Source organism: Cohnella sp. GCM10020058 (assembly GCF_042683485.1).
In the GTDB taxonomy this organism is placed as follows: Bacteria; Bacillota; Bacilli; order Paenibacillales; family Paenibacillaceae; genus Cohnella.
In genome coordinates, this window is the sequence record NZ_JBHUJV010000002.1 from 523607 (window position 1) to 581277 (window position 57671).

General features: G+C 60.2%; 47 protein-coding genes. 14 read left to right on the forward strand and 33 right to left on the reverse strand.

Annotation, left to right across the window (positions count from 1 at the left end):
* The 3 genes from ACFSR7_RS05310 to ACFSR7_RS05320 all read right to left on the reverse strand — a co-directional run.
* The coding region (locus ACFSR7_RS05310) for a hypothetical protein (RefSeq protein WP_378159498.1) at positions 1-213 on the reverse strand (213 nt) is incomplete at its 3' end.
* A gap of 115 nt (positions 214-328) precedes the next feature.
* Complete coding sequence (locus ACFSR7_RS05315; RefSeq protein ID WP_378159582.1) at positions 329-889, reverse strand: NUDIX domain-containing protein; 561 nt, start codon at positions 887-889, stop codon at positions 329-331.
* Positions 890-891: 2 nt separating this feature from the next.
* Complete coding sequence (locus tag ACFSR7_RS05320; protein ID WP_378159499.1) at positions 892-1689, reverse strand: Cof-type HAD-IIB family hydrolase; 798 nt, start codon at positions 1687-1689, stop codon at positions 892-894.
* Between the two features lie 172 nt (positions 1690-1861).
* Between ACFSR7_RS05320 and ACFSR7_RS05325 the strand changes: the two genes are divergently transcribed.
* Positions 1862-3499 carry an MDR family MFS transporter gene (locus tag ACFSR7_RS05325; RefSeq protein ID WP_483862648.1) on the forward strand — a complete coding sequence of 546 codons (1638 nt, stop codon included), beginning with the start codon at positions 1862-1864 and terminating at the stop codon, positions 3497-3499.
* 114 nt (positions 3500-3613) lie between these two features.
* Here the strand turns inward: ACFSR7_RS05325 and ACFSR7_RS05330 are convergent, their stop codons facing one another.
* From ACFSR7_RS05330 to ACFSR7_RS05340, 3 genes are all read right to left on the reverse strand, one after another.
* Positions 3614-4189, reverse strand: coding sequence for a 5' nucleotidase, NT5C type (locus tag ACFSR7_RS05330; RefSeq protein WP_378159500.1), 576 nt, complete (start codon positions 4187-4189; stop codon positions 3614-3616).
* Between the two features lie 133 nt (positions 4190-4322).
* The gene (locus ACFSR7_RS05335; RefSeq protein WP_378159501.1) at positions 4323-13925 is read right to left on the reverse strand and encodes an S-layer homology domain-containing protein; all 9603 of its coding nucleotides are present in this window, start codon (positions 13923-13925) and stop codon (positions 4323-4325) included.
* Entirely contained in the window at positions 13909-14511 is a 603-nt protein-coding gene (locus ACFSR7_RS05340; protein WP_378159502.1) for a cupin domain-containing protein, read from the reverse strand. Before ACFSR7_RS05340 ends, ACFSR7_RS05335 begins: the two co-directional genes overlap by 17 nt.
* Before the next feature lie 228 nt (positions 14512-14739).
* On the opposite strand from ACFSR7_RS05340, the gene ACFSR7_RS05345 reads away from it, so the two are divergent.
* The 5 genes from ACFSR7_RS05345 to ACFSR7_RS05365 all read left to right on the forward strand — a co-directional run bounded on the left by ACFSR7_RS05345 (position 14740) and on the right by ACFSR7_RS05365 (position 20809).
* Complete coding sequence (locus ACFSR7_RS05345) at positions 14740-15252, forward strand: SRPBCC family protein (protein WP_378159503.1); 513 nt, start codon at positions 14740-14742, stop codon at positions 15250-15252.
* 47 nt (positions 15253-15299) lie between these two features.
* Entirely contained in the window at positions 15300-15629 is a 330-nt protein-coding gene (locus ACFSR7_RS05350; RefSeq protein ID WP_378159504.1) for an ArsR/SmtB family transcription factor, read from the forward strand.
* A gap of 180 nt (positions 15630-15809) precedes the next feature.
* The gene (locus ACFSR7_RS05355) at positions 15810-19121 is read left to right on the forward strand and encodes a DUF4073 domain-containing protein (protein ID WP_378159505.1); all 3312 of its coding nucleotides are present in this window, start codon (positions 15810-15812) and stop codon (positions 19119-19121) included.
* A gap of 174 nt (positions 19122-19295) precedes the next feature.
* On the forward strand, positions 19296-20495 hold the full coding sequence (locus ACFSR7_RS05360; protein WP_378159506.1) for a ParB/RepB/Spo0J family partition protein: 1200 nt from the start codon (positions 19296-19298) through the stop codon (positions 20493-20495).
* Between the two features lie 107 nt (positions 20496-20602).
* Positions 20603-20809 (forward strand): hypothetical protein, encoded by a 207-nt coding sequence (locus ACFSR7_RS05365; RefSeq protein WP_378159507.1) that lies wholly within the window; start codon positions 20603-20605, stop codon positions 20807-20809.
* A 36-nt stretch (positions 20810-20845) separates the two neighbouring features.
* Here ACFSR7_RS05365 and ACFSR7_RS05370 read toward each other — a convergent pair whose 3' ends face one another.
* The gene (locus ACFSR7_RS05370; protein ID WP_378159508.1) at positions 20846-21700 is read right to left on the reverse strand and encodes an AraC family transcriptional regulator; all 855 of its coding nucleotides are present in this window, start codon (positions 21698-21700) and stop codon (positions 20846-20848) included.
* 166 nt (positions 21701-21866) lie between these two features.
* On the opposite strand from ACFSR7_RS05370, the gene ACFSR7_RS05375 reads away from it, so the two are divergent.
* Positions 21867-23201 (forward strand): alpha-L-fucosidase, encoded by a 1335-nt coding sequence (locus tag ACFSR7_RS05375; protein WP_378159509.1) that lies wholly within the window; start codon positions 21867-21869, stop codon positions 23199-23201.
* Positions 23202-23581: 380 nt separating this feature from the next.
* On the opposite strand, the gene ACFSR7_RS05380 is transcribed toward ACFSR7_RS05375, so the two are convergent.
* From ACFSR7_RS05380 to ACFSR7_RS05395, 4 genes are all read right to left on the reverse strand, one after another.
* Entirely contained in the window at positions 23582-24826 is a 1245-nt protein-coding gene (locus ACFSR7_RS05380; protein ID WP_378159510.1) for a M48 family metallopeptidase, read from the reverse strand.
* A gap of 145 nt (positions 24827-24971) precedes the next feature.
* Positions 24972-26159 (reverse strand): polysaccharide pyruvyl transferase family protein, encoded by a 1188-nt coding sequence (locus ACFSR7_RS05385; protein ID WP_378159511.1) that lies wholly within the window; start codon positions 26157-26159, stop codon positions 24972-24974.
* Between the two features lie 183 nt (positions 26160-26342).
* A complete protein-coding gene (locus tag ACFSR7_RS05390; protein WP_378159512.1) occupies positions 26343-26891 on the reverse strand; it encodes an NADPH-dependent FMN reductase in 549 nt (182 codons plus the stop codon).
* A 474-nt stretch (positions 26892-27365) separates the two neighbouring features.
* Positions 27366-28061: a hypothetical protein gene (locus tag ACFSR7_RS05395; protein WP_378159513.1), complete on the reverse strand. Its 696-nt coding sequence runs from the start codon at positions 28059-28061 to the stop codon at positions 27366-27368.
* Positions 28062-28315: 254 nt separating this feature from the next.
* Between ACFSR7_RS05395 and ACFSR7_RS05400 the strand changes: the two genes are divergently transcribed.
* Both ACFSR7_RS05400 and ACFSR7_RS05405 read left to right on the forward strand, forming a co-directional pair.
* Positions 28316-28924 carry a TetR/AcrR family transcriptional regulator gene (locus tag ACFSR7_RS05400; protein WP_378159514.1) on the forward strand — a complete coding sequence of 203 codons (609 nt, stop codon included), beginning with the start codon at positions 28316-28318 and terminating at the stop codon, positions 28922-28924.
* 27 nt (positions 28925-28951) lie between these two features.
* On the forward strand, positions 28952-29968 hold the full coding sequence (locus ACFSR7_RS05405; RefSeq protein ID WP_378159515.1) for a copper amine oxidase N-terminal domain-containing protein: 1017 nt from the start codon (positions 28952-28954) through the stop codon (positions 29966-29968).
* 295 nt (positions 29969-30263) lie between these two features.
* On the opposite strand, the gene ACFSR7_RS05410 is transcribed toward ACFSR7_RS05405, so the two are convergent.
* On the reverse strand, positions 30264-31025 hold the full coding sequence (locus ACFSR7_RS05410) for a TSUP family transporter (protein WP_378159516.1): 762 nt from the start codon (positions 31023-31025) through the stop codon (positions 30264-30266).
* 6 nt (positions 31026-31031) lie between these two features.
* Positions 31032-32282 (reverse strand): MFS transporter, encoded by a 1251-nt coding sequence (locus tag ACFSR7_RS05415; protein WP_378159517.1) that lies wholly within the window; start codon positions 32280-32282, stop codon positions 31032-31034.
* A gap of 164 nt (positions 32283-32446) precedes the next feature.
* Here ACFSR7_RS05415 and ACFSR7_RS05420 point away from each other — a divergent pair, with 164 nt between their 5' ends.
* Positions 32447-32857 (forward strand): VOC family protein, encoded by a 411-nt coding sequence (locus ACFSR7_RS05420; RefSeq protein ID WP_378159518.1) that lies wholly within the window; start codon positions 32447-32449, stop codon positions 32855-32857.
* Between the two features lie 124 nt (positions 32858-32981).
* Here ACFSR7_RS05420 and ACFSR7_RS05425 read toward each other — a convergent pair whose 3' ends face one another.
* The 10 genes from ACFSR7_RS05425 to ACFSR7_RS05470 form a co-directional block, all read right to left on the reverse strand.
* Positions 32982-33398: a VOC family protein gene (locus ACFSR7_RS05425; protein WP_378159519.1), complete on the reverse strand. Its 417-nt coding sequence runs from the start codon at positions 33396-33398 to the stop codon at positions 32982-32984.
* Positions 33399-33533: 135 nt separating this feature from the next.
* Positions 33534-34301 (reverse strand): DeoR/GlpR family DNA-binding transcription regulator, encoded by a 768-nt coding sequence (locus ACFSR7_RS05430; RefSeq protein ID WP_378159520.1) that lies wholly within the window; start codon positions 34299-34301, stop codon positions 33534-33536.
* A 39-nt stretch (positions 34302-34340) separates the two neighbouring features.
* On the reverse strand, positions 34341-35396 hold the full coding sequence (locus ACFSR7_RS05435) for an aldose 1-epimerase family protein (protein ID WP_378159521.1): 1056 nt from the start codon (positions 35394-35396) through the stop codon (positions 34341-34343).
* Between the two features lie 76 nt (positions 35397-35472).
* Complete coding sequence (locus tag ACFSR7_RS05440; protein WP_378159522.1) at positions 35473-36024, reverse strand: D-lyxose/D-mannose family sugar isomerase; 552 nt, start codon at positions 36022-36024, stop codon at positions 35473-35475.
* Positions 36025-36443: 419 nt separating this feature from the next.
* Positions 36444-37643 carry a carbohydrate kinase family protein gene (locus tag ACFSR7_RS05445; RefSeq protein ID WP_378159523.1) on the reverse strand — a complete coding sequence of 400 codons (1200 nt, stop codon included), beginning with the start codon at positions 37641-37643 and terminating at the stop codon, positions 36444-36446.
* A gap of 2 nt (positions 37644-37645) precedes the next feature.
* Positions 37646-38809: a Gfo/Idh/MocA family protein gene (locus ACFSR7_RS05450; RefSeq protein ID WP_378159524.1), complete on the reverse strand. Its 1164-nt coding sequence runs from the start codon at positions 38807-38809 to the stop codon at positions 37646-37648.
* The gene (locus ACFSR7_RS05455; RefSeq protein ID WP_378159525.1) at positions 38809-39648 is read right to left on the reverse strand and encodes a class I fructose-bisphosphate aldolase; all 840 of its coding nucleotides are present in this window, start codon (positions 39646-39648) and stop codon (positions 38809-38811) included. The genes ACFSR7_RS05450 and ACFSR7_RS05455 overlap by 1 nt, the downstream gene beginning before the upstream one ends.
* Positions 39649-40400: 752 nt before the next feature.
* Complete coding sequence (locus ACFSR7_RS05460) at positions 40401-40601, reverse strand: hypothetical protein (protein ID WP_378123854.1); 201 nt, start codon at positions 40599-40601, stop codon at positions 40401-40403.
* A gap of 87 nt (positions 40602-40688) precedes the next feature.
* A complete protein-coding gene (locus tag ACFSR7_RS05465; protein WP_378159526.1) occupies positions 40689-42086 on the reverse strand; it encodes a (Fe-S)-binding protein in 1398 nt (465 codons plus the stop codon).
* Entirely contained in the window at positions 42079-43494 is a 1416-nt protein-coding gene (locus ACFSR7_RS05470) for an FAD-linked oxidase C-terminal domain-containing protein (RefSeq protein ID WP_282906918.1), read from the reverse strand. Before ACFSR7_RS05470 ends, ACFSR7_RS05465 begins: the two co-directional genes overlap by 8 nt.
* Positions 43495-43651: 157 nt before the next feature.
* Here ACFSR7_RS05470 and ACFSR7_RS05475 point away from each other — a divergent pair, with 157 nt between their 5' ends.
* From ACFSR7_RS05475 to ACFSR7_RS05485, 3 genes are all read left to right on the forward strand, one after another.
* Positions 43652-43828, forward strand: coding sequence for a hypothetical protein (locus ACFSR7_RS05475; RefSeq protein ID WP_378159527.1), 177 nt, complete (start codon positions 43652-43654; stop codon positions 43826-43828).
* Positions 43829-44063: 235 nt separating this feature from the next.
* The gene (locus tag ACFSR7_RS05480) at positions 44064-44807 is read left to right on the forward strand and encodes a FadR/GntR family transcriptional regulator (RefSeq protein WP_378159528.1); all 744 of its coding nucleotides are present in this window, start codon (positions 44064-44066) and stop codon (positions 44805-44807) included.
* 27 nt (positions 44808-44834) lie between these two features.
* Entirely contained in the window at positions 44835-45617 is a 783-nt protein-coding gene (locus ACFSR7_RS05485) for an SDR family NAD(P)-dependent oxidoreductase (protein WP_378159529.1), read from the forward strand.
* 430 nt (positions 45618-46047) lie between these two features.
* On the opposite strand, the gene ACFSR7_RS05490 is transcribed toward ACFSR7_RS05485, so the two are convergent.
* Positions 46048-47130, reverse strand: coding sequence for a glycoside hydrolase family 172 protein (locus ACFSR7_RS05490; protein WP_378159530.1), 1083 nt, complete (start codon positions 47128-47130; stop codon positions 46048-46050).
* Between the two features lie 186 nt (positions 47131-47316).
* Between ACFSR7_RS05490 and ACFSR7_RS05495 the strand changes: the two genes are divergently transcribed.
* On the forward strand, positions 47317-48213 hold the full coding sequence (locus tag ACFSR7_RS05495) for a helix-turn-helix domain-containing protein (RefSeq protein WP_378159531.1): 897 nt from the start codon (positions 47317-47319) through the stop codon (positions 48211-48213).
* 206 nt (positions 48214-48419) lie between these two features.
* Here ACFSR7_RS05495 and ACFSR7_RS05500 read toward each other — a convergent pair whose 3' ends face one another.
* From ACFSR7_RS05500 to ACFSR7_RS05540, 9 genes are all read right to left on the reverse strand, one after another.
* Positions 48420-49628 carry a sn-glycerol-1-phosphate dehydrogenase gene (locus ACFSR7_RS05500; RefSeq protein WP_378159532.1) on the reverse strand — a complete coding sequence of 403 codons (1209 nt, stop codon included), beginning with the start codon at positions 49626-49628 and terminating at the stop codon, positions 48420-48422.
* An 89-nt stretch (positions 49629-49717) separates the two neighbouring features.
* Positions 49718-50515, reverse strand: a complete 798-nt coding sequence (locus tag ACFSR7_RS05505; protein ID WP_378159533.1) for a polysaccharide deacetylase family protein — start codon at positions 50513-50515, stop codon at positions 49718-49720.
* Positions 50516-50646: 131 nt separating this feature from the next.
* Positions 50647-51246, reverse strand: a complete 600-nt coding sequence (locus ACFSR7_RS05510) for a Uma2 family endonuclease (RefSeq protein WP_378159534.1) — start codon at positions 51244-51246, stop codon at positions 50647-50649.
* A gap of 131 nt (positions 51247-51377) precedes the next feature.
* On the reverse strand, positions 51378-51836 hold the full coding sequence (locus ACFSR7_RS05515) for a hypothetical protein (protein ID WP_378159535.1): 459 nt from the start codon (positions 51834-51836) through the stop codon (positions 51378-51380).
* Between the two features lie 164 nt (positions 51837-52000).
* Positions 52001-52903, reverse strand: coding sequence for an ABC transporter ATP-binding protein (locus ACFSR7_RS05520; protein ID WP_378159536.1), 903 nt, complete (start codon positions 52901-52903; stop codon positions 52001-52003).
* A complete protein-coding gene (locus tag ACFSR7_RS05525) occupies positions 52896-54005 on the reverse strand; it encodes an ABC transporter ATP-binding protein (protein WP_378159537.1) in 1110 nt (369 codons plus the stop codon). The genes ACFSR7_RS05520 and ACFSR7_RS05525 overlap by 8 nt, the downstream gene beginning before the upstream one ends.
* A gap of 106 nt (positions 54006-54111) precedes the next feature.
* Positions 54112-54957, reverse strand: a complete 846-nt coding sequence (locus ACFSR7_RS05530) for an ABC transporter permease (RefSeq protein ID WP_378159538.1) — start codon at positions 54955-54957, stop codon at positions 54112-54114.
* Between the two features lie 4 nt (positions 54958-54961).
* On the reverse strand, positions 54962-55912 hold the full coding sequence (locus ACFSR7_RS05535; RefSeq protein ID WP_378159539.1) for an ABC transporter permease: 951 nt from the start codon (positions 55910-55912) through the stop codon (positions 54962-54964).
* Between the two features lie 84 nt (positions 55913-55996).
* Entirely contained in the window at positions 55997-57640 is a 1644-nt protein-coding gene (locus ACFSR7_RS05540) for an ABC transporter substrate-binding protein (RefSeq protein ID WP_378159540.1), read from the reverse strand.
* Between the last annotated feature and the right edge of the window lie 31 nt (positions 57641-57671).

A 57671-nucleotide genomic window follows, 5' to 3' on the forward strand; every position in this document is an offset into this window, starting at 1 on the left:
CGATGGCACTCCCGCGGCCAGCTTGCGGCGCATCGCCTTCACTACAAGAGGCGATGGCGCTTCTGCGGCCAGCTTGCGGCGCATCGCCTTCACTACAAGAGGCGATGGCGCTTCTGCGGCCAGCTTGCGGCGCATCGCCTTCACTACAAGAGGCGATGGCACTCCCGCGGCCAGCTTGCGGCGCATCGCCTTCACTACAAGAGGCGATGGCACTCCCGCGGTTCCGCTCACAACGTGTTGGACCAATAAAACCCAAAAAAGGCGGGTTTCAGGCCGCATTGCCGCGACCTGAAACCAGCCTTCCCTTTTCCGCCCATGCCGCGGAGCTTCAGCACCTGAACAATCCATACCCCGGCAGCGGCACGATTGGCGCTTCGTCGACGGCCAGGCCCGCGGACCCGCCGCGCTTCATCGCCACGTCGACGAGCCAGCGCGTGAACGGCGCCACGTTCATCGTTTCGAGCTCCGCCAGCGAGTAGAAGCCCGCTGCGTCCACCTCCACGCCGTCCGGCACCGGCTCGCCGCCGACGTACGACATCGTGAAGGCGACGTACAGATTGTGCACGACTCTCGGCTGATCCCGCAGCGCCGCGACGCCCGTCACGACCGCATCGATGCCGGTCTCCTCCAGCACCTCGCGCCGCACCGTCTCGTTAATGCGCTCCAGTTGCTCCGCGTATCCGCCCGGATTCGTCCAGTACCCTTTGCCCGGCTCCTGCGCCCTGCGGACGAGCAGAATTTTACCGTCCCGCTCAACGAGCGCCCCGACGCCGATGCTGTAGTTGCCCCAATGCACGAAGCTGCAAGCGGTGCACGCACGCCGCGGCGTGCCGTCGACGTCGCGCGTCTCCATGGCGGACCCGCACGACGAGCAAAAATTCACTTCCATGCTCATACCGCCGCCCCCTTCCCGTCCGGAATGCATTTCGCATAGACCAGCCCCTGACGGATGCCGCCTTCGTCCGCGCGCGCCGTCACGTAGTCCGCATGCGCCAGCAGCTCGGGATGGCTGTTGCCCATCGCGATGCCGAGACCGACGAGCTCCAGCATCTCCTTGTCGTTCAGCCCGTCCCCGAAGGCGATCGCTTCTTCGACCGGAATGCCGAGCGTGTCCAGCATCGCCTGAATCCCCTCGGCTTTGGAGCCGGTATGCGGCAGCACGTCCAGCGCGTTCGGATGCCACCGGATGAACCGCAGCCCCGGCAGCTCCGGCAGATAGGCCGCTTCCTCGCCTTCCGTGCAGTGAAGGAACACCTGATAGATGCCCTCTCCCCGCCAAAAATCGGCATTGAACACGGGCCGCTCCACGCGGAGCGAATCGACGGCTTTCCAGACGCCCTCGTCGTTCTCATGGTTCGTATGGTACGCCGCTTTGCCCTCGAATACGAGCGGATGGCCCGCGCGTCCCGAGAGCTCGACGAGCTTTTCCAGATCGCCGATCGGAATGTGCCTGTTGTATAGCTCCTTGCCCTTGTACACGACATAGCCGCCATTCATGCTGACGAACGACTCGATGTCGAGCGCCTCCAGCAGCCATTTGAAAAAGTACGGCGCGCGCCCGGTCGCGATGACCGGCTCGATCCCGCTCGCCTTCAGCTCGGCGATCGCAAGGCGCGTATCCTCGGGAATGCGCTTTTCCTCGTCCACCAACGTTCCGTCGATATCAAAAAACACGATTTTATAGCTCATGCTCGCTCCCCATCCTGAAATCTGTCTATTCTGAATCGTTCCCCTTATCATCTAACAAAATCGTCCCTGCGTAAACGGAAATCTCGCGAACACTGACAGACTGTTGTCATGGACGCTCCCATACAATGAATACAGACAGCAAGACGATACAGAACCAAATTAGCGCAAAGGAATGATTCGAGTGGTACGAACAACGCAAAACACCGGCATCGTGATAGCGGGGCTCCTGCTCTCCATCCTGATGGCCTCGATGGACAACTCCATCACCGCGACGGCCATGGGCTCCATCATCGGAGAGCTTGGCGGTCTCGACAAATTCGTATGGGTAACTTCGGCTTACATGGTCGCGGAAATGGCGGGCATGCCGATCTTCGGCAAACTGTCGGATATGTACGGGCGCAAGCGCTTCTTCGTCTTCGGCGTCATCTGCTTCATGATCGGCTCGGCCCTATGCGGCACGGCCGATTCGATCCTGCAGCTCAGCCTGTACCGGGCCGTGCAGGGGATCGGGGCGGGCGCGCTCGTGCCGATCGCGTTTACCATCATGTTCGACGCCGTGCCGCCGGAGAGCCGGGGCAAGCTTGGCGGCCTGTTCGGCGCGGTATTCGGCCTGTCCAGCATCTTCGGTCCGCTGCTCGGCGCCTATATTACGGATCATATCGGCTGGAACTGGATCTTTTATATCAACCTGCCGCTCGGGCTGATCGCGTTCGCCATGATCGCCTTCTTCTACAAAGAGTCGGCAGAGCACGACCGTCAGGTCATCGATTGGACCGGGGCCGCCTCTCTTGTCGGCACGATCGTCTGTCTCGTGTTCGCCATGGAGCTGGGCGGCAAGACGTTTGCCTGGGACTCCGCGGAAATTATCGGCTTGTTCGCAGGAGCCGCCGCGCTCGCGCTGCTGTTCGTATGGGCGGAGCGGCGCGCCGCCGAGCCGATCATCTCGTTCGCAATGTTTCGCAGCAGGCTGTACGCGACGAGCAATGCGCTCGCCATGCTGAGCGGCGCAGCCTTCATTACCGCGTCCGTCTACATTCCGATCTACATGCAAGGCGTCCTGGGCGGCTCCGCCACGAACTCGGGCATGGTCCTGCTGCCGATGATGCTGGGCACGGTCGTGACCGCGACGCTCGGCGGCAGCCTGCTTAACAAGCTGTCCTACCGTACGATCCTCATCCCGAACGTCGTCATTCTCGTCGCCGGCATCGCGCTGCTGACGACGCTGACCGCGGATACGCCGCGCTGGATCGTCACGGTCTACATGGTGCTTGTCGGACTCGGCGTCGGCGCGACCTTCTCCGTGCTGGGCAACGCCGCCATCCACGCCCTGCCGGCCAACAAGCGCGGCTCCGCCAGCTCTACGCTTAACTTCCTGCGCTCGCTTGGGATGACGCTCGGCATCACGGTGTTCGGCATCATCCAGAGCCACGCGATGGCCCGCAAGCTGTCGGATGCGCTCGGCGGCGGCGCGGTCGCGGACGGTTCGACCGGAACGACCGGCGACGCGGGAGGCGGTTCGATCGGCGGCGCCGCAACGAACGGAGGCGCAGGCGGAAATGCCGGACCAGACGGTCTCGGCGGGCTTAACCTGAGCGATCCGCATGCATTAATGGAGCCTGCCGCACGCTCGCATATTCCGCACGACCTGCTGGCGAAGGTCACCGACGGCCTCTCGTCCTCCATCTCGGCCACCTTCATGTGGAGTCTCATCCCGGCCGTGCTGGCGCTCGCCGCCGCACTCCTTATGAGCCGCGAACGCATGGACCCGGCCGCCGAAGCAGAAGCCGAAGCTTACGCGGCGCAGCACTAGCAGTGCACGGCCAGAGCCCGAATACGCCAACCGGCGTACACGGGCTCCTCTTTTTTTGCTTGACGCTATCGCTCTGTAAAATTATAAAAGCCTATCAACCGCTACAGTTGTCCGTTATTTAAGCGGAGAAATATTCAACAGGCCCAACAATTCGCTCCATGAATGAATGCGCGGCGCGTCCAAATGCCGATTGTACGGCTGGTCGCGGACATACACTTTTATCGCCAGCTCGGCTAACGTATCGATGACTGCGGGCTTATCGTCGAAATAATAATCGATCGCGAGCTCGCGGATGACATGTATCTTCTCCGCGTCGCCCATGCCGCAGTAGAATCTGCCCGGACGCACAGGGAACCCCGCTGCCGTCAGCCAATCCAGCGTCTTGTTGCAATGTCCCTGCGCCCGGGCGGTGATGTAATAAATCTCGTGCCCCTGTCTATCCAGCTCCTGCAGCACTTCAACCGCGTCGGGATAAGGCGGGCAATCGCTGAAGTAAATCTCCTCGCGCAGCTCGCCCCACATCCGCTTGCCTTCCTCCGCGTTCAGGCCGAACGCCTCGTGTATGGGGATGCAGTTCAGCTCGCGCATACGCGCGATATCGACCTGCGTGCCCAGCCTCCGGTTGTATAGATGAAAGGCGTGCTCGCGCAGGTTGATCAGCGTGTCGTCGATATCGAAGCCGAGTTTCATGAGGTTCTCCTTGGTATAGTAAGTGTCCGCTTATTTTACCAAAAGGGCGCCTGACTTCCTAATAGCGACTCGGAGCCCGCTTACACAAAACGAACCCCGACCTCTACGGGTACGGGGTTCATCCGCTTGCAGTTTAGGACTTTTTCGTAATTCTGCCGAGCGCATCCAACGCTCGAAGCACGACGGTCGCTGACTCGGCGCGCGTAGCCGTCGCGCCTGGATTCAACTTGCCGCCGCTGCCCTTCAGCAGCCCGCTTTGCACGCCGTAAGCAACCGCAAGCCGTGCCCAGCCCGATACCTTTGCGCCATCGCCGTAGGCCGAGAGGAAAGCGTCGGCGTTCAGCTTAATATCCGGCGCGACGCCCTGCGCGCGGAAGAGCATGACCGCCATCTCCTCGCGCGTGATAGGGTCGTTGGGCCGGAACTTGCCTTCCGCCCCCTTCACGATGCCTGCCGCTGTCGCAGTCGCCACGGCTTCCGAATACCACGCGTCCGTCGGGACATCGGCGAAACGCTCGGCCGCGATACCCGCCCCGGAGCCGCCCGCGAGCAGCGGCAGTACCAGCTTGACGAACTCTGCCCGCGTCACGCTGCCGTTCGGGCGGAACGTGCCCGCCGGATCGCCGCTCACGATCCCCCGTGCCGCGAGTGCCTCGACGTCTGCGCGGCTCCAGTGATTACCGAGGTCCGTGAACGCGTACTCGGCAATCAGCACCGTGTACGTGCCCGGCTCCGTTACCGGAGCCTCCACGTTGCCCGTTGCTCCGTCGACGATGCCGCCGACATACGCCCACTTCGACTTGTCGCCGGCGACCTGACGGTACACGCCCAGCTTGCGAATATCCGCACCTGTCAGCTTCCCCGCGTCATAAGCGATCGTCAGCTTGCCAGAGGCCGCGAGCTTCGCTCCTGCTTCCAGCTTCCACTCGTAAACGTCCGACATCGGCTTCAAATGCTTATCCGAAGGCGCCGGCGATCCCTCAACCTTCGCCGCCGTCACCTTCTTGGCCGCTCCGGCAGCGCCGCCGCTGCCGGGCAGCCACAGCTTCAGCTTGCCGCCGAAGAAGCTGACCGTCCCGCCTTCGGCACCGACTTCGCCGGACTCGCCGCCTGGCTGCTGCGACGGATCCTGCGGATTGCCGCCCGGATTGCCCGGGTTGCCCGTGCCTTCGCCAGCCGCCTTTGTCGTGACGAACAAAGATGGCTCTGAGGACGCATTGCCCGCGATATCGACCGTCCAGATTCGAACCTCATATGCCGTCGACGGCGACAAGCCGGTTATCGTGTATTTGCCGACGCCCTTTAGGACGGTTACCGGATCTAACGCGAACGCCTCGCCGTTTTTCGCCCACTGCAGCTTGACGGCGAACAGGTCGGCGTCCGACGGATCTGTCCATTCGATCGTTGCCTGCGTCGCATTCGTCGTCACGCTGCCGACGATTGCCGGCCCCGGAGGCACGATATCGGCGGAAGCTTGCTGAAGTCCCGCCGTTATCACGCTCGTTCTGGCTACGCTGTAATTGCCTGCCGCATCATAGGAGCGGACTTCGACGACATACTCGGTGTCGGCTCTCAGTCCTTGAAGCAATGCGTACTTCTGCCGCCCCGGGATCACGACCGAAGTCCCTTCCCCTGCCGAACCCTGCGACTTGTATACGACCGCAACCTTGACCGTCTCCTCATCGCGTCCGGACTTCCAGGTGACCAGCGCCTGGCTGTCATCTCCCTCGGCGGTAAGCTCCGTCACTGCCGCAGGCGGCGTAACGTCATGCTCAGTCACCAAGACCTCAGCCTCGTAGTCTTCTCCTAGGGGAATCCCTGCATAGCTCTGCACGGCGCCGTTCACGTATACCTTGTACGTGTTGCCGATCTCAAGCGGAGCATCCGGCGTAAAGCGAACATGCATCGAATTTCCCTCGGTCAAGGGCTCGACGAGCGTCCAGGCGCCGGGGACATCCGCATCCGTCGCCGGATCGACGACTGCAAACAGGCTGCCCGACACCGTACTGCCATTCACATGACGGTCAAACAGGATATCGACCGCTTCTCCTCCCGGCGCAGCCTCGAACTTGACCGGCTTCGCCGGCAGCGTCGAGATCATCGGGATGTTAACGTCGAAGTGCGGCGGCAGCACCGTCAATTCTTCGCTTTCGGCAGGCCGATAGCCTTCCTTTTCGTATAGCACCTTCCATTTGCCCTCCGGCACGTCCCAGGCGTATCGTCCGTCCGCATCCGTGTACAGCGGATTTTCCTGACCGTACCAGTCGGCATCCCAGATGTCCCAGCGCTTGCTCTCTTCGTTCCAGCGGAGCGCAGTCGCCTTGACGCCTTCGATCCGGTTGTCCTCGGTCACCTCATAGACATAGCCGCTCGGATCGTAGATCCATTCGGGATCGGCAAGCGGTTTCTTCGGCTTCTTCGGCACCTTGCACAGATCGTTGATGTCGTCGTTGAACCGCTTCATTTGGGCCGCCAGGCTGGCATCCAGCACTTTGCCGATCGCGTTGGTGGCGATGAACAGCGCGACCGTGCCGATGCCGAGCGTGGTCGGACCCGCGACCATACTGGCAACCGCGATCCCCTGCTTGATCAATTCGTTGCGAATGACCTTCTTGCGCAGCAATTCGACATACTCCATTTCGACCGGGATGAGATTAGGCGGGCAGTATCTGGCGATTTTGTCCATGATAAATGCCAGATCGTCCAGCGAGTCTCCGGTCCCTCTGCCGTCATACAGACTGTAAGCAGCATCGGCCACCTTCCACGTATTCTGGCCTGCTTTAGATGCAAATGCCATCTCTACTCTTACCGCTACGGCGGCAAGCGCGCTGTTCAATGTCTTGACTGGCGCAGATTTAGCCTTGACGGACGGGACCATATCCTTGTAGACATCCAAATCCGCGCCAGCGCTCATGTAAGCAAGCGCCTTGCCGACATCCAGCCCCGAAGCGAACTCGTCCGCGGGCAAGTATCCTTTCAACTCGTACTTAAGCGTGCCTCTGTCGAAAGATTCGGCGACCTGCAGACCATAGAGCGGAATATTCGTTTCGTTCACCAGCGTCTGATCGGAGCTGCTCGGCGTATACGACGTCCGTTCAAGCGTTGCGCTCAGCGTCATCGTCGCATCACCGCCGGCGGAAGGCAGCGTACCCTTGTAGGTCATCGATTGCTTGCTGTCTCCTCCTTCGCGAGGCGACACGTAGAGATTCTCCTGCCGCGCATCTCTAAAGGCAGGCGACAGCTGAGACTTGAGCTCCTCCGTCGGAGTCGGTCCTCCCTTCAGACTATCCGCCGGTTCTCTCGTCGTATAGTCGATGCCGATCGGACCGACAGCCCCGCCATCGGTGATCGCCTGATAGACGCCGTCCTTCAGGCTGGCCTGCAAGCGGGTCTCGCCGATTGTGAAGGAGACGCCGCTGACCAGCTCCGGATGATTGAACTTCACGGTCAAATAGATCGGCCACCCCGGCACGAGTACATAAGGGAACCTCGCTTCGCCCTCGCGGGGATCGAGTACCATCGTCCGGCCGTCCGGCTGCCGCATCGTGAACTCGATCGGCTCGGCTACATTCACATCATAGCGTACGGTCGTCTGGCTGCTGCTCCAGCTCGTGCTCTCCGTCTTTGCCGAGGCATACATCTGCCAGACGGCCGTTTTGCCCTCGCCTTCCATTTCTACGGTCGTCGACCAGCGCCCTGCAGGAGAGGTCATGGCGGTCCCAACGATACGGTCTCCCGCGAATACGCTGACCGTACTGCCGGCCGGCGCCGTGCCGGTCAAGGCGAATTTCCGATAGCCCGTTCGGTCGGGCGCGATCAGCGTTACGGCCGCGACATCGGCAAAGGCTACGCCGATTTCTTCCTCCTTGGATTGACCTTGCGCTTCATAAACGATATGCGGAGCGACGGCCAGCCGCTCTCCGTCCGGCGAATCCGACATGCGCAGCTGATATTGCAGCGTGCCGGAGCTATCCGCGCCGATCGCGCCGATCGGAACGACGTAGCGTCCGTCTCTCCGCTCCGGCGTCACGGTCTGCCCCTTCCATACCACACTACCGGCTACGAGCGCAGTCCCTGCCGGGGCATCAAGCACGATCGCGCCGTTTGTCAGCGCATCGAAACTCGCATTTGCATACTGCACGCGCACCTGCAAGGCGGCTCCTGGCGCCGGTCGGCTCGTGCCGAGCAGCACCTGGTTGCCCGTCCGGCCGGCGAACCTGCCCTGCTCGCCGAAGGTCAGCTTGCCCAGGTTCAGCACCTCGCCCTCTGCGAGCCGGAACGCTCGAATGAGGACATTTTTGTCGAGGTTGCTCATCAGCACAAGCTCATAGGCCCCCGCATCGGGCACTTTGATCTTGAAGTCGCCTTTCCCCAAGAATAAGCCTCTGATATACTTTCGAGCCGTGCCGTTTTCGAGTGCGTACAATACGGCGTTGCCCTGAATGCCGTCCAGGCTGCCGACGATTTGCGTACCCTTGTCGATCATCCGCAGCTCGACTTCGGCCTTGCGGTCGGCGCCGATGACCGTCGTAGCGCAGACTGACTTGTAGCCCGCTTCGGCGCCGTCCGCGCAAATTTTCACCGTTTGTCCGGCCTCCGCCTCCACGGAAAGCGGATTTCCGCCGCCATAGCTGCGGACCGAGCTGCTGATATGGTAGTGAACCATCTCGCGAGAGTCCAGATCGTACGGACCGACCCACTCGCCGTCGCCCGATTTGGTGTACAGCTTGATATCGACCTGGGCCGGAATGCGCTGTTTATAAACGATATCCACCGTCTGCGTCCCTTGAACCGTTGTTATATATTTGACGTCCGAGCCAAAGGAGCCTCCGGCGAATGCCTGAATGTACATGTAGCCCGTAGGCACGCCCAGCGTATACTTGCCGTCGCCGTCCGTAACGGCCGTGTATGTCCGATCGAATATGGCTTTGACCGTCGCACCTGCGACCGGACGCCCTTCCGCGTCCTTGACCGTGCCTTCGATCTTCGCGTCCGTCCTCCGAACCAGCGTGATCTCCGCCTGGTTGATCCCGCTGACCAGCGTCACGATTTGTTCGATCGGCTCATAGCTGCTGTCCTCCGGTTCAATTCGGATATGAACCCGCTGACCGATTCTCTTTTTGAAAGCGGGCAGATTGAACCGGCCGTTCGACGTCGCATTTCCCGCTCCCAGCAGATTACCCGCGTCATCGGTGACGATAACGCCGTTGCCCTTCCCTCTCCAATTCGGGTTCGCTATCGTAATGGAGAGAGCCGCGGGCAGCAGCGGTTCGACGCTCACCGTCTGCCTGCCTCCGGCGTCGACGTCAACATCGGGCAATCCCGATTCCTCGAACAGGTCGTGCCCGCCGGCGCCTAGCAAGCTCAGCTTATAATCGTCGGCTTCGGGCAGGCCTTTCAGCTCCACCGTCTTGCGCGAGCCCAAGGTGACGGATTGATACGCGCGAGCCTTCTGGCTGTATATGCTCAGCAAGGCGTCCTCCGGCACGGGAACCGTACCGCTCAGCAGGACGCTGATCGTGCCGCCGACCGCTACCGGCGCGCGCAGCGCCTCGGCTTCGGCGGAGCTGCCGTCCCGCGTAACCGTTCCCTTGATCGACACCAGTTTTTTCGCATCTTCCGGCACGACGTACTCGCCCTTATAGACACCGGCTTCCCCCGTCTCGGTCAGCGCCGTCTCCAGTGTCTTGGATAAGCCGTCGACATTATCATAAGTGAGAACCGCCTTTGCGGACGCGCCCGCAGGTCCCCGCAGCGTGAGCTGCGCCGTATCGCCGTGTCCGGCATTCTGACGCAGATACAGCGGGAGCCCATAAGAGAAAGACGAGATCGAGAAGCCGCCGGCGGCAATGCTTTTCTCGACGGAATACGCCGCTTCCTTCTGGCTGCCGTCCACGCTGCGAACGACATAGGTATACGTCTTGGCGGCTAACGCCGTCTCGTCCGTATAACTGCGCGCAGTCGCGTCGGAGATCGTCGTCAGCAGGGTCCAGTCTTCGCCTCCCGTTTTGCGCATTACGCGAAACGCAGCGATCGTACCCGTTCCTGGCGCCGGGTCGCCCCAGACCAGCGTCACCTTGGCGCCCGCCGACGTCAGCGTCAGGTCGGCTAGCCCCTGTCCGGCCTTCGTGCGGACTTCGGCCGTCGGTCCGTTCGTCGTCCAGACGCCGCCGGCCGAGGCGGCCTGCACCGCGAACGTATAGCTCGTATCCGGCGTCAATCCGGTTACGGCTGCTTGCTGCAAGCCGGCGGGAACGTCGATCGCAGCTGGCCCTCCGGTAATCCGGTAGCCGCCCTCCGCGTGCTCGGCGGCCGTCCAGGTCAGCTTGACGCTGCTCTGACCGACGTCGGACGCGGTCAGCGCGCTTGCCTGCGGCCAACTGGCAGCCTGCGCCGTCTGCGCGATCCGCTGCAAATAGACGCCCTTTTTGGTGCGCTCGCTCCCGCGAACCATGTTCATCATACTCGACTGATAGGCAAATCTCGAACCGTCCGCGCTCAGAAATCCGCTGTACGAGGCTTCCGTAATCGGCAGTGAAGCGTCATACGGAGTGCTGACCATCGAGGTCGTCTGTCCCTCGCGATCCCTTACGAACAAATTGGTCAAAGTATCGTTATCTCCCGGCACGATGCCCTTCTCCGCGGACGAGAAAAGCACGTAGCGGCCGTCTTCGCTAATATCGAGTCCCGTAGCGGCACGCGGGTACTTGTCGCCGCTGCCGCCTGGAATGCCTACAGGCTCGAGAGCGGTTCCCGCCGGCGCTTCCCGGTCGTAGATGTAGGAGTAGTAGCTTCCGTTGCGCGCGGCAGTGCTAAAAACGAGAAGCCTGCCGTCGCCGTCGAGCGCCATGGAGCCGCTGACCGACCATTTACTTTCCACGTCGCCCGTCACCCAGACGAGTTCATCGGCGTCTCTGTCGAATAAATAAATGTCGGAATCGCTCCCGCTATCCTCGCCCGTGTGCGATGTATACGTGTTGATGGCCAGGACGCTCGCGCTCCGGTTCATCGCCATCCCGTTTTCGGCCAGGAAGGTGCCGTCCGGCAGCGGAACCGGTGCCAGTTCTCTTGTCTCCGGATCGTACATGACGGTGTAGCCGGAATAGCCCGCCGGCGGATGCTCCACCATATTTTTGGCATACGTATAAAAGAAAATCGTGCGGCCGTCCCCGCTGATCTGCGCGGCGCCGCTGAAGTCGTTCGACTGGCCGCCGTTCCACGGCGTGCTGAGCTTCGTCATGGAGGTCGCGCCAGGCTCGTCGAATATGCCGTTGCGATCCGTATCCCTGTCGTACAGGAAAACGTCGGGCTTGCCGTTCGTATCCGCCCCTCCGGTCAGATCGGAGGCGTAGGACGTGAAGACGATCAGGCTCCCGTCATCGCTGATCTCTCCCCCGGACGTTTCACCGTTGCCGGCTTGCCCCGACGGCGTCCGGCTGACAAGCGCGAGCGAACCGAGCGCCGCGTCGTACACGAACAGATCCGGCTTTCCGTTGCCGTCCCCGGCGACCAGATCGGCCGCGTCCGAGAGGAACAGCGTGTATCGGCCGTCGCCGCTGATATCCGCAACGCCGGCGGTATCGCTGCCCGAGGGCCTGCCGTCCGATGTCCGCACGTCCATCCGGACCAGTGAAGAGCCTTCGGGCAGCTTGACACGAACCCATTCGCTCGCGGCGCGGTTGCCGTCGCCGTCCGCATAGGCGGCCGCCAGCTCGTAGAATTGGCCGTTCTCCAGATTCGGCACGACCGCGCTCGTCACGCTTGGCGGATAAAGCGCCGACTCGTGAATCCGACCGTCCGGCTTGCGCCAGAGCAGCCTGGTTCCTACGACATCCGGATCGATCGGCTTCGGCCATGTGACAAACGCGCCGCCCGATAGAGCCGACGCCATGATTGGAGCGGCCTGCGGCGGCACCGTTTCGGGCGTCCCGAGCGTCGTAACGGCGGCTTCCGCCGACCAGGCCGACCAGCGGTAGCCCGCGCTGCCGGCGGCTACGCGGTAGCGGTGCGCAGTGCCGGCCGTTAGTCCGTCTGCCGCGTAAGAAGTACCGGTCACGATCGCCGCCGTCCGGTCGTCCTGCAGCACCTTGTAGTATGCCGCTCCCGGCACTGCCGGCCAGCTCAGGGCTACATAGGCCGCGCCCGGCTGCGCGGTCACGGCCGCTCCGTCCGGCCAGGCCGGAGGTTCCGCGGTACCGTCGCCTTCCAGTGCGACGGTATAAACGTCGCTAAGCGCGTCCGATTCCACCGTCTGCGCCAGATTTTTCGCCGCCGACTCGAAGACGAGCGTGCCGCCGTCCGCACTCAACGTCGCCTTGACGACGGCCGCATCCGCGCTTCCCCCACTCGCGGTCCGGGACGCCCATCGCGTCTCTCCCTTGCTGCGGTCCCGAATGTAAATATCCTTCTGTCCGACGTCTGCCGGGTCGTAGGAATCCGACGTCTGAAAGGAAACGTAACGACCGTCCGCGCTCAGCGATGCCAGCTCGGCGCCCGACGCGCCCGGCTTGCCGTCCGGGCCGACGCTCGCCAGCTCGTTCGTGCCCGCGAGGCGGTCGTACACGTAAATATTCGCCGCATTCGCCGTTACGCCGGGCACCAGGTTGCTCGCGTTGGATTCATAGGCGACATAACGTCCGTCCGCGCTCACAACCGGATACTGACTGCTGGCATTGCCCGTCTTCCCGTCCGGCGCGCGGCTGATTTTTTTCATCTCGCCCAACGCGGTATCGTACAGATACACGTCGCGATACTTGACGCCGGAGAATACGCTGCCCGTGTCGTCCGGCACGATATCCCGGGAGTAAGAATCGAAGGCGACATAACGGCCGTCCGCGCTGATGGACAGGCGTGACCGCGTCGTTTCGTAGATATAGCTCTGCCGCGTGATCAGCGTCACGCTCTTCGTGCGGCGATCGAGAAGCCAAATATCGCAAGTGCCCGCGCTGTTCGTCTTGCCTGCATAGGCGACGTAACGGCCATTTGCGCTGATTTGATACGAGCTGCCGTTCCCCGCGAACTCGGAGCCCGGTACGAACTCCGCTGCCCGCTCGACCGCACCGCTCGCCGCATCGTAGAGGAACAGATCCTCGGAGCCGTTCGTATCCGAAGAAGCCGTCAGGTTCGTAGCCTTGGAGGTAAACAAAACATAATTCCCGTCCAGGCTCACGAAAGGCGCGTAGCTGTCGTTGTTCGCTTGCACGCCGCCTGAACCCAGGCTGATGCGTTTGGTCGCTCCTGTCGCTCGATCGCTCAGGAAAATATCCTGTTTGCCGTTTGTATCCCCTTCGGTCAGGTTCGTCGCAGCGGAAGCGAAAGCGACAAACCTGCCGTCGCCGCTCACGGACGCGGACTTGCTGTCGCCCGTGCCCGCACTGCTCGGCGTTCCGCTTATTTTAATCGGCAAGCCGTATACGGCGCCTGCGATGGACAACAGTCCTTGCTCATCTCCGTAGACCCCGTCTTGTACCGACGGCCCGTTTACGCTCCCCGATTCCCCGGAGAACTGCTCCAGCAATTCGGAGAGCGAAAGAATACGCCCGTCTTCCTGCCCCGGTTCGGCATATGCCAGTTGCGCCAGTCCGCCGGTCAGCATTACGGCTGCGAGCATACCGGTCAGTCCGCGCTTCCATCCGCGCTTCCATCCCCGCTTCCGGCGGTGACTGAGACGGCTTTCCCGGGCTCCCGGCTCTCCCTTCGCCGAATCTGTCTCGCCTCGATCAAGAAATGCCCGCATACCGCTCGCCCGCTCCTTTCTTTTCCGCCTCCTCTGAACAGTACAGCGCCAGCAACCGCCGCTCCACGCCGCGCCAGCGCGCAATGCGGTACAACAGCCCGAACATCCCCTTCTGGAACCATACCGGCGGACCAATCAGGAAACTCTCGCCCATTCGGATGACTACCGCCAGCTCAAGCATGCTCTTCGGCATGCTGTTCGCGCCCGTCCTGCCATCGCGGGCGAGACCGTATTGCATCCGAAGAAACTTCTCGAAGCTGCGCGCCGGCAGCACCTTCACGCGGAACACGATCTCGGTCTTTTCCTGGTTGTAAAAGCGATGCTTCGAACCCAAAGGCGCCACCGCTTTCTGTCCGGGCGTCAGCAGCGCCGTTCTGCCGTCGCAATCCAGCGATAGCCTGCCTTCCAGCGCTTCGAACTCCTCCTCAAACGTCGTATGGTAGTGCAAGGGCGTGCCGCCTCCAGGCTGAAGGCGGACCTCCACCCACTCGTAAGCGCCGCCCGATTCCTGTGCTGTCGTCAGGAAGGTCACGGCATCCCCGATCTGGGGATTGCGAATCGTGCGTTGAGATGCTGTTGCAGTCATGTCGGATCAATCTCCTTATTTGGCGATATTGGCTATTTCTAGCGTAAGATTTAGATGCCGATCCCACTAGTGAACAGCCGTCATCGCTTTTGTCATGCCGGTCATGACTTCGCAAGACCCGAGTCATACGATCCGGGGTAAAGGTTGCAAATGCGATCATAATATACCTTGACAGATATATATCCAACGAGATATATTTAAATCAGTTCGAAGGAGGAGGCAAAATCCATGGATCAAAACGAGGCAAATCAGCAGGGCGCTGGCGCCAACGATCGGACGTTCGTCATAGAGCGCGTATTCGACGCGCCGAAGGAAATGGTTTACGAGGCGTTCGTGAACCCCGAACTGCTGTCGAAATGGTGGGCACCCAAGCCTTTTACGATTCCGGTCTGCCGAATCGACCTCAGGACAGGCGGCAAATGGCACTACTGCATGCGTTCTCCCGAAGGCCACACGCAGTGGGTGCTAGGCATCTATGATGAGATCCGCCCGGTCGAGCTTGTATCGTATGCCATCACCTTCGCAGACGAGCAGGCGAATCCGACGGACGTGATTCCCAAGCAGGAGGTCACCGTGGAATTCACGGATGCCGGGAACGGACGAACGACGCTCACCCTGAGCTTCCGCCTGCCTACGGCCGAAGACCTTCAAGCGACGCTGAAAATGGGGATGCGCGAAGGAACCGCAATGACGCTGGACACGCTCGCGCAAGAGGTGCTGCCGGCCATGAAGCGCGTCTGATCGGACTCGGACAAGCGGGGAAAGTGCAACAAGCAGGAGGTACGCCAATGAATACAGCTACGTTCGGCGCGCTCGCCGAGCCCCATCGGCTCGGCATGGTAGAGCTGCTGCGAGAAGGCCCCCTCTCGGTTGGCGACATCGCCGACCGGATGGCGCTGGGCCAGCCTCAAGCCTCCAAGCATCTGCGCGTGCTGAGCGACGCTGGGCTGGTCGAATCGCAGCCGGTCGCCAACAAGCGAATTTACAAGCTTCGTCCGGAACCGCTGCAGGAGATGGACCAGTGGCTCTCCGCCTTCCGTGCGTCTTGGGAAGCGCGATTAGACCGGCTCGATGCGCTGCTGGCCGAGATGCAAGGCAAAAGCAAGCGGGACGAATAGCGCTAAGAGGAATATCTTTTATGGGTTCTGCTTTCCGGCAGAACTCTTTTTATGTTTTCCGATTTTGTCAATTTGAGAAAATTCCCCTCTATTTTTGCGCTAATTAATATGTTTAACAACTTTTTCTAGCGTTTAACGTTTTATGAGATTAAAAATCCAACTAGAGAAGGGAACTGAGAGATGAAACTTAAAACCTTGCGAATGGTCGCGATGCTGCTCGCCTTCCTGCTCCTGCTTCAACCTTTGCTGGGCGGATTGGGAACTGCGGGAAGGGCTGCGGCCGCATCTACTCCGTTGGAACAAATCAATAATGCGGATGACGAAGAAAGCTTAATGTTGGCGCTTACAAACCCGGATGCAAATTTGAACCTGCCTAGCGGCTTTACCGAATGGAGCGCGGCAGACAAGTCCGATGCATTGAAAGCAATCAAAACCTTTATTAAACCTAATGATGTAGATTCCAACTATGAAACGCTTGAGCAAGTCCAATATGTTTTGGACCTCATCGATGTAACGTACGCATCGCGAGACGATTTAAGTTTGGCGACCGTAAGCAGCAAGATCGATAAGATACTCGGCTTATCTTCCAAGCTAAGCACGCTGTTCCCGAACTCCTCCCAAGCCGAACAATTTCAATCGACCGTCGATTCATTAAATGCCTTGAACTCGGCGGACAAGTCATTTTTTAATTATTTGGTCAAGCTTCAATTCGCCATAACAACCGTCACTCAAGAGAGTTCCCCTTTTACTTTGGCGCAAGTTATTTTGATGGTTGGCGGGCAGCTTCCTACGATCAACCGCGCCGAGACGCCAGAAGATATGGGCAGTGTGATGGATTTATTAATTAATGGCGTCCCGGAAATGATTGAAGGAATCAAGAATGCGGACTCGTCCATTCCGATTGAAAACTTAGGCCTTGATTTTAGCAAAGCCGAAGCACTGGATGAAGAAGAAGGAATGGAACTCGTCCAGTGGATGTTCGATCGGCGTCCGCAAGACGGCTATGCCGATATCGCCGCCATTCAGACTGCTTTTGATAACTTCTTCAAGATGATTCCGCTTCGCGACGTCAATGCGGCCATCAAAGACAAAAACGTCAAGAACTTGCTGACGGCGCTGACGAATCCTGCGCTTGGTCTGACGCTGCCTGAGGGCTTCGAAAGCTGGAGCAACGACATTAAGATGTCTTGGGCCGCAACCTTCACGAATATCTTTGGAGAAGATGGCCAAGGCCAAAATGTTAGTTTTTCCTATGGCAGTGTCGATCAGCTCCAGTATGTCTCGGATCTGGCAGCCATCCCGGTAGGCTTGCTGGAGGACCAGAGTCTTACTTCTATCGGAAAAACGATCGATGCGGCGTTCGCCAAAATCGCAGATTTTGAGAAGGCATTTCCCGATATTGAACAATCGGAGTTATTCGCCAAACTAGGCGACGACTACAATGCGCTGACGCCAGTGGAAAAATACATTTACAAGTATTATCTCTATATTACGATCACGACAGCGGTCAACGAACCGCCAAGCGATGATGGCGATGACGATGATGACAGCGACAACGGTAACGGAATCGGGACGGGAAATCTATTTTATTTCCTGCTTTACCCTTATGCTATCTACCAGCCTGTAGCGATAAACCATGCAGTCGAGCCACAACAGATGCTCGGATCTCTCGGCTTCCTGTTCCAGTTCGTACAGATGACAGCCGAGAGCTTCGAAGCGGAACACCCTGGCGTTGACTATGTAAAATGGGGGCTCGATCTGTCAAAACTGCAGAATATATCCCCCAAAGATGAGAGCATCGCAGCCGAGCTCAGCAACTGGATGCTCGACAAGCGTCCCGAGGGCGGCTATGCCGATCTGGCTGCGATCCAGACTACCTTCGACCAATTCTTCACGCCGGCTGCGCCTTCGGTCACGGCAGACGACGTCGCTGACAAGCTCGTCGGCGCGACCGCTGCGATGGAGTATTCGACTGATAACGGAACGACCTGGACGAGCTACGATCCTGAAAATGCGCCGGTCTTCTCCAATTATGTTACCGTCCTTGTTCGTTACAAGGAGAACGGCGTAAGATCCGCCAGCCCGACGACCAGCGTCTCGTTTAACGTGCCGTACAGCCCGCCGAGCAACACGAACACGGAAACGATCTATGTCGATGTCCAGGGCAGCAACGGCAGCGGACTGGCGCGCACCCCGGTCACCCGTACGACGGACGCATCGGGTAAAATGACGGACACCGTAACGCTGACTTCCGATATCGCCAAGGAAGCCGTGGACAAAGCCAAGGCGCAAAGCGGCACCACCGTCCGCATCGTGCTCCCCGATTCGGGAGACAAGGTGTCGGAAGTACGGGTGAACGTTCCGCTGGCAGCTTTGACGCAGCTCAACGACGGGAAGATGAACCTTGAGCTGTCGACCAGCGACGGCGTAATCACCGTGCCTGTCGCTTCGCTCTCCGGCTTCGGCCAGGACCTTTACTTCCGCCTCGTGCCGGTGAAGACCGAGAACGGACGCGTACAGATCGAGACGAGAGCCAAGCAGGAGACGGCAATCCAGCAATACTTGCAAAACGAAGCGGTTAAAATCTACGGACGTCCGATGGAAATCGAGACGAACCTGCAAAGCAAGGAAGCGACGCTCTTCATGCCGCTGAAGGACGGCTTGCCGACCGATGCGACAGCGCGCAATCGCATCCTGAACCATCTCGGCGTCTATGCCGAGCACAGCGACGGCACCAAAGAACTGATTCAGGGCAAGGTCGTCACCGTCAACAATGTGACGGGCATTCAGTTCACCGTTCAGAAATTCAGTACGTTCGCATTGGTCTATCTGGCCGGCTTGAACGACGCTGCGGTCTCGTCTACGCATACGCCTTATATTAACGGATTCGGAACTCAGTTCCGTCCGGAGGCATTCGTGACCCGCGCCCAGATGGCTGCCATGCTCGCGCGCAACCTGCCGGACACCACGGTTACGACCGGCACCACAGCAGGCTCGGACGTACGTTCCGGACACTGGGCGATTAACGAAATTCTCAAAGCCAAAGCCGCAGGCATTATGGGCGGCATCACGGAGGATATGTTCGATCCGGAAGGCGCCGTGACGCGAGCGCAGATGGCTGCGATCGCTGCACGCTGGCTGCAGAAGGGACCTACGGGTGCGCAGGTCACCCCTGTTCCGGGAAGCACCGCAGGCTATAGCGACGTATCCGTCGGCCATTGGGCTGCGGATGCCATCTCCTACGTCTCGGCGCGAGGCATCATGACAGGCTATGCCGGTCAGACGTTTAAGCCCGACCAGAAGCTGACGCGGGCCGAAGCCGTCAAGGTGCTGAACCGCCTGTTCGACCGCGGACCGCTGAACGGCGCGACTGCGATCACCTTCACGGACGTGCCGGCTACCCACTGGGCATACGCCGACATCGAAGAAGCCGCGACTAATCATACGTTCACGGTTGACGCACAGGGCATCGAGCACATCGCTGCACCGTAAAGGCAGTATCGTGAAAAGAAGCTGCGACGCTTCGGCGTTCGCAGCTTCTTTTTGATGCAGGAGTCAAGACATTGGGGAGCGTGCGTTCCTATCCGATACAACCTGTACTATAATAGATCCATAAGCAGATGGCGCCCGTGCGGCGTCCATTACTCGTACAGGAGATTATGCCGCATGCAAATTATCGAATTGCCCATGAATCTGATCGACGAAGACAAGGATCAGCCCCGCTACCGGTTCGGAGAGGAGTCGCTGCAGGAGCTGGTCAACAGCATCGGGGAGATCGGCCTGCTGTCCCCGATCAAGGTGCGCAAAGCCGAAGGCGGCCGCTACAAGATCATTTACGGCAACCGCCGATACCTGGCCTGCTCCAAGCTTGGCCGCGATACGATTCCTGCCATCGTGTCGGAAGCGACGGACGAGACGGAGATCTACCTCGAGCAGGTCGCCGAGAACCTGACGCGCGAAGGCTTCACGCCCATCGAGGAAGGCGAGGCGTTCGACAAGCTGCTCAACGACCCGAAGTTTGCGAGCTCGGTGAAGTTTCTGGCCGCCAAGCTCGGCAAGCCGGAGTCGTATATCAAGAACAAGTGCGAGCTGCTGAAGTTCGGGCCCGCGGTCAAGAAGCTCGTGGTTAGCGGCACCGATATCCGCAAAGGCACGCTGACGGAAGACCAGTTGCTCCCGCTCAAGGATCTGCCGATGGAGTACCGCGATCCGCTCGCGCTCACAATGGCGAAGGACGAGATGCCGGTCATCGACGTGAAGCGGATCGCCAAGCTGTTCAAGGACACGTCGATCTCGGAGCGCACGAAGAGCCAATTGCTGTACAAGGATGGGCCTGGACTCCTGGACACCTGGTCCGCCTACGAGGCGAGCCGCAAGGAACGAGCGCGTGCAGCCGCGGACGCGGAGCGGCGCAAGGCGGAAGCCGAAGCCGAGCGCGAGGAAGAGGCGCAGCGGAAAAAGGCGGAGGCCGCAGCTGATGCGGGCGACGCCCGCCAGGGGCCCGCCGGCGGGACGGCGGGCGGCGGGGCCGCGGGGTCTGCGAGCGGCGGAGCCGCGCAAGCCGCGGCGGCGACGGCATCCGCTGCCGCTACGACGCAGCCGGGAGCCGGGGCGCTTGGCCGGGCCGATACGGACGCGGCGATAGCGGCCATGGCGGCAGCGGCGGCTGGCGCGCGGACGATGGCCACGCTGCGCGATCTGCTCGCGGCGCTGCCGGCGCCGGACGCGCTGGCGGCCGAGCTGGAAGCGGCCACCTCCGTGGATCCGGAGGCGCTGCGGGACGGGCTTGACGATCTGATCGGCCGTCTCGAAGGCCATCTGAACGCCTGCCGGACGGCAAGAGCCGAAGTCGTTAAGCGGATATAAAAAAGAGGAACGTCGGGAGCGAGCTCCTGACGTTCCTCTTTGCGTCTTGCCGCGTAAATAACGATGTCGCACATCCTTATTCCCTCGCAAGCGAGCCCATTTGCCACATGAACGATGTCGCACATCCCTATATCGCCGCCAGCACGCCAATTCCGCGCATTAACGATGCCGCACATCCTTATTCCACCGAAAGCACGCCAATCCGCTACTTTAACGATGCCGCACATCCTTATTCCGCCGCAAGCACGCCAATCCCGCGCATTAACGATGCGCCATATTCTTATATCTCCATGGTCCGTCAATCTGAGATCTAATCGTTCTCCATATCCGCGGCGGCCTGCTCCCGTCGACTACCCCTCTCCCGCTTCTCCGCCCCCCGACCGGTACGCCGACGGGCTCGCGCTCGTCTCGCGGCGGAACGCTTTGGCGAAGTGGTTCGTGTCCGGGTAGCCGACGGCCGCGGCGATTTCTTTAATGCTGCGATCCGTCGTCCGGAGCAGCAGGCGGGCCCTCTCCATGCGCTTGCGGTTCACGTACCTGATCGGCGGCATGCCGAACCGCTGATTGAAGTATTTGACCAGATAGTTGGGGTGCAAATGCAGATAATCGGCCAGACCGTACAGGGTCAGCTCGTCGGCCAGATGCGTCTCTACATAACGCGAGATCAGCATGATTCGCTCCGCATCCTCGGCCGTGCCGCCCGTACGGCTGAGCGATGCGCGCTCGACGACCGGCGCCAACAGCTCCAGCAGATGCGCCTTCTCGCGAAGCCTTGCGCCGATTCCCCGTTTGGACGCGCATGCGACGAGCGATTCGAACCTGCGACCGACCTCCTCCCGCCGCTCGACGTCCACCGTCATCCGGTATGGCACGTCTAGCCACGAGAACAACCCAGCGTCCCCAAGATCCGCGTTGAAATGACACCAATATTTTAAAAACGGCCTGCGTCCTTCGATCGCCGAAAACGACTGGAGCACGTTGGCCGGCATCAATACCAGCTCCCCCGGCTTCGGCATGAACTCTTTGTCGCCGATGCGCAGCCAACCTTCGCCCTCGCATATGTAATATAGTTTGTTGTGGGCAGGTACATAATCAATCTCCCGCCACACGGGACTGCACTGCGAATAATGCGCCTCGACCACGTCGATTCGGAGCTGAGGCAGTATATCGTCAAGCGCGCCGATTCCGGCCGTTCCATCGCCCATCGTTTTTCCCCTGCGCTTTCAGGTAAGGATGACTGCGTTCTCGAACGAGGTTAATTTGATACCCGCAAGCCTTAACCGCGTCCCTCCCCGCCTCCCGCCCGATGCTGGTACACTGGGCTGGCAAGGCCGAGAGCCTATCCCTATTATAACGGAGGAAGTCGCGACGATGGCACATAATCAGGAGTGGCTGGACCGCCAGGAGCGGACGCGCTGGTTTTTGCAGGACCGGTTCGGCATGTTTATACATTGGGGGCTGTACGCGATTCCGGCGCGCGGCGAATGGGTCCGCAACGTGGAACGCACTTCGGTGGAAGACTACCAGGTTTATTTCGAAGAGTTTGATCCCGTAGACTACGATCCGCGGGCTTGGGCGCGAGCCGCACGGCAAGCCGGCATGAAGTATGCGGTGCTGACGGCCAAGCATCACGACGGCTTCTGCCTGTTCGACAGCAAGCTGACGGATTACAAATCGACGAATACGAAAGCCGGTCGCGATCTCGTGGCGGAGTTTCTCGAAGCATTCCGCGCGGAGGGGCTCAAGGTCGGCCTCTATTACTCGCTGATCGACTGGCATCATGAAGACTTTCCCGCGCACGGCGATCTCTATCACCCGATGCGTGACAACGAAGCGTACAAGCGGGATCCGGCGACCTTCGACCGCTATCTCGATTATATGCACGGGCAGGTTCGCGAGCTGCTGACGAACTACGGCAAGCTGGACCTGATGTGGTTCGACTTCTCCTACGACGTCATGCAGGGCGAGAAGTGGCGCGCCTCGGAGCTGATCGCCATGATGCGGGAGCTTCAGCCGCACATCGTGATCGACAACCGCCTGGAGGCAGGCGGCGAAGGCGGCGGCAGCATCTATACGAAGGCGCCGCTGGCTTATGCGGGCGACTTCGCCTCTCCGGAGCAGATCATCCCGCCGTCCGGCGTCACCGACGAAGACGGACAGCCGATCCCTTGGGAAGCCTGCGTCACGCTGAACAACAACTGGGGATACGTGGCTTCGGACAACAATTACAAAAGCCCGACCATCGTCATCCGCAAACTGGTGGAGTGCGTGAGCAAAAACGGCAACCTGCTGCTCAACGTAGGTCCCGATGCGCGCGGGCGCATTCCCAAGCAGTCGCTGGACATTCTGGCGGAGGTAGGCGACTGGATGGCGCTGAACGGCGACAGCATCTACGGCTGCGGACAGGCGGAGCTGCCCAAGCCCGATTGGGGACGCTATACGCAAAAGGGGAACACGCTGTACGCGCATGTGTTCGAGGAGAGCGTAGGCGCGATTAATCTGGCCGGGCTCGCCGGACGCATCAAGCGCGCGCGGCTGCTCGCGGACGGCTCGGAGCTGCCGGTGTCGCGTCCGTGGAATGCGGCGCTGTTCGAAGCTGACGCCTTCTTCAACTTCGCGCCCCCGGTGCACTACACCTATCCGCTGCCGGATGCGCGCGGGACGGTTGTGGAGCTGGAGCTGAAACTGAAGCAGGATCAGGAGTAGACTGCCATTGGAAATAAAATCGCAGGCACGCCGAAAGCATGCTTTCGGCGTGCCTGCGATTTTCGGATGTTTGGCGGGTTGAAAAGCCTGCATTTATACATGTATTTTCTACCGATCAGCCACACTTGATGAAATACCTGCAAATGCGCAGGTAAATTCAATATTTAAGCCCGAAATCTGTCTGATAGAGGAAAATACCTGCATTTTTGCATGTATCCGTGTCAAAAGGATAGGCATCGGCGGAAATAGATGTATATTTGCAGGCATTACGCCGAATGAAACGGTAGCGGGGGGCAAAGGGATCAACGCGGGCGACGATCTGCCCCCATCGGAACGGCTGTCGGATGAGCCGACGATCGGCGTTCCGCTACACCGACGACTCACCGCCCCGCTGCCTCCAAATACCACGCCTTGTAATCGTCAAGCAAGCCGTTTTGCATTTCCCGCTCCAGCTCGGCGAACTCGGCCTCCATCTCGGCAATCAGCGTCGCAGACAGACGAAGCGTTGGTGGGCAAGGCCGGCTGTCCAGATACGCCAGACGATAGGCCGTAGGCGGATGGGTCGTATCCGCCCTCGCCGTTTCCGAGTGCAGCAGGCGATCAAGACGAAGCTTTTCGATATCGGGTACATGCGCGATTCGGCTGCGGAATTCGTCGAATAGATTGCGATTGAACTTGAACCTCGCCAACCGCTCCACGGTCAATATAAAGGTCGGCCCCAGATGAAACTTCTGCAGCGAGCTTCGCATAGGTTCCGTGCCGACAAGCTCCGCCGCGCTACGATCCGCATAATACTCGGCTTGTTGAGATTCCCGCCACACCGACAGCCCGAGTAAATACCACGGCCAGAACACAAGCTTGGCCAACTGCACGCGCACCCAATAGAGCCGCGGCCAGAGCGTCGGGTTGTTAGGGTTCGGCGCAACCATGTTGTGCCAGACCGCCAGCGTCCGCCAGGCGCTGCCGACGAACCAGCGGCGCGTGATATCCCGGTTCGCATGATGAGCCATCTCGTGCGCGAGAATGGCGATTTTCTCCTCCGGAGCGAGCGCCGCGAATAGCGGCAGTCCGATTCCGACGATTCGCCTCCGCCGCCATCCTGCCGTCGTAAGAAAGGCGGTGTAATCTCTCACCGCAATGACATGATCGACTCTGGTGGCTCCAAGACCCTCGGCAAGCTCGTCCAGCACCCGATAGATGGCCGGATAACGGCTGCGGTCCAGCAAAGGCTTTGGCAGTTTTCGTACGGGAGGAAACAGATTTAACGAGATAATGAGGAAGACCATGCCGAAAAACAGGTCGCCTATCGTTCGCATCGTGTAAAGGTGAATGACAACGCGAGAGTAGCAATAGAGAGATAGCAGATGCACGGCCGCCGAAAAAACGTACGCCGCGAAAGTTCGCCAACTCCACTTGTAAGTCATCCCGGACTCGGCTAATACCTGGCTCCGCAAGGCGTCGACCGACTTTTGCCCCAAGATGCGATTCAAGCGGCCGGCCAGCGACCGCCTTCCATCTGCGCGATCCGGATCGATATTCCAGTTGCATGCGGGACACCAGGTTACGAACCCCGGATTAACTTGCATGGCTGCGCCGCAATTCGGGCAGAGCTCGGCCTTGGACATGCGCGCCCCCTCGATTCTCCTAAACTGACATTCTTCTCCTTACATTAATTAAAAACGAAAAAGCCGTCTACGCCCATTCGCTCTATGGGCCGATAGACGGCTTTCTTGCTGCTTTTCATACTGCTTTTCATGCTGCTTGTCCTGCCTACAGCGCGAACGCCTCGGCAAAAATGCTTTCCCGGTGAATATCTCTGAGCGTGTCGTCGATCTTGGCGGCTTCGACGTCGCGGTTCTCGATCATGGCGTCGAGCTTCGCGATCATATTGGCTTCGATATGAGCGCTGTCCCGCACGTCGAATACGTATTCTCCTTGTCCAAAACGTCCCAGCAGTTCGCGGTATTTGGTCGCCCAGCCGAGCGCCACGACCGGGATACCGTTCTTGTACGCATGCACGATGGAGTGATAGCGGGAGGCGACGAGAAATTCGAACTGCACGAGCACGTCATGAATCGCGATGCAGTCATATTCATCCTCCAGCAGCACGACGCGCTCGTCGTTCGGGAATCTGCGCTTGATCTCCTGGCAGATGATCAGATCCTCCGTGGAGTGACGGAACAGGTAGACGTTTTTGCCGCGATCCAGCAGGTGCCGCGTCATGCGCTCGTACATCGCGAGCATCGATTGGCGCGTGCCGTACTTCATCGTCTTGACGTTCGGCACGATGCCGACCGCATTCGGCTTGATCGCAAGCGGCTCGCCCTTTATGTAATTGCCGTCGCGGAACAAGTGGGACAGATTGTACGGATTCGCGCCCTGCAGCACGATGTCTACGGATCTGCGCAGATTGCCGGACGTGTATTTACCGAGAAAATCGGCGCCTTCTTGCTCGCGTGCGTAGATGTATTTCGGATAACGAATGTATTTTTTGATCATCGGCGGGATGACGTATTTGTAAATGCCGGTGTACTCGAACGGGCCGAACGACTGGGAGAGCAGCACCATCGGGATCTTGTTCTGCCGGGCGAGCCGAATATTCGCCAAATAGTTGATCGTGTGGCGGATGCTGAACTGCGAGGAGAGGGCGAAGCCGCTGATGTCGACGATGAGATCGGTTTCCTTCAGGATCTCCTTCATCTGCGCCTTGGTAATGCTGACGCGCTCGTCGTTCGGAATCAGCTTGCCGATCAGCGTGTAGACGCCGCCCAGCAGCTCAATCTTCATTTTTTTCCCCATCTTCACCAGTTGAAACGCGTAATTGCGGTCCTCGTCCGGACAGACGAGCACGAGCTCTTTATCCGGATATCGCATCTTGATTTCGTTTACGACGGTGAACGTCATCGCCTGGGCGCCCTTATTTTCCATTTGGCCCCCGACAATCAATATTTTGCCCATGCATCGATCTCCCTTTCGCTTTAACTTGATGGATTGGCCGGCTGCAGCCAGACGGCACCGCCTCAAGGGGCGGCAAAACATAGAAGATAGTCGCTTTTACCCCCTGCCCGGCCATCCCAAACAAGAAAGAGACCCGGATGCCGCCGCTGCGGACATTCGGGCCTCATGCAAAATCATGGCGAATCAACGATGTCTGATCAGCTCTAAAAAGCGATCGACGACGACATCAATATGAGTCAATGTCCGCTCGTCCGTCAGGCGGGCGCCGCCTTCGCCAAATTTCTGCGGCGCTTGCGCGACCGCGATCTCGTTGCCGGCCGGAGGCAGCATCGCCGCCTGGATGCCCGGGCTTGACAGAATCTCCCGCAGATGCAGCTGGCCTCGCAGCGTGCCGTACATGCCGGGACTTGCGCCGGCTGCGAGCACGGGCTTGCCGATCAGCACCTTCTCTCCGCGCGACAGCCAGTCCAGCGCGTTCTTGAGCACGCCCGGCACCGACCAGTTGTACTCCGGCGTCAGAATCAGCACACCGTCCGCGGCCGCTACCTGCTCGCTCAGCTTCCGTACCGACTCCGGCGGATTTTCCTCCTCGTCCTGGTCGAAAAACGGCAGCGTGCCGATGTTCGCGATATCCAGCTCAAACTTGCCGCGGTATCTCTCCTGCAGGGTCAACGCCAGCTTCAGATTCACAGACTCCCTGCGCAGACTGCCTACTAGCGCGATCAACTTCATTCCGTCATCAACCTCTCTTCCAATTATCGCTCGCAGCAAAACCATACGACTCCCTCACCATAGCAGGCCGCAACCGGTTATTTCAAGTAACTTGCTGCTTTCAAAGCCCTAACTGCTCCAGTTGGATGGCTTTTACGGCTAGCTCTTAGCTCCGACCGCCCCAACTGTGCCGATAATCGCTTTTGGACACTATCTCCGCACCCAAGGCCACTCCCGCGCTGCCGATAAGCGCTTTTGGACACTATCTCCGCTCCCAAAACCCCTCGCGCGCCGCCGATAATCGCTTTTGGACACTATCTCCGCTCCCAAAACCCCTCGCGCGCCGCCGATAAGCGCTTTTGGACACTATCTCCGCTCCCAAGGCCCCTCCCGCGCTGCCGATAAGCGCTTTTGGTCACTATCTACGCTCCCAAAGCCCCTCGCTCGCTGCCGATAAGGCGCTTATCGGCACTATCTTGTCCAACAATGCTCGGGCTAACGCCGACTTAACAATTCCTTCCCCTTATCCCCGATCGCATAGCCATAGTCCCTGTGCTCGCTGCCCCCAACACGCAAAATGAGTTGAGATTGCTTCATACGCTGAATCAGCTCGCGTGCTTTTCTATGCTTAATATCCAGCCAGTCTCGAACATGCTTAGGCGTAAACATTTTTGAATTAGCCGCTAACCTGAGCAACTCCCGCTCATAAACGCCCAATTTCTGCAATCCGTTGCCTCCTCGACCGCGCTTGCCCAACACCTCGTACACCGCTCGTCTGCACATCTCGGGTTTCTTGTCCAACTCGTCCCGGCTAAACGGGAGATATACGTACCCGCCGAGCGCAAACGTCCGCATCCGCATTCGCTCAAGCGAAAAGCGATCCCTCGTAATAAGCTCGGCATGCACCACATAACCGTCGCACTCGAACACCAATCCCAGCGGTTCATAATATACGTCCGCATATATTTTGAAGCCATTCGCCCCCAAAATCTCGTACTCCAGTTGAAAACCCTCGAGCGACCCGAAAACAGGCAGCAAAAGATCGGTCAATAACTTGATCGTGCCGCTCAGTTCCCGTTGCAGCATCTCCAGCCGCTGCCCCTTCGCCACCTTCCTCTGCGCTTCGATAAACGCTGCGACGATAGACTCCGCCGTCTGTCCAGCGCTGTGACGTTTCTCTTTTTTAGCCATGAACCTTCCCCCCTGACAGCGTCTGAAAATGCAAAAAAGCCGCTCGCTCCCCATGGGAGTAAGCGGCGTATGCTTCACGCGCATATTCGTAACTTTAAGTCGGTCAGCATCAGAATAGCATACTGCCATGGAGCTGCCAAGCACACCCCATCAATTTCCTAAGCTATTGCGCACGCCTTCGCATCACGGTATATTCAACCCATAGCGTTATCCGTGGAAAACAGCAACTTCGGCACTGGAAAGGAGAGATCGCGGTGTCGCCCAAAGTGACGGAAGCGTACAAGGAAGAGAAGCGGGCGGCCATTCTGGCCGGTGCGCTGTACTGCTTCTTGGACAAGGGATTTCAAGCGACGACCACAGACGACATCGCGCGTCATCTCCGCATGAGCAAAGGCACGTTATATGGCTACTTCGCCAGCAAAGAAGAGATCTACATTCAACTGGCGCATGCCCGCATGGACGATATGGTCGAGACGCTCAACACGTTGTATATAGAGACCTCGAGCGCCAAAGCAATGCTTCGGCATATGTTCGAGCGCTTCCGCCGGCAGCCGTTGGACGAGCTTCGCAAGTGGCTGACGTTTCACCTGGAGTTCACGACCTATGCCTCCCGCCGACCCGAGCTCATCGCCTCGAACCGCGCGTACCTCGACAAAGCGCTGAACCTGCTGAACCGAATTCTGGCGTCGGGCAAGCAGTCCGGCGAGTTCCGCGCAGATCTGGACGAATCCTCGGCCGCCTACTTGTTCTGGGCCGTCCGGGACGGTCTGGCGCTGAGCTTCCTGCTCGACGGAGACGAGACCGAGTATCGGCGAATTCTCGACGACATGGAAGCCATGGTGATGAAGCACTTGACGGCGTGACCTACAGTGCTTCAGGCAGCAGTTTGCATGGGACAGCAACTATTCGCCTTGGCCGTCGTCTATACGGTCAGAGAGGAGCGTGTCCGCATGTTTAAGCAGATTGTCTGCATCGCCTTGGTCGCAAGTGCGCTGTCTGCCGCCGACGCCGCAATCGCCGCAGTCCCCGCTCACATATACGTGAAGGGCAAACTGGTCTTGGCCACCGATTCCCCCATCGTCGAAAAAGGCAGAACGCTGGTGCCGCTTAGCGCCGTCGCAGGACCGCTCGCCCTGCGGTTGTCATGGAACGCGGCGGAAAAAACGGCAACGCTCGGCAAATGGAACGAGAGCGTTCGGCTTACCGTTGGCAGCAGCACCGCAGTTGCAAGCGGTAATCCGACGCATATGGGCGGCATTAAGCTGGACAGTCCCGTTCATATCGTGAAAGGCAGAGTGTATGTCCCGCTCCGTTTTCTGGCGGAGCAGTTTGGCTACCGGGTGTCCGTGGACGATGAGAATGTTCGGATCCTCGCTCCGCTGGATGCATCACAGCTTGCGATGCTTCGCGACGGCGATCTGGCTGAAGCAAGACGCCGCACAATGTCACTCTCGCCAGGGCTCACTCACTATGCCGTAGACTTGCTGCCTTACACGCACGAGCGCGAAGGCTACAACGTCACTTACCTGTTCCCCGAGGGCCGCTCCGACCGTTTTATCGTGGTGAGCGGGGATCAAGCATCTTATGCCGAACTGACCGAGGACGGCTGGATCATGAAGTGGCAGGCGCATATTCCCGTCGGAGAGAAGGATACGCTCGAACTGCTGTGGGAGATGAAGGTAACGAACCAGAGGGGCACAGCCCCGGAAATGAACGGCAGCTACCTTTTCTGGTCCAGCACGGACCATCTCACGACAAACGTCCTGTCCTCGGGACGTCTTAGCGATGCAGGGAAAGAAATCCTAGGCTGGCGCAGCACGACCTCAGGCGAATCCGGCGGCCAGGCGGAAGGCGAGCTGTCGTTGACGCTGCCAGGCGAGTCGCGGTTGCCGGGTTGGGCAGAGTGAGTCTGCATGTCGTTCGGATATTGCATCGTTATTGTCAGCCGCGGACACAGGAGCCGCTATTTTTCAAATATGTAGCCGTTTGACGGCTTGGCGGACGGGTAGTCCGCTATTTGGCTTTGCCAAGGCGAATCCCCGTAGTTTTGGAAGGCACGGAACTGAAAGGGATGGGCAAGTCGAGCCGTTAAAGACGGAGTATCGGCCAGTGGCGTGCTTGCAATCCCCGACGGACAAGGACTGCGGGAACATGCGGAACAGCGAAGTAAAGTAGCTGGACGCCCGAAGAAAGCTGCTTCGCTCACAGCAATTCCAGCAACTGCTTGCCGATCAGCAAAGCGCATACGACGATAAATAGCGGTTTGATGTATGCACGGCCGCGGCGGATGGCGAAGCGCGAGCCGATCCAGGAGCCGGCGATCATCGCTGCGCCCATGAGCAGGCCGACGCCGTAGTGGACGGAGCCGAGGACGAGGAAAGTCGCGAGGCTCGCAAGATTGCTGGCGAAGTTGAGCGCCTTGGCGTTGCCCGCTGCCTTCACGAAGTCGTAGCCAAGCAGCAGGAAGGCGAAGATGAGGAACGAGCCGGTGCCGGGGCCGAAAAAGCCGTCATAAAAGCCGAGCGCGAACGCGGCGAATCCCGTCAGCCAGGCGGTGCCTGGGGTGTAACGTACAACAGACGCCCGCTCTCCCCATTCCCGGCGCAACAGCGTGTATACGGCGATGACCGCCAGCATGACGACGACCATCGGCTTCAGGAAACCGGAAGGCACATGCCGAAGCGTCAGCGTGCCCGCCGCGGCACCCAGCAAGGACAGCGGGATCAATCCCCGCACGGCACGGACGTCGACATGACCCGAAGCGAAAAAAGACAGCGTGCTCGTAAGCGAAGACAGCGTGCCGGCCAGCTTGTTGGTGCCGAGCGCCGCCGCAGGCGGCAGTCCGGCCGTCAGAAGCACGGGCACGGAAATCAGTCCGCCCCCGCCGACGACCGAGTCGACGAAGGCGGCCGCGAATCCGCCGACGACGATCAGCACGAGCATGCCGATACTCAGATGGTCCATGGCGGCTTAGTACCTTTCCCCTCTTTTGCGCAAGTAAAGATACAACACGATACAGGCAGCGGTGCACAGCAACGCCATCACGCCAATGAATCCATAGCCCGCCTGCAGGCCAAGCACCTGGCTCGCGCGCTCCCCTCTACCCGCATACAGGTTGCGCACCCCTTCGATCAGGCCGCCGATCGCGAGATTGCCGAGTACGCTGCCGATCCCCATGAGCGTGACGGTAAAGGTAATCGCCGTTCCTGTCCCGCGGGGATATCGCTTGGTGAGCAGCGCCATGACGGTCGGATAGATCGGGGCAATGCCGACGCCGGCCAAGGCGAACAGAATCGCGCCGCTCTCCCCCGCGAATAACGCCGCGATGCTGCAGATGCCCGAGCTCAGCGACAAGACCATGATGGACATCGTGTAGCCGAAACGATCGGTTAGCGGACCGAGCAGCAGCCGCGCGAGCGTGAAGCAAAGGAAAAAGGCCGACAGCATGCCCGACGCATCGGTCGGGCTCCAGTTATACGCTTTTTCCAAAAAGTTCGCCAGCCAGCTTCCGATCGACAGCTCGGAGATGACGCCGGAGGTAAGCACGAGCACGATCAGCCAAGCGACGGGATCTCGCAGCAGCTTGCTGTAGGAGATGCGCTCCTCCGTCTCGTCGTGTGCCGGTTCGACCGGGAGGCGTCCGAGGAGCGCAGGAATGACGGGCAGCAGCGACAGCATCAGCACGATGACATACATGCCCCGCCACCCTAACGAATCGCCGCCCGGCAGCCGCCAGCCCATCATCGAAGCGGCCGCGATCGGGGCTACGATGGAGCTCAAACCATAGAAAAAGTGCGATAAGTTCATTAAAAAACCCGTATGTTTGACAAAGATACGCGCAGCTAGGATAGCGAGCGCGATCTCCAGCATGCCGTTGCCGATGTACATAAAAAAGTACGAGGCGGTCAGCGCCTGAAAGCCGTTTGAGATGCCGATCAGCAGGCCCCCCGCCGCCATCGACACGAACGCCGCGATGCTGGTTGCCTTGATGCCGACTTTATCGGCGAGAAAAGAAGTGAAGCTGCAGGCGACCAGGTACCCGAGCGAGTTGAGCGCTAGCATCAGGCCGAGCTGCCCCTCGTTTAATCCGAAGTCCAGCTGCATCCGCGGAATGGCAGGACCTTTTACGTTTTCCGACAGTCCGAACACGAGGAAGCCGCCGAATACGATCGACAGCAGCCATATTTCGTTCATGCTTATTTTCGCAACGCGCTTGATCAATGTACCTAAACCTCCGTATGATGCGATAACCTGTCCGCCGGACAACAGGAACATTGTCCCTCAAAGCGCGCAAAAGAGCAATCGAAAAGAAATAGGCGCGACACCCGGGTGATAGAATAAAAGAAGCGCGGCAGACGCATGATGAAAACAGGAGGCGGATAAACATGGCAAGATTGGTTCCCTATATTTTTTCTGAAGACGCAAGGTCGCAAGCCCAGTTTTACGTAGACGCGCTGGGCGGAGAGCTCCTGTCCGTCATGACGTTCGGCGACGTGCCGGGCACGCCGGAAGCGCTGAAGGAGAAGATCATGCACCTGCACCTGGTCGCGGGGGGCATCACGATCTTCATGTCCGACAGCCCGAGCCGGCAGATAGAGCGGGGCAACGGCACGGCGCTCAGCCTCGTGTTTGACACCCCTGAAGAAGCCCATTCGGCATTCGACAAGCTGGCGGCCGGCGGCACGGTCCACGACCCGCTCAAACAGCAATTCTGGGGCGCCTTGTTCGGCGCGTTGCAGGACAAGTACGGTGTGGAATGGCAAGTGTCCACGGAGCAGCAGCAACAGCAAGGTTAAAGCGCAAGCTTCGAAGAGTCCGACCGGATCGACATTCCGGCGGGCTTTTTTTAGCATAAAAAGAGGATGACCTGCGTCCGCCCGGACGCAGAACATCCTCTTTATTGTAAGCATAGCAATCTGCTTAAGCTTCGTGTACGTACGTCGGATCCATATGGAACACTTCCCACAGATGGCCGTCCGGATCCTGGAAGCTCTCGGTATACATGAAGCCGTGATCCTGCGGGTCATTGGAGACCGAGCCGCCGGACGCCAATGCCTTGCGGACGAGGTCCTGCACTTCTTCCTTGCTGCTCACGGACACGGCCATGATGAATTCCGTCGTCTTCGTCGCGTCGGAGATGTCCTTTTTGATGAACGTCTTAAAGTACGGCTCGGTCAGCAGCATGGCGTACGCAGTGTCGCTCAGGATCAGACAGGCGGCATTTTCGTCGGTGAACTGCGGGTTAAAGGCGAAGCCGAGCGCCTCGAAAAAGGAGATGGAGCGCTTCAGATCCTTGACAGGCAGGTTGAGAAAGGTTTGCGAAATTTGAAAAGCCATCGTCGTCACCTCATGGTTTCGTTAATGTTGTCCCAATCGGACCTTAACGTTATTCTACCACGACACGAAGGCGCTTATTTCTTCTAGATTGCTAAAATGCCGGCGAGAGCGAGGACGAGGGTGAAGAAAAGGGGCCTACTCGGCCACTTCTATCCGAACGCCGGCCTCCGTGCAGGCCCGCGCGAGTTCGCCGTCAGGCGGAAGGTCGGTGACGATGCGATTCACATCCGCGAGCCCCGCGAAGGATACGAGCACGCGCGCGCCGAACTTCGTGCGGTCGAGCACGACCGTCGTCTCCCGCGCCTGGCGGATGGCGATCCGCTTGATCTCGGCCTCGTACAGATTGGAATTGCTGAAGCCGTGCGCTTCGCTCAGTCCCGTCGCCCCGAGAAAAGCGCGGTCGAACGCCATGCCGGACAGACTCTGCGCGGCAATCGGACCGACGAGCGAATGCGTGGATTCGAGCAGCATGCCCCCGGTCATAATCGTCGGAATCTGCTTGGACGCGAGCTCCGCCGCGATATTCAGCGCGTTGGTCACGACAGTGATCTGCTGGCCGGCCTTCAGCGCCCGCGCGATCTGCAGCGTCGTCGTGCCGCCGTCCAGGAACACGGACTCGCCGGACGCGATCAGGGAAGCCGCCTGCCTGCCGATCCGTACCTTTTCGTCCATGTACAGGCCGGTTCGGTCCTGCAGCGCGACGTCTCTGTAGACATAGATCGCCCCGCCGAACGTGCGCCTGACGGTCCCGCCCTCCTCAAGCTTCTCCAGATCTCGCCGGATCGTCATCTCGGTCACGCCGTACCGTTCGCTCAGCTCCGAGATGCGGACCTCCCCGCTCTGCGCGATCTGCTCATGGATCTGGCGCTGCCTCGCGTTCCAGTCCGCCTGATTGTGGATCATCTGTCGCCGCTCCTCCCGTCCGCCGTGCGCGTCCGTTCGTTATTTCTCTATCATCGCTTGTTCGGCCGCTATTTTCAACTCCAGCCGGTGCGTCACGCAAGCACCCGGCGCGAGCATGACCGGTCCGCCTTCGCGGACCTCCGCTTCGTAGCCTTCGACCCGGCAGTTGGCAGGCTCAAGGCCGAGCACGTGCGCGCCTGCGCCCGGCATGCGCCACTGCACGAGCCGGGGCAGCGTGTCCGCGGACCAGCGCAGCTTGACCGATACATCCGCGGTCCCGGGTCCCGCAGGGAAAGCAGGCTGGCGCACGCATGCTTCCGCCATGTTTTTGCGGTCGTCCAGCTCATGATAGAAGACGCGTTCTCTGGCAGCCGGATCGGGCCGATCCCAGCGCGTGCAATCGGCCACGTTTCCTTCGCCGCCTCGCTCCGAAGCGACGGAAGGCGGCAAAACAATAGAGGCACGTTCGTCCAGCAGCGGAAATCCGAAATTGAAGTGGTACAGCATCATATGAGGCGACGGGGCGAAGCCCAGGTTCTCTACGCGGTCTTCGATATGAACCTCATTGACGCCGAGTTTGCCCGATATTCGCCGACGAAGCCTGAGATTCGCGCCGAACAGCGCATTTTCCTCGATCGTGCCTTCAACGCTCCAGACGAGCTCGTTGTCTTCCCATGCCTCGCGCACGGCTACCTGCGAAGCAGGCGTATGATGCACCCGGCCGTGCAGGCCTTGAGGGCCGCCGGGCGTTTCCGACGGCGAGCCGGCATGGGTCAGGCCGCACGTCATGAGCAAACCGCCCGAGGCTGTCAGCAGCCAGCCCGTACCGGACGCGTCGTAATAGGCCGGGTGTGCGTCCCCTGCCGCGGACTGCCAGGACAGCGGCGCGCCCCACAGCTCCGCGCGCGAAAGATCCAATCCCTTGGACGGCACGATATCCAGCGTCAGCCCCGCGCCGGTCGTCACGCGGATCAGCTCGACGCCCGCTTCCTTGCCTTCCGACAGCGTCATGCGCCGCACGCCGCCGACCTGGCTCATGCGCCCGACGCGCGCTTCGAGCTCGCGGCGCGTCCAATTCTTGCCGTACAGCCTCATTCGACCGCCTCGCTTCCTCTTGTTCTCGCAGCGACGCTAACCGCCCGGTCTCTCTTTCGCCGGCAAGCCTTCTCTCTTAATCTTCGACGATCGGCGGGATGCGGACGACGGCCGGATCGGTGAAGATGTCGAACTCGTCGCGGCTCGTGCTTGAAAACTCCGACACGATCGCACCTTCCGGCCCGCCCTGGAACCAGTGCTTCGTATTTGGCGGTATCGTGTACTGCTCGCCGGGGCTCAGCACGATCTCGTGCCGCACGGTGTAGTGCGCCGCGCTCCGCTCGGGAATCCGCGCCTTCACGTCAGCGACCGATTCGCCCTCGACATACAAGTAGACGAGACCCCAGCGGCAGCGAAACGTTTCCATTTTGCCGGTCTGGCCGTCGACATCGGGATGCAGATGCTCGGGGCAAGTCTGATAAGGGAACAACGCCAGCTCCTTGGCGCAATAACGATCCGTATTGACGTAAGTAACGAGCTCGAGCCCTTCCGTCTCCAGCTCGCCGAGGCCGAAGCCCGCCACTTCGATGCCGGCGCGCTCCTCCTCCGTCAGCACGATGCCTGCCTTGCGAAACAGTTCGTCGGTGCGCCGCTGCGCCTCTCGAATCTCGCTGCGTCTGATGCTCATGGGATTGCTCCTCTCTGAAGTGTTTGTTTGTATACGTTGCGGTTGCAGAATTTAGAAATAGGCTGCGTGCGCCAGTTGCGCGGTGTAACTCCCAGAAAATAGGGGCTGCGAGCGCCTATTGCGCGGCGAAACCGTGTAACTCTCTGTAAATAAGCTCATTTTGATTTTAAATCGGCTAGATCATGTAGCCGCCGCTCGCCGATAAGCGCATTTGCGCCTTATCTCGACCAGAACAGGCTGCCCGCGACGCCGATAAGCGCATTTACACCTTATCTCGGCTAGATCAGGTAGCCGCCGCTCGCCGATAAGCGCATTTACACCTTATCTCGGCTAGATCAGGTAGCCGCCGCTCGCCGATAAGCGCATTTGCGCCTTATCGCGCCAACCGAGCCGGCTATGCCTTCACTCCCACGCCAAACCTAGCGCACGCCGCTCCACAGTCCGCTCTCCGCAAGCTGCGCCCAGCCCGGCAGCGCCAAGACCGGCGTCCGCTGGCGCCAGCCGGCGTCGATGCGGCGCTGGAGATCTTCCCAGCGAGGAATGCCGCTTACGGCATCGGCGCGCTCGACATTGCAGGCGCCCGTGCCCACGGCGCTAAGCAGCGAGCGCTCAAGCGTCAAGCCGCTCGCCAGCCCGCCGAGCAGTCCCGCGATCGTGCAGTCGCCGGCGCCTGTTGTGCCTTCGACTTCGACCGCGAAGCACGGCGCAAGCAGCTCCCGCCCCAACCAACCGCCGATCGCATCCGCATTCGGCGCACAGGCGCCCATCGCCGCAAGACGAACGGCATCCGCTGTCGTGCGGACGTACAGCCCATGCTCGCCAAGCTTGATGCCGGCAACTGCGACGCCCAGGGCCAGCAGCTCCTCGCCGAGCGAAGACAACAGCGCACCGTCCGCCAGGCCGAGCAGCTCTTCGCCGCCGCTGCGCGCAGACAGCTCCTCGTACGTGTCCGGCCGGAGCATGAACAGAATCTCCTCCAGGCTCGGCAGAAACACGTCGACGTGCGGCAACGCCCGGGCAAGTATCGCGGGCCAGTCCGCGCGCCCGGCGTCGGATGCCGGGTCGGGCCTCGCCATATCGAGCGAGACGGTCGCCCCGGCCTTCTTGGCGCTCGCAAGCAGGCGCTCAAGCTCCTCGCCCCCCCGCTCGTACATCCCCCGCATCAGCGGCGGATAGCCGAAGTGGAACAGGCGAATGCCGGCAAGCGCTTCCGGAGAGACGTCCGAAGCGGCGAACGTATCGTTGGTTCCCGTCGCGTGCAGGAACAGGCGATCGATCCCCGGCGGGCTGATGACGATCGTGTAGGAGCTGCTCTCGCCCGCCGACACGATCATGCCGTCGCTCGCGCCGGCGCCGTAGGCGTCGAGGCATTCCTTGATCGAGCGCCCGAAGGCGTCGTCCCCGATCTTGCCCATGAGACGCGTGCCGAAGCCGAGCCGCCGCAGGGCGAGCCCCGTGTTCGCCACGGCGCCGCCCGTCGAGAGACTGGCCGGTCCGATCTCGACCAGCTTGCCCGGCGCCAGCAGTTGGCTTAAGCCTTCGGGATGCGAGGGCAGCGCCGGAATGATATCCAGACAGATATGTCCGGCGACGACGATGTCCGCTGCGCGGTCGGTCACGTTTATTCCTCCCAATCGATCGCGATCGTGTTGCCCGTGCGCTCCGACTCGAGCGCGGCGGTGAAGACGCGATGGCTGGCGGACGCCTCTTCGGGCGTCGCGCAGCGGAACGGCTGGCTCATCCCGTCGCGGCTGACAAGCTCGTCGCAGAAGGCCGCCCACATTTGCAGGATCGAATCGGAGAATCCGAATTCGAAAATGCCGCCCGTAATCGTCCCGTAAGCCGACTTATAAGGCGCGTCGACGACATGCCAGGCTTGCGCGGCACCCGGCTCGTAAGGAAGCGAGGCGACCTGCTTCGGATTTTTGGTCGTGAACTCGGCCGAGAAATCCGTCCCCTGGATGCGGATAAACCAAGTGTTGGCATGTCCTGGCGCGATGCGTTTGGTGGACAGCACCATCGGGAACTGCTGGCCGTCCGTCTCGACGTCGCAAGCGAGAATGGCGTTGTCCCAAGTCTCGCACGGCACCATGCCGCCCTTGCCGTCCGGACGCTCCGGTACGATTTTCGACAGCAAAGCGCGTACGCTCTTCGGCTTCCAGCCGAAGCGAAGCGGCAGGTGCAGCACGTGCATGCCCAGGTCGCCCATGCAGCCGTATTCGCCGTTGGTGGCGATGCGGCGCTTCCAGTTGATCGGCTTGGTCGGATCGAGGTCGCTCGAATGCCAGAAGCCGGCTTCTACCTCGATGATCCGGCCGAAACGGCCCTCGTTCACCCATTTTACGATCTGCTGCGCGCCGGGGTAAAACGGAAATTCCGACGAGCACCGTACGATGACTTCCGGATGCTGGGCAAGCGCCTCGGTAACCGCGGCGTTAGCTTCGCGGTCGATGCCGAACGGCTTTTCGCCGAGCAGGTGCTTGCCGGAACGGATGATATCGACGTAAATTTGCTGATGAAGATTATGAGGCACGGCGCAGTAGACGGCGTCTACGTCGGGATTGGCGAGCAGCTCGTGATAATCGCCGTAAGAATGGACGACGCTCGGCACGTTGTCGACAAACCACTCGGTCGCAGAAGGATTGGCGTCGCAGACGGCGACGATACGCGGCTCGAAGCCGACGTCCGTCAGATGGCACCACCGTGCTGCGGCGCTGGCAAACTCCTTGCCCATGAGGCCGCAGCCGATGACGCCGAAGCGGATAATGCGCTTGTCCTTTGCCATTAGGCTTGGCCTCCCTTCAAAATTGCGAGCGCCTCGTTCGCGGACGCGCCGTGGTGCACGATGGACATCAGCGCAGACGTCATGCCGGCCGGATTCGGATGCTGGATGACGTTGCGGCCGTAAACGATGCCGGCGGCGCCCTGGTTCATGAGCTCGACGGTGCGGGCGACGATCTCTTCGTCGCTCGCGCGTCCGCCGCCGCGGACGAGGACGGGTACGCCGGAAGCGATCTCGATGACCCGGTGATATTCGGACACGTCGTCGCACGGATCGGCCTTGATGACGTCGGCGCCGAGCTCGACTGCCTGACGGACGAGAGGGAGGATTTTTTTCAGATCGCCGTCGACCATATAGCCGCCCTTCGCTTCATTCGGCAGCATGACGAGCGGTTCGACCATGAGCGGCATGCCATAGCGTTCGCACTCGACCTTCAGCGCGGTCACGTTGCGCACGCATTGATGGTGCAGCTCGGGCTGCTCCGGCAGCATCAGCAGGTTGACGCATACGGCGACGGCGTCGAGACGGACAGCCTCTTCGATCGCGTTCGCAATAAGCTCGCTGAACAGGAAGCGCGGCAGTACGCTGCCATAAATATTCGCTGCATCCGTACGCAATACGAGACCCGGCTTCTTCCCCGGAAACGACTGCAGACGGCGCGCCTGTCCGGTGCTGAGCTGCACGCAGTCGGGACCTGCCTCGACGATCGTGCGGACGGCGGCGTCCATCTCTTCAATACCCGCCAGAAACGTATGCTCGTTAAAGAAGCCGTGGTCGATCGCGACGTCGAAGCATTTTCCCTGGGCGCTGAACATCCGGTTCAAACGATACTTATGAGACATTTTCGCATCTCCTCTGTTAGACAATGTTATTTTGTAACATTAATTTATCATAATCAACACTGACTCGCTACTATTAAATTTTAAAAAAGAAACTTTATTTTCGTTTTTAACATTTTTAGATCAAGCAGGGGTAGATCACCCTGACTTCTCTTTTATGTTTAACGGACATCCGAAACGCCTATTAATGGCCATCCGACAGCCGTTACAACGGGACTTGCATATTCTTGGCCCGCATATCGTGGCCCGCATATCGTCGCTCGCGTATCGTGGCCCGCGCATGGCCCGCGTCATTCTTTCGCCGCAATGCCTGCAAATATACATCTATTTCCGCCGATGCCTATCCTTTTGACACGAATACATGCAAAAACGCAGGTATTTTCCTCTATCAGTCAGATTTCGGGCTTAAGCATTGAATTTACCTGCATATTTGCAGGTATTTCATCAAGTGTCGTTGGTCGGTAGAAAATACATGTATGAATGCAGGCTTTTCGCCCGCGAAACATCCGAAAAGCGCCGGCACGCCGCTAGCGCGCCTGCTTGTCCGCGAATCGCCGCCGCCCGCGTCAGGATGGAAAGCACCGACTCTTCTCTCCTTGCAATTACCGGTTCATCGATTGGCCTGGTGTTGCGCATTTCATACTTTCCTTAATAGCAAAAAGAGACCGTCCCGCTCATGCCATGACATGTCGGGACAGCCTCTCAAAGCCTATACGGATCTATGCGTTAAAAAGACGCTTGCATGCGGGCGGCCTTCACTTGTCCGAAGGCTTGCGGCGGCGCTTGTTCATGCGGGAGAAAATAATGAAGGCGGCGACGATCATGGCCATGAAGCCTACGCTGCTGGCCGGATCGGGCTCCATGCCCAGCAGCAAGCAGACGTTGGTGACCAGGCTTCTGACGAGCAGCGCGGTCACGATGAGCAGCACCGGGCGGATGAAGTTATACTTCCTCAAGGGGCGAACCTCCTAGACTGTTTAACTATCATTATATAGGCTCGACCGCCCGTGCGCACGCGCCGCATTCGATTCGTCGAAATTTAATTACGCCTCGTCGCCGGGACGCGCGATCCGCTCGTACAAGTAATCCACGATATGCATCGCCTTCATGTCGCCGCCGCGGCCGTGCTTGTCGATACCCAGCTTCATCTGCAGCAGACAGCCCGGATTGCTGGTGAGCAGATACTGCGCCTCCGTGGCGTTGGCATGCTCCATCTTGTGCTCGAGAAGCTGGCCGGCCATCTCGGGCTGCGTGACGTTGTAGATGCCCGCCGATCCGCAGCAGCGGTCGGAGTCCCGCATTTCGCAGAAGTGCGCGCCCTTTACCGACTTCATGAGCTTGCGCGGCGCGGTGGAGCCCTTCATGACATTGCGCAGGTGACAGGAATCCTGGTACGTGATCGTTGCCGCAGCCCCTGTCTCCGCGACTGCCTCCGACACCGCGCCTTTAGCCGCTTCTTCAGCAAAGGCAGGCACGCGGCCCTTGTCCACCAAGATGGTGCTGATGTCGACGACCCGCTTCGCGAACCAGGCTGCGTCTTCCGCCCAGGATTCGTCCTCGTGCAGCAGGTGATCGTACTCGACGAGCAGGGCGCCGCAGCCGCCGGCATTGCTGACGATATAGTCGACGCCGGCATCCTTGAACGCTTTGACGTTGACCCTGGCGAGCTCACGTGCCTGATCCATCTCTCCGCTATGCGCGTGAAGCGCGCCGCAGCAGCCCTGCGTCTTGGGGATAACCACGTCGAACCCCGCTTCGGACAACAGCTTCACCGTGTTGACGTTGGTGTCGGCGAACAGGACGTCCATAATGCAGCCTCTGAACAAGGCGACCGTCGCGATCCGCTGGCCCTTGGCGGGATAGCGTTCGCCGATCCGCTCGACGACGCCCTGGGACGCCGCTTCCGGCAAGATCTGCTCCATCTCCCGCATATGGGCGGGGAACAGCTTCATGATGCCCGTGCCGCGCGCAACCTTTTGCAGACCGGACTTCTGGTAAAGCCGGAGCGACCGGCCCAGCAGCTTCATCCGGTTCTGGTGCGGGAATACGCCGCGGAAAAACAGCTTGCGCGTCCCGCTCACGATCGCGCCGTGCTTGGCATGGTCCTCGATGGCGTCGCGCGTCTGCTCGATCAGCTGGCCGTACTTGACGTCGGCCGGGCAGACCGGCTCGCAGGCGCGGCAGCCGAGGCAGTGGTTCATCTGGTCCTCGAACGCCTTGTCGGGCTCCATCACGCCGTCTACGACGGCCTTCATGAGCGCGATCCGGCCGCGAGGCGATTCGGGCTCGACGCCCGTCTCGCGGAAGGTCGGACAAGCCGGCAGGCAGAAGCCGCAGCGCATGCAGTTGGTAAGCTGGTCGTAATCGAGCTTTTTCAGCATCGTGCGCGCGAGCGGGTTCGCATGCTCGATGTCGGGCTTGCCGAAGGTTTGACTACTCATGCTGCAGCACCACCCTTTTTCTCGTCTCCTTGGCGAACAGCTTGCCGGGGTTGAGCAGTCTGTGCGGATCGAACGCCTGCTTGATGCCCTTCATCATGTCGAGGCCCGCGGACCCGACCTTCCACTCGAGATAGGGCGCCTTGACGATGCCTACGCCGTGCTCGCCCGTGATCGTGCCGCCGAGCTCGATGGACGCTTCGAAAATTTCCGCGAACGCCTGCTCGACCCGGTGCACCTCGTCATGATCGCGCGCGTCCGTCGTCGCCGTCGGATGCAGGTTGCCGTCGCCGGCGTGGCCGAACGTCGCGATCGTGACGTTGTACTTGCGCGCGATCTCATTGATGCGCAGCACCATGTCCGCGATCTTCGAGCGCGGCACGGTCGCGTCCTCGAGGATCGTCGTCGGACGCAGCCGCGCAAGCGCGGTGAACGCGCTCCGCCTTGCGGTCAGCAGCCGCTCCGCCTCCTCGCGGTCGGCTGCCACCTGCACCCGGTCGGCGCGCTCCGCGATGCAGATCTCTTCGATCAGTGCGATGTCCCGCTCCACCGCTTCGGGATCGCCGTCCTGCTCGATGAGAAGGATCGCCTCCATGTCGAGCGGCAGGCCGAGCTTCGCGAAGTCGTCGACGACGCGGATCGTCGGATTGTCCATGAACTCGAGCGTCGCCGGAATGATCCGCGCCTCGATAATGCGCGAGACGGTGCGCGCCGCGCCGTAAAGGTCGCGGTACATCGCGAGCATCGTCTTCTTGGCGCGCGGCGGCGGGACGAGCTTCAGCGTCGCCTCGGTAATGATCGCCAGCGTGCCCTCAGAGCCGACCAGCAGCTTGGTCAGGTCGTAGCCGGCCACGTCCTTCATCAGCTTGCCGCCCGTGCGGATGATCTCTCCGCTCGCGAGCACGGCTTCAAGGCCGATGACGTAGTCCTTGGTCGTGCCGTACTTGAGCCCGCGCAAGCCGCCCGAGCACTCCGCGATGTTGCCTCCGATCGTCGAGATGCGCATGCTGCTCGGATCCGGCGGATAGAACAGCCCGAGCGACTCGATGTGCGCGATGAATTCGGCCGTGATGAGACCCGGCTGCACGGTCGCCGTCAGATTTTCGAGATCGACCTCGAGAATGCGGTTCATCCGGTGCATGACCATAACGATGCCGCCCTCCAGCGGAACCGTGCCGCCGCACAGGTTCGATCCGGAGCCCCTGCTGACCAGCGGCACGCGGTGCTCGGCCAGAACCTTCATGACAGCAGCGACTTCTGCGGTCGAAGCCGGATAGACGACACCGTCGGGAAGCGCCTGCAGCATCGGCGTTCCATCGTAAGAATGCGCGACGCGGGCCTCCATATCCTCTCTATAGTAACGATCGCCGACAATGGCACGCAGTTTGGACGCTAGCGCCTTTTCCGCCATGTTACGTTTCACCCCTAATTGTTCAGGTCATCTGATGACTTTTATTGTAACGGTTTGTTCCCTTTTCGTAAATCCCTTTTTCTGCGGCGCGTGTCCAGATGGGTATGGGGCGCCTGGTCTGGGTAATCATAGATATGATGCTAAAGGAGGGATTCCCATGATTCGCAAAGACGGAGACGTCGAATCCTATACCGAAGCCTCGTCCCCGACGCCGCAGGGCAACGAAGATTTGTTGGCGACGGACATGGTGAGCGAAGCGGTGGAGGAAATGGTCGATTCGGTCGAGGAGACGTTTACGAACCATAAGTCCGCCGAGGAAAAAAAGAATTCATAATGCTTTCGGGAGCCGCGGCGATTTGCCGCGGCTTCTTCCTTGCGCCTCCCGCGTGACTGCGTCTTCAACGCAGTCAAGGCCGCTCGCAGACAGCTGTCGAACCTCCTCCCGTTTCCGCGCCCCCGCGGCCGCTCTCTCTCGCGCCAAGACTTTTTCCGGTAAATCATTTATGCTAATACATATCAACGGCCATAAGCGCCGTCCGACGATATCGAACACGCAAGGAGCGCTGGACATGCGACCGACCAAGATCGAGACGCAAAAAGGACATGAAATCGTCTCGCGCCATATTCGTCAGCAGCTGGAACGCGGAGAGCTTGTGCCCGGGCAGAAGCTGCCTTCTCTCGAAAAGCTTGCCGAAGCCTACGGCGTAGGCCGCTCGACCATCCGGGAGGCGATCAGCGCGCTTAAGGCGATGGGCTGGTTGGACGTGCGACACGGCGGCGGGACGTATGTGGCCAAGTCGCTTCCCGGCGAGGCGATGGGCTCTCTCTTCGATCTCTCCCAAGGCGCGGAAGCGGTGATGGAGATTTTGGAGGTACGCAAAATACTCGAGCGCGGAACGGCCGAGTTGGCGGCCTTAAAGCGGGGCGAGGACGACCTTGCGAGGCTGCGCGAGATTTTGGCGCGGATGGAGCGGGCGCTCCGGGAGGACGATGCCGAGGGCGGGGAACGCGCAGATCTCGCGTTTCATCAGGCGATAGCGGCAGCCTCGGGCAATCCCGTGCTGAACCAGCTGATGGATTCGATCTCGCAGCGGCTGTCCGAGACGATCGGGCGGACGCGGGAGCTGTGGTTCTATCAGGAGCAGGCCGAGGCTTCCAGGCTGCTGGAGGAGCATCGCGGTATCTACGAGGCGATCGAGACGCGGGACGCGGAACGGGCTTCGGAGCGGATCGGGCTGCATTTGTCCAAGGTGGAGAAGGTGCTGCGGACGGCGCTCGAACAGAAGTCGGACGGCGGAGCGGCACAAGCGTAAGCGCATAGCTAACGAGGAGGTACGATTATGGAATTGGGACTGCGAGGCAAGACCGCGATTATTACGGGCGGAAGCAAGGGGATCGGGCTGCATACGGCCCTGCTGCTGGCGGAGGAAGGCGCGAACGTCGTCATCGTCGCCCGCGGGGCGGACGAGCTGGAAAAGGCGGAAGCGCTCATCAAGGAAAAAACGGGGCATGAGCCGCTGGCGATCGTCGCCGACGTAACGAGCGACAGCGACGTGGAATATACGGTCGTCAAGGCGGCGGAGCGCTTCGGCGGCATCGATATTCTGGTCAACAACGCAGGGACGTCGAACGCGGCGCCATTCGAAAAGGTCGAGCCCGCCGTCTGGCGCGACGACATGGATCTCAAGCTGTTCGGCGCGATCCGCTTCACGCAGTCGGCGCTGCCATACTTGAAGCGCAGCGGCACGGGCGCCATCGTCAACGTCACCGCCGCCTTCGCCAAGACGCCGGGCCCTTCCTCGCTGCCGACCTCGGTCAGCCGCGCTGCGGGTCTCGCGCTGACGAAGGCGCTCAGCCGCGATCTGGCTGCCGACGGCATTCGCGTCAACACCGTCTGCATCGGGCTCATCCGCAGCGGCCAGATCGAGGCCAAGTGGCAGCGCGAAGCGCCGGACGTGCCTTGGGAGCAGTACGCGCGCGATCCGAAGCACGGCATCCCGCTCGGCCGTATCGGCGACACCGAAGAGGCTGCGCGCGTGATTGCGTTTCTCGTTTCCGGCGCGGCCTCTTACGTATCGGGCACCTCAGTCAACATCGACGGCGGAGCGGCGCCGGCGCTGTAAACGGAAGAGCGGCCCCTTCCGCCGGATCTCTCCGGCTGGACGGGGCCGCTCTCTTTGGTTTGGTCGAATTAGACGACAGCATATTGTTATTCCGTTGGCACCTACCGATTTCACGCGAATAAGACGTTGGCTGCAGCTCTATTTCGCGCCTAACCACCATTTTTAAACAAATAAGACGTTGGCACATCCTTATTTCGCACCTCACCGCCATTTTTGAACAAATAAGACGTTGGCACATCCTTATTTCGCGCCACACCACCGCTTTTCAACAAATAAGACGTCGGCACATTCCTATTTGGCGCCACACTACCGTTTTCGCCCGAATAAGACGTTGGCGCATCACTATTGCCCCGCTTGCATGCCGGTCCCCGCGTAAACGAGCCCGGCGGCGCCTGATCCGTCCCCTTCCCGAATCGCTTCCCGCAATCCGTCAGATGACCTCCCGCGCATCGTTGCCGGGCATCGCCGGGTGCGGCGCGTGCGGTTCGGATTGGTACCAGAACGCGGTCGACGCGATGTCGCTCTGCTGCGGCAGATACCGGCCGCCCGAGCGCCAGCCGAGGTCCTGGATCGTCACCCGCAGGTCGCTGTCGAAGCGGATCGGGTCCATCACATGCCAGCGGTACATGCCGAAGCGCTGCTGGCTGCGGTACAAGCCGTCGGGTTTAATCACCTGATGCATGCCCATATACGCGGTAGAATAGGTGCGGTACGTCCCCTGCGGCTGTTCCCAATTCCAGGCCCCGCCAAAGTAATCCTCGGTTCCCGTGCCGCAGATCGTCGGATGCTCCCTATCCCCGTCCATGTAGAACTTGATCTCGCCTTCGCCCCACCAGCCCGTATTGTTTACCTGCCAGGCCAGATAGACGCCCACGTAATGGCCTTTGCCGCGGACGCCGTCCAGAATCGTGTGCACGTCCTTGTATGCGACCGGGCTGCTGCGCCGCCACTGTGCATGGAAGTATGCCGCGTCGTCAGGCACCTCGGTAAGCGTATAGTCGATTTGGTAATAGAGCACCGCCTTTTCGGTGTTGCGGTTTTCCATCGTGACGCGCGCGGATCGGCGAAAGGGCATTTGCCAGTAGCTGTTGAAGCCGCCCGCCGGATTGACGGCGATCGGCAGCGAATTGACGTCCGCGCGCTCCTGCCACCCGTTGCAGAAGAAGTCGCACATCGGCACCTCGACAGAAGGCGCCTCCTCGTCGTCCCAGTAAAAGCGCAAAATCATGTTCCGCCATTGATGCGGCGCGCTCGTCATCCATATATGTTGGATGGCTCCCGGACCTTCGATCTCGCCCATGACGAAGGTGGCATTCGGCTCGATCTCGACGGAGGGAGACACCTTCCAGCCGACGCCGAGCTCGCGCGCGCAATTCGCGCCCGTCCCTTCCGTCGCCATGGCTCCCTGCCCTTTTCCGCCCGTAAAGTTCTCGGCGCTGATCGATCTCGTCTTGGCATCCGACAGCCTAGCCAGATTGCCGAGCCCCAGGTTCAGTCCGTTAAATTCGCTCAATTCAGCCAGCTCCTTCTCCATCGACACGCGTATGCCGTAGCTTGAATCGACGTGCGGGATTATAATTAAAATTGCTATACGTGATAGCGATTTCAGAAATGATTTTAGCAAATGACCGGGAAATGTTCCTTATTGCGAATTGTGATTATTTAACCGTTCTTGCTTTTATATCGAGGAGGACTGACCATGACTGCGACACCGGATACCGTGCGCGAGCTGCTGAGACAGATGTCTCCCAACGTACGCCGGGCCTGGAACCATCGCGCTGTCGGCATGAAGCTTAAGCCGCGCATGATTTTCGACTACGAACTGCTCTATTTAGAAAAAGGCGAGTTGCAGCTGCGTATCGAGAATCGGATGCACACGCTCGTCCCCGGCGACATTCTGTTGCTGAAGCCCGGCGTCGAGCACGAATTTATCGGTTCTTCGGGCGAATGCTGGATGCCGCATATCCACTTTGACGTCATGGACGATGCTTCGTTCGCGGATGTCCCCGTCAACTTCAAAACGCGCGCAGAGTGCTCCGAAAATGAACTTCGGCTCGTTCGCCCCGATTGCCTGGGAAGCGTGCTGGGCATGCCTGACATCATCCGCGTCGGCGGCCACGGTGAGATCCTTCGGCTGCTGATGAAGCTGATCCACGCCTCAGACCGGCGGGACGATGCGTTTATCATTTTGCAAAAATCGCTCGTTTTGCACATTCTCCATCTTCTGCTTACCGGTCTGGAGGCGCAGCACAAAGCGCATTTAAGCTTGCACGAGAAAACGCTGGAGCAGGCGGTCGCCTTTATTGTCGAGCATTACAATCGGACGGTCAGTCTGGATGAGCTGTCCAAGCAGGCCTGCCTGAGCGTGTTTCACTTCTCCCGGTTGTTCAAGGAAAAGTTCGGGTTGTCGCCGCAGCAATACCAGATCCGGCAGCGAATGGAGAAGGCGAAGGGCTTCATGATCTACGGTAGGCGCTCGCTGACCTCGATCGCGGAGGAGGTCGGGTACGGAAGCGTGTACGCGTTCAGCAAGGCGTTCAAGCAGGCGGAAGGAGTATCGCCCCGGAAGTACGTGCGCACCTACCTGGGGAAGTGAGGCGACTGGAGGGCAGCGCGGCTGCCGGTTCGCGGGGAAACGTAGCGTCGGTGAGCGTTACTAGCGACGCAGGCAGTGGGTTCGCAGGCAAAGTAGCGTCGGTGAACGTTACTTGCGGCGCGGCAGCCGGTCGGCGGGGGCATTGAAGGCCAATCGATGAAAAAAGGCCGCTCCGACGCCGGCATGCGACCTTGGAACGAGCCTTTTTATGATCTGCCGTTAATAAGACGCAGCAGCGTCTTGCGTCCCGGGCGGATCTCGTCGGCTTCGTGAAGTGACCGCGCGACCAGCTCGGCGCCGATGCCGAGCGTTTCCGGCACGCCGGGTCCGCCGGCGATCTGCAGCAGCTCGCAGATCTGCGACGCGGTCGGGATCTCGTCGAGCCAAGCGGCGATCTCCGGCAGCCGGTCCCCCAGCCGGACGTTAAGCGCAGCAGCAGCCTCAGATGCGTCGTTCGCTGCGGCTAGGCCCAGCCAATGACGGTAATGCTCGGCAATAATGGCGCAGGCCGCGCCCACCTTCGCCCCATGCAGCACTTGCCGCCGCCCCGTCCGCAGCAGCTCCATTTCCCAGTAATGCGACAAATGGTGCTCGGCGCCGGATGCGGAATGGGACTGACCGAAGATCAGCATCGCGAGGCCCGACACGATTAGTGCCCGCATCAGCGTCTCGATCCCCTCCGGCGTTCGCCCGCCGATTGCTTCGACGTTCGCGACGCATTCCGCGAGCGCACCGGCGGTGAGCGCCGCGACATACGGGTCGTAGTCCTCGCCGCCGATCGCGTGTCCGACCTTCCAGTCGAACAGGGACGTATATTTGCCGAGCATATCCCCGAACCCGGCCGCGACCATCGGGGCAGGCGCCCGCGACAAGACGTCCGTGTCGGCAAAGATCGCCGACGGTCCGATCGCCGGCACGGTGATCTTGTCACCCCGAATAAGGAGAGGCGCGCCCTTCGAGGTGAAGCCGTCGACGGACGGAGCCGTCGGCACTGATATGAATGGCAGACCTGCCGAAAATGCCGCGTATCGCACGATATCGTGCAGCGTGCCCGCGCCGACCGCTACCGCAACGTCGGACCGATACCGTTGGATGTCGAGCAGCGCCTGCACGATTGAAGCCTCGTTAGCTACGACATCGCCCGCCGGATTGGCCGTTATCAGCGTCGTCTCCGTCGCGATCCCCCGATCCCGAAGCTCCGCCGCCAGCCGCCCTCCGCCAGCCGCCTCGATCGTGATCGGGTCCCCGACGAGCAGCGCCCGCCGATGTCCCTTTTCCTTCAAGTAATCCGGCAGTCGCGCGGACGCGCCGGGCGCGAGCAAGATCTCGTCCGGGAAAGCGACGTCATCCAGCCGAATGCCTCTTGCCGCCGCCTGCTGCCTGATTGCTTCGATCATACCGTTATGAGTAGTCATGACTGGGGCCTCCTAGCTGTCGAAATTGTTTAAGATGCCATAATGCCAGTAAACCGCTCGTTCGCCTCGCATGCCAAGCCTTTTATTGCCTACAAACGTTTCAGCTCGCCCGGACCGACCGGGACGGCCTTTCCGTCGGCCTGGATCCATACCTCGAGCGCGGACGGATTGTGCACGATCGTGCAGTCGGCGGTAAAGCGCAAGCGGTCGAGCGCCTGCTTGTAGGCGACGATCTCGGCGTTGGTTGCTTTCCAAACGTCATCCGCATCGACGAGCAGTTCTCCGACCTTATCGACCAGATCCCAATTGTCATCGGAGTCGAACTCGTAGCTGTGCCCCCAAATATAAAGCAGCGACATTCTGCCGAAGTAATCCTGGTATTCCAGATAAGCCTCCGTGCGTTCAACCATCTGCTTGTGATGACAGGTCGGATGCCAGCGCAGGAAATCCGCAGGCAGCTCGAAACCGCCGTGGCTCTTCACCGTACGGGCGTACTCGATGCCGAATGCAGGCAGCGCCGCGACGACCCGGTCGTCGTATGTACCGAACGGATAACTCATGCCTTTGATGGGGTACCCTGCCAGACGCTCCAGTGCCTGGCGGTCCCCGGCGATCTCTCCGGCCAGCCCATCGGTCGGAAGCAGGTCCAGAAACGGATGGTTGATCGAATGACCCGACACCTCGTGCCCCGCAAACAGCTCCGCAATTTCTTCCGAAGTAATAAAGCCCTCTTTGTCCAGCTTTCCTGAGTTAAGGTGAAACGTCCCTTTGAGGCCATAACGGTTCATCACCTCGACCAGCCTGCGGTCTTGTACCCTGCCGTCGTCGAAACTGAACGTAACCGCCTTACGCCGGCCTCCCGGAAAACACTTGAATTGAATGCTCACGCGTCCGATCTCTCCTCTGAGCCGTTGGGCTGCTTTATTCCTTTACCGCCTTAATATATAAGCGCGGGAATCGGCGTGTCAAACGGTTGGAACAACCTGCCCCTCACAGGGGGTCGGCGTATCGTTTGGCTTCAGCCGCCCGCGAGTAAACGGCCGATTTGCTCCTCAGCGAATAGTTCGCTCAAGGCAAACGAGATACATGGCAGCTTGTCCGATACGACGCGATCCTCTCCCTCGAACAGCTCGATCAGCGTCAGACGGCTGCCTTCCTGCTCGTAACGCTCCAGCGTTCGAGCCACCGGATCGAGAATCCAATACTCTTGCACGCCGTGCTTCCCGTAGATGTCCAGCTTCCGCACCTTGTCCCTGTGCCTGGAGCCTGGCGACAGCACCTCCACGACCAGATCGGGCGCGCCTTCGATGCCGCGCATCGTCATGATGTCCGTACGGCCCCGATGGATGAAAGTGACGTCCGGCTGCGTTACATTTCTCGGGCTTAAAATGACGTCGAGGGGCGCTGTTAGGATAAAATAATCAGTGCCGCAACTTTGCGTCGTGAGATAAGTCAACTTGCCTCCCAGTATCTGATGCACGAGCGAAGGACCCGACATCAGTTCGAGCGCTCCGTCCAGCACCTCGTAACGCTGTCCGTCCTCCGGCAGCTCCGCGTAAATATCGTACGTCACGCGCTTTTCTCGGATTGCGGCTTCCCATTCCTTTTTTTTATCCATGGCAAACGTCCTCCCTTTAGCAAAAAAGCCCCGTCAAAGCGACACATGACGTGTTCGGCTCTGACGGGGCGCTTCCCCGCGTTCATTCTTATCTCCATTATGGACAAGGCTGGATAATCTGTCAACGAAACTTACCGCTGAATCGGTTCGATCAGGTAGACGCTACGGGCTTCGCCGGAAGCCTCCGCCGACTTCTCCTCTTCCTCGCGAACCTGCCAGCCAAAGGACAGGACGGAAGCCAGACGCGCCTTCTCGTCGGGCTTCAACGAGGCGCGGACTGCCTCGGCCCCTGCCTCCAGCAGGAGCTCCGGCTGAAGGCCGAGCGCGACGCGGATCCAGCTGTGAATGCCCCGAACCGTGTTGTACTTGATCTGGTATCCGTGCGTTACTGCCGCTTCGAACGTCTCGGGCTCTTCCGCAGCAAATGCCGAGAGCGCCTCGTATTTAAACTGAAACGGACTCTCGTCGATCGGCAGCTCGCCCGACCGAACGCGCGCGATCAGCTCCTCGCTCGTCCATCCCCGCGACTTCAGCGACTCTACCAACAAGGCGTCCCACTGGGACAGCTTCGCCTGATTTGTCGTGCTCATGCTTCATCCGCTCCTTCACCTTGACTCTTTGAAATGGTTGCTCAACTCGCGCTGCAGCACATCCCTCGCTTGCACGTCACGCCTCCGTGCCTTCTGCCGCTGCAGCCACGCTATTCTCGCTTGCTCCGACGGCAGTCGCCGTGCCTATAACACCCCCGCGCGACTCACGGAATCGCGGCGAAGTGCCCCGGTCCGACCTCGCGCAGCGGAGCGCCTTCGCCGGTCCACGCCGCGCGGTCCCAAGCGATTCGCTTGGCCGCTGCCCGCGGGTCAGGGACCGGGATCGCCGACAGCAGCGCCTGCGTGTACGGGTGCAGCGGATTGTCGTACAGCTCATCACTGTCCGCCACCTCGACGAGACGGCCGCCGTACATGACGCCGATCCGGTCGGAGATATGGCGGACCATCGACAAGTCGTGCGCGATAAAGAGGTACGTCAGGCCGAATTCGGCCTGAAGATCCTCGAGCATGTTCACGACCTGGGCCTGCACGGATACGTCGAGCGCCGAGATCGGCTCGTCGCAGACGACGAATTCCGGCCGGACCGAGAGCGCCCTTGCGATCGACAGCCGCTGCCGCTGCCCGCCGCTGAACTCATGCGGATAACGGGTCAGATGCTCCGGCTTGAGACCGACCTTCACAAGCAGCTCCGCGATCGCTTCCTTGCGGGCGCTGCCTGTATGCACGCCGTGAATGTCCATCGGCTCGCCGACCAGCTCCAGCACGTTCATGCCCGGGTTCAGCGACGAGTACGGGTCCTGGAAAATGCTCTGGATCCGCCGCCGGAATGGCCGCAGCGCCTTGTCGTCCAGTGCGGATAGCGGCTGTCCGTCGTAAAGGACTTCGCCCTCGGTATAATCGTACAGCCGAAGCAAGCAGCGACCGACCGTCGACTTCCCGCTGCCCGACTCGCCCACAAGGCCGAACGTCTCGCCTTTGCGAATGCCGAAGCTCACGCCGTCGACCGCCTTCAGCACCTGCGTCGTTCTGCCCCAGACATCCTTTTCCTTGGCAAAGTGCTTCTTGAGACCCCGGACGTCGACCAGCGTCTTGGCCGCTTTATCCATCCGAATCCCTCCTCCCGCTCTCGCCGGCACCATTTTCGCCTTTGCCGCTCTCGCGCGCACCTTCGTCAGGGCCGTCGCTCCCGGTCAGGACCGCGCCCGTTTTGTCCCCGCCCGATTTCCCGTGGGCAGCATGCTCCGCATCGTGCAGCCAGCACAGCGCGCGGTGGCCTTCGCCGAGCTCGAACAGCGGCGGTCGCTCCGTGCACTTGCCGAAAGCATGCGGGCAGCGCTCGATGAACGGGCAGCCCGGCGGCGGATCCAGCAGATCCGGGGGCGTGCCCTCGATCGGCACAAGCCGCTCGCGCGTGCCGCCCCCGCGCTTCGGCACCGATTTCAGCAGTCCTTGCGTGTACGGATGGCCCGGCCGGTAGAAGATATCTTCGACGGTCCCTTCCTCCATCACCATGCCGCCGTACATGACGACGACCCGCGTGCACACTTGGGCGACCACGCCGAGATCGTGCGTAATCAGCACGATGCCCATGTTCGACCGGGCCTTGATATCCTTCAGCAGATCGAGGATCTGCGCTTGGATCGTCACGTCCAGCGCCGTCGTGGGCTCGTCGGCGAGCAGCAGCTCGGGCTCGCAGGAGAGCGCCATCGCGATCATGACCCGCTGACGCATGCCGCCGCTGAACTCGTGCGGATACTGCTCCAGCCGACGCTCGGGCTCGCTGATGCCGACCTCGCGCAGCTTGGCTGCCGCCTCCAGCCTCGCGGCATCTTTACCGAGCCCGCGGTGCCTGCGGATAACTTCCGTCATCTGCGCGCCGATCTTTTTTACCGGATTGAGCGCCGTCATCGGATCCTGGAATACCATCGCGATCCGATTGCCCCGCAGCTTGCGCCAGCGGCTGTCCGACCAGCCCAGCAGACTCTCGCCGCGATAACGGATGTCGCCGCCGATGACGCGGCCCGGCGGACCGATGAGGCCCAGCGCCGCCTTCGCCGTCACGCTTTTCCCGCTGCCGGACTCGCCGACGATGCCGACCGTCTCCCCCGCGTCTACATGAAGGCTCACGCCCCGCACAGCCTGGTTCTCCCCGCTCCGGGAGTAGAACGACACGCGGAGATCCTCCATTTCTAGCAGCCGTTCCGTCATGTCCCGTTCCCTCCTTTTACATTGCGTGATGCCTTGCCTTCCATCTGTGTCGCCCTAATACGACCTCAGTCGGGGAGCGAATCTGAATCTCCCCCTAACTCACACCCTAGCGCTTCACCAGCTTCGGCTCGAAGCCGACGCGCAGAATGTCGCCCAGCACGTTGAAGCTAAGCACCGTGAGCAGGATGAACAAGCCTGGAAACACCGCCAGGTAAGGCGCCTGCCCGATCAAACCCTGGGCGTTGTTCAGCATGCTGCCCCACGTCGCGTTCGGCGCCTGGACGCCGAAGCCGAGGAAGCTGAGCGACGATTCCATCATGATCGCGGAGGCGATGTTGTTCGTGGCGCCGACGATGACGACCGGCATCAGGTTGGGCAGGATGTGTCTGCGGACGATGCCGAAGGCGCCCTGGCCCGACGCTCGCGCATACAGCACGTACTCCCGCTCCTTGAGCGACATCGTCTCCGCCCTGACGATCCGTGCAATGTTCATCCACATGAGGAGCGAGATAATGATAATCAAATTGCTGACGCTGGGCTTCAGGAACACGCTCAGCAGCAGCAAGATGAGAAAGGAAGGGATCGACATGACGACTTCGACGAGCCGCATGAGCAGGTTATCGATCCAGCCGCCGAAATAGCCGCTCACGACGCCGACGACAACGCCGATCCCCGTCGCGAGGATCATCGACGCGAAGCCGACCGTGAGCGAGACGCGGCCGCCGTACAAAGCCCTCGTAAAATAATCGCGCCCGTAGTCGTCAGTCCCGAACCAATGCGCCCCGCTCGGCGGCTTTAAGCGCTCGAGCGCATTCAGCGCGTTCGGATCGTGCGGGGACAGAAAGGCCAGCGCGGCCGCGATCGTGAATAGGATGAGAATTACGATGCCTGCGATTCCGAATACGCTCGACCGCAGCTCGTCCGCGACGCTTCGCCATTTGCTCCGGTTCATGTGTTCACCTCTTTGAATTGATTCTCGGGTCCGCCACGCCGTACAGCAGATCCGCGGCCAGATTGCCCAGGATGAGCATGATGGAGGAGAACAGCGTGATGCCCATGATGACCGGATAATCCATGCCCCGGACCGCCGTCATCCCAAGCGAGCCGATGCCCGGCCAGGAGAACACCGTCTCCGTCACGATCGCGCCGGCGACCAGCTCGCCCATCGACATGCCGAGCAGTGTGATGATCGGCAGCAGCACGTGCTTCATCACGTGACGCAGGAGCACGATGCGCTTGGTCGAGCCGAACGCGTATTGAATTTGCACGTAATCCTCGCGCAGCTGTCCGATCGTACTCGACCGGATATATCGGACGTAGATCGCCAGAAAGCTGAACGCCAGCACGACGCAAGGCATGATGCCGTGCTTCAGTACGTCGAACGCGCTGTTCACGCCGATCGTGCGCATGCCCATGCTCGGAAGCCAGTGCAGGTGGATGGAAAAATAATAGATCAGCAAAATGGCGAGCCAGAACAGCGGAACCGAGATTCCGACGTAGGCGACCAGGTTGACGAGCTTGTCGATCCAGCGGCCGCGATAGGCGCCGGCCAGCAGACCGAGCGGGATCGCCAGCAGCACGGCGAGCGCCAGTGCGGCACCCATCAGCCCGGCCGTTGCAGGCAAGCGGTCCAGAATCTGCTCCATTACCGGCTGATGGTTGACCAGCGAATAGCCAAGATTGCCGGTCACCGCTTCCTTGATCCACAAAAAATACTGGATATACGCCGGCTTGTCCAAGCCGAGATTATGGCGGATGCGCTCGATGTCCTCGGCATGCATGTTCGGCGTGACGAACGACAGCACCGGATCGCCCGGCGCAAGCTTGATCATGGCGAAGCAGACGATCGAGACGAATATCAACAGCGGTATCGTCTGCAAGAGCCTTCTAACTAACAGTTGTCTCATTCGGTACGCTCCCCGGGATGGACGTACAAAAAAATAAGCTGGCGAACCAGCTTATTTTCTTGAGCGCCCGGTATTCAACAGCGCTTATTTGACGTATAGCTTGGACGGGTCTTCAAAGATGACCACCGGCTTCAGCACGGCTTCTTCAAGACCGCCGTAACGCTTGTCGACGGCGACGATCGTCTTGGTATATGCGATCGGGTAGATAGCCGCATCTTCCGCGACGATCTTCTGGGCGTTCTTGTAAATCTCCTCGCGCTTCGCGGCGTCGCCTTCGCCCGCGCCTTGCTTGAACAAGGCGTCGACCTCCGGATTGCTGTAGTGCGAGTAGTTGGATGATCCGTCGGACGTGAACAGCATGCTGTATGCATCCGGATCGAAGCCCATGATATAGCCCGTAATCGCCAGTTCATAGTCGGTCGCCTTCGGATCGATGAACTTCGCGACCCAAGCCGAGGAATCCATGCTGTTCAGCTCGACCGTGATGCCGGCGTCCTTCAGCTTTTGCTGCACGTACAGGGAGATCGCTTCCTGCACCTTGTTGCCGCTTTGCACGATGAAGCGCAGCTTCAGGTTGCTCACGCCAGCCGTCTTGAGCAGTTCCTTCGCCTTCGCGACGTCGTTGTCGTAGGTCGGTACGTCGTTCGTCTGGTAGAGCACGTCCGGCGTCAGGAACGAGCGAGCCGGATCCGCGTACTCGGCGGACGTATAGGCAACCTGGATCAGCTCTTCGCGGTTGAGCGCATAGGCGATCGCTTCGCGGACTTCCTTCTTGTTGAGGACGCCCGTGTCGCTGTTCTGGTTGAACATCATGTATGCCAGTCGGCCCTCGCTGTAGGGCAGAATGTCGAAGTTGCCCGTCGCCTGGATCGTGGATACATCCTGAGGATCGAGATACTTCACGTTGATTTCGCCGTTTTGCAGCGCCAGGTTCGCAGCATTCGTATCCTTCGCGATCCGGTACGTGATCGAATCGAGGTGAGGCTTGCCGCCGAAGTAGCCGTCGAAGCGCTCGAGCGTCAAGTATTCGCCGGTCTTGTATTCTTTGAACTTGAACGCGCCGGAACCGACGGGAGATTTGTTCTTGTCGCTCTTCTCGATGTTCGCTTCGTTCTCGAAGATATGCTTCGGAATCGGGAACACTTGCACGAGCGTCGCTTCAAAGCCCGGCGCGACTTGCGGCAGCTTGAGCTGGACCGTCGTGTCGTCGACCTTCGCCGCTTGGACCGGCTTGCCGCCGATAATGAAGTTGCCGCGCAGGAAGCTGTTCTGGGACTCGTCGAGAATCTTGTCGATCGTAAACACGACGTCGTCGGCGGTCAGCGGCTGGCCGTCATGCCAGGTAAGGCCGCTCTTCAGCTTCAACGTATAGGTGAGCTTGTCCTCGGACAGGTCGAGGCTGTCGGCCAGGTAGAACGTCTTCTTGCCGTTGTTCACCTGGAACAGCGGTGCGTAAAGCGCTTGGTCGATCGTCAGGCTGACGCGATCTCCCGCGTAGTTCGGGTTCAACACGATCGGGTCCGAAGCGACCGCGACGATCATGCTGCCGCCGTCCTTGACTTCGCCGCCAGCAGCCGGCTGCGAGCCGGATGCCGAAGCGGATGCCGTCGCCGAAGCGCCGGGAGACGCGGTCTCCGCGTTGTTGTTGCTGGAGCACGCGCTTGCGAGCATGGTGAGGAGCGCCAGGACGATGACGCCGGTAAAGCGTTTTTTGTTGCGATTAAGCATAGGTTCACCCTCCACTGTATCTCTGTATCTG

Excerpts from the sequence above, each read along its gene's own strand:
- ACFSR7_RS05385 (WP_378159511.1), bottom strand. The coding sequence starts at position 26,159 with ATGGGCAAAATATTGATTGTCGGGGGCCAAATGGAAAATAAGGGCGCC.
- ACFSR7_RS05500 (WP_378159532.1), bottom strand. The coding sequence starts at position 49,628 with ATGACTACTCATAACGGTATGATCGAAGCAATCAGGCAGCAGGCGGCG.
- ACFSR7_RS05340 (WP_378159502.1), bottom strand. The coding sequence starts at position 14,511 with ATGACTGCAACAGCATCTCAACGCACGATTCGCAATCCCCAGATCGGG.
- ACFSR7_RS05540 (WP_378159540.1), bottom strand. The coding sequence starts at position 57,640 with ATGCTTAATCGCAACAAAAAACGCTTTACCGGCGTCATCGTCCTGGCG.
- ACFSR7_RS05410 (WP_378159516.1), bottom strand. The coding sequence starts at position 31,025 with ATGGACCATCTGAGTATCGGCATGCTCGTGCTGATCGTCGTCGGCGGA.
- ACFSR7_RS05480 (WP_378159528.1), top strand. The coding sequence starts at position 44,064 with ATGCGACCGACCAAGATCGAGACGCAAAAAGGACATGAAATCGTCTCG.
- ACFSR7_RS05420 (WP_378159518.1), top strand. The coding sequence starts at position 32,447 with ATGGCAAGATTGGTTCCCTATATTTTTTCTGAAGACGCAAGGTCGCAA.
- ACFSR7_RS05525 (WP_378159537.1), bottom strand. The coding sequence starts at position 54,005 with ATGACGGAACGGCTGCTAGAAATGGAGGATCTCCGCGTGTCGTTCTAC.
- ACFSR7_RS05355 (WP_378159505.1), top strand. The coding sequence starts at position 15,810 with ATGAAACTTAAAACCTTGCGAATGGTCGCGATGCTGCTCGCCTTCCTG.
- ACFSR7_RS05330 (WP_378159500.1), bottom strand. The coding sequence starts at position 4,189 with ATGAAACTCGGCTTCGATATCGACGACACGCTGATCAACCTGCGCGAG.
- ACFSR7_RS05345 (WP_378159503.1), top strand. The coding sequence starts at position 14,740 with ATGGATCAAAACGAGGCAAATCAGCAGGGCGCTGGCGCCAACGATCGG.
- ACFSR7_RS05495 (WP_378159531.1), top strand. The coding sequence starts at position 47,317 with ATGACTGCGACACCGGATACCGTGCGCGAGCTGCTGAGACAGATGTCT.
- ACFSR7_RS05375 (WP_378159509.1), top strand. The coding sequence starts at position 21,867 with ATGGCACATAATCAGGAGTGGCTGGACCGCCAGGAGCGGACGCGCTGG.
- ACFSR7_RS05360 (WP_378159506.1), top strand. The coding sequence starts at position 19,296 with ATGCAAATTATCGAATTGCCCATGAATCTGATCGACGAAGACAAGGAT.
- ACFSR7_RS05315 (WP_378159582.1), bottom strand. The coding sequence starts at position 889 with ATGGAAGTGAATTTTTGCTCGTCGTGCGGGTCCGCCATGGAGACGCGC.
- ACFSR7_RS05430 (WP_378159520.1), bottom strand. The coding sequence starts at position 34,301 with ATGATCCACAATCAGGCGGACTGGAACGCGAGGCAGCGCCAGATCCAT.
- ACFSR7_RS05390 (WP_378159512.1), bottom strand. The coding sequence starts at position 26,891 with ATGAAGTTGATCGCGCTAGTAGGCAGTCTGCGCAGGGAGTCTGTGAAT.
- ACFSR7_RS05510 (WP_378159534.1), bottom strand. The coding sequence starts at position 51,246 with ATGGATAAAAAAAAGGAATGGGAAGCCGCAATCCGAGAAAAGCGCGTG.
- ACFSR7_RS05455 (WP_378159525.1), bottom strand. The coding sequence starts at position 39,648 with ATGTCTCATAAGTATCGTTTGAACCGGATGTTCAGCGCCCAGGGAAAA.
- ACFSR7_RS05475 (WP_378159527.1), top strand. The coding sequence starts at position 43,652 with ATGATTCGCAAAGACGGAGACGTCGAATCCTATACCGAAGCCTCGTCC.
- ACFSR7_RS05365 (WP_378159507.1), top strand. The coding sequence starts at position 20,603 with ATGAACGATGTCGCACATCCCTATATCGCCGCCAGCACGCCAATTCCG.
- ACFSR7_RS05465 (WP_378159526.1), bottom strand. The coding sequence starts at position 42,086 with ATGAGTAGTCAAACCTTCGGCAAGCCCGACATCGAGCATGCGAACCCG.
- ACFSR7_RS05535 (WP_378159539.1), bottom strand. The coding sequence starts at position 55,912 with ATGAGACAACTGTTAGTTAGAAGGCTCTTGCAGACGATACCGCTGTTG.
- ACFSR7_RS05335 (WP_378159501.1), bottom strand. The coding sequence starts at position 13,925 with ATGCGGGCATTTCTTGATCGAGGCGAGACAGATTCGGCGAAGGGAGAG.
- ACFSR7_RS05380 (WP_378159510.1), bottom strand. The coding sequence starts at position 24,826 with ATGTCCAAGGCCGAGCTCTGCCCGAATTGCGGCGCAGCCATGCAAGTT.
- ACFSR7_RS05370 (WP_378159508.1), bottom strand. The coding sequence starts at position 21,700 with ATGGGCGATGGAACGGCCGGAATCGGCGCGCTTGACGATATACTGCCT.
- ACFSR7_RS05515 (WP_378159535.1), bottom strand. The coding sequence starts at position 51,836 with ATGAGCACGACAAATCAGGCGAAGCTGTCCCAGTGGGACGCCTTGTTG.
- ACFSR7_RS05450 (WP_378159524.1), bottom strand. The coding sequence starts at position 38,809 with ATGGCAAAGGACAAGCGCATTATCCGCTTCGGCGTCATCGGCTGCGGC.
- ACFSR7_RS05470 (WP_282906918.1), bottom strand. The coding sequence starts at position 43,494 with ATGGCGGAAAAGGCGCTAGCGTCCAAACTGCGTGCCATTGTCGGCGAT.
- ACFSR7_RS05520 (WP_378159536.1), bottom strand. The coding sequence starts at position 52,903 with ATGGATAAAGCGGCCAAGACGCTGGTCGACGTCCGGGGTCTCAAGAAG.
- ACFSR7_RS05350 (WP_378159504.1), top strand. The coding sequence starts at position 15,300 with ATGAATACAGCTACGTTCGGCGCGCTCGCCGAGCCCCATCGGCTCGGC.
- ACFSR7_RS05395 (WP_378159513.1), bottom strand. The coding sequence starts at position 28,061 with ATGGCTAAAAAAGAGAAACGTCACAGCGCTGGACAGACGGCGGAGTCT.
- ACFSR7_RS05405 (WP_378159515.1), top strand. The coding sequence starts at position 28,952 with ATGGGACAGCAACTATTCGCCTTGGCCGTCGTCTATACGGTCAGAGAG.
- ACFSR7_RS05320 (WP_378159499.1), bottom strand. The coding sequence starts at position 1,689 with ATGAGCTATAAAATCGTGTTTTTTGATATCGACGGAACGTTGGTGGAC.
- ACFSR7_RS05435 (WP_378159521.1), bottom strand. The coding sequence starts at position 35,396 with ATGAGGCTGTACGGCAAGAATTGGACGCGCCGCGAGCTCGAAGCGCGC.
- ACFSR7_RS05530 (WP_378159538.1), bottom strand. The coding sequence starts at position 54,957 with ATGAACCGGAGCAAATGGCGAAGCGTCGCGGACGAGCTGCGGTCGAGC.
- ACFSR7_RS05425 (WP_378159519.1), bottom strand. The coding sequence starts at position 33,398 with ATGGCTTTTCAAATTTCGCAAACCTTTCTCAACCTGCCTGTCAAGGAT.
- ACFSR7_RS05485 (WP_378159529.1), top strand. The coding sequence starts at position 44,835 with ATGGAATTGGGACTGCGAGGCAAGACCGCGATTATTACGGGCGGAAGC.
- ACFSR7_RS05440 (WP_378159522.1), bottom strand. The coding sequence starts at position 36,024 with ATGAGCATCAGACGCAGCGAGATTCGAGAGGCGCAGCGGCGCACCGAC.
- ACFSR7_RS05325 (WP_483862648.1), top strand. The coding sequence starts at position 1,862 with ATGATTCGAGTGGTACGAACAACGCAAAACACCGGCATCGTGATAGCG.